The following is a 57671-nucleotide window of genomic DNA, read 5'->3' as shown; positions in this document are numbered from 1 at the left end:
GAGCGCAGCCTTGCGAGCCGGAGCCAGCAATGGGGCAAAAGGCGCATCGCCATCGACCAGGGCCAGCGCCTCCAGCACGGCGCGTGCGGGCCGGGTGATTTCGCGGCGGCTGATCAACGCTTCGTGCAACGGCACCACGGCTTCGCCCACGGCCACCGGGGTTTCCCCCGGCAGGCCCAGACAATCGAGAATCTGCGCCACCAGCGCCGGATCGTTGCGCCCCCACACGCCCAGCGCGTCGCCAGCCTTGTAGCGCAGGCCAGTCCCGGCCAGATCGAAGCCGAAACGGCGCACGTCCTTGGCGGCGCCAGGCCGGCTCAACCGCTGGTTGAGCACCAGCGGCGCGGCCACCGGGTTGCGGCGGTCGATGGCGGGTGGTGCCGCGACCCTGGCGGCCACGGCGAGGCGCTGGCCAGGCGGCAGGGCAGCGAGCACGCGCGCTTGCCACGGGGCGTGGTCGTCATCGGGCTCGCAATCGTGGCGCGCGGCCAGGGGCCTGGCGCCCAGCGCCGTCAATCGCGCTTCCAACGCGCGGCCGAACCCGCAAAAGGCGTCATAGCTGGCATCGCCCAGCGCCAGCACGGCAAAAGCCATGTGATCGAGCCGGGGCGCCGCCTCAACGGCCAAAGCGCGCCAGAACGCAGCGCCATTGTCGGGCGGATCACCATCGCCAAAAGTGCTGGCCACGAACAGCGCATGGCGCACCCCGGCAAGGTCCTGGGGCACAAGTTCGGCCAGGCAGGCCAGGCGCGCGGCGTGGCCCTGCGCGGCCAGGGCTTCGGCCAGGCCCAGCGCCAGTCCTTCGGCCCGCCCGGTCTGCGAGGCCCAGGCCACCAGCACGTCCGGGCCAGACGCCGCCTTATCGGCCGATGACGCGGTTGCCGCGGGCACGATCGGTGCGGGCGATGCGGCAGCCAGCGCGACAGCGGCAAACTTGAACGCCGGCTGCAACGAAATCGGGTCCACCGCATCGCTGGTGAGCGCATTGACCGCCAGATCGGGGCCGAACAGATCGGCCCAGTGGAATGGGGCAAAGCAAGTGCCGGGCAGCACGCGATCCGTTACCAACACGGGCAGCACCGCTTCCCCCCGCCGCGAGCGCAAGCGCGCGCGACCCTGGTGCGCCAAGCCCAGGGCGGCGGCATCGTCGGGATGGACTTCCACGAACGGGCCGGGGTTGAGCTTGTTGAGCGCGGGCACCGTGCCCGTCTTGGTCAGGGTGTGCCACTGGTGCTGCATCCGCCCGGTGTTGAGCACCAGCGGGAAATCGGCGTCGGGCAGATCGGCCGCCGGCAGATGCGGGCGCGGCCAGAACCGGGCGCGGCCATCGGGCGTGGGAAAGCGCACTTCCCCGCCATCGGCATAACGGATCGGATTGCGTGTCTCGCCCTCGGGCGCGCAGGGCCATTGCACCGGCCCTGCGCGCAGCCGCGCGTGGCTGGCGCCGCGCAAGTCATAGCCTGTCGCCGGATTGGCGAACTGGCGGATTTCCTCGAACACCTCGGCCGCGCTGGAATAGCTGAAGGCCTCGGCAAAACCCATCGCGCAGGCGACGCGGGCAATGATCTGCCAATCGGGCAGCGCCGCGCCCGGCGGCGGCACGGCACGCGGGGTAAGCGTCATGTTGCGTTCGGAATTGACCAGCACGCCATCGCCTTCGGCCCAGAGCGCGCCGGGCAGCACCACATCGGCATGGGCATTGGTTTCGGTGGCCAGGAACGCATCCTGCGTGATCACCAGTTCGGCCGCCTCCAGCCCCGCGATCACGCTTTTGCGATTGGCCACGCTCGCCACCGGATTGGTGCAGATGATCCAGCAGGCCTTGATTTGCCCTTGGGCCATGTCCTGGAACAAGGCGATGGTGCCCTGCCCGCTTTCGCCACGCAACGTGCCTGGCGCCAGGCCCCAGGCCTGCTCCACGAAGGCACGGTCAGCAGCGTTTTCGGCGCTGCGCTGGCCGGGCAGGCCCGCCCCCATATAGCCCATCTCGCGTCCGCCCATGGCGTTGGGCTGGCCGGTCAGCGAGAACGGCCCCGCCCCGGTTTTCAGGATCGCACCGGTGGCCAGGTGCAGGTTGCACAGCGCATTGGTGTTCCAGGTGCCGGCGGTGGACTGGTTGAGGCCCATGGTCCAGCAACTCATCCAGCGCGGATTTTCCGCGATCATCCGCGCGGCGCGGTGCAGGTCGGCTTGCGTGAGGCCGGTGATCGCGGCCACGCTGGCGGGATCGTAATCGGCCAGGAACTGCGGCATGGCTTCCCACCCGCTGGTGTGCGTGGCGATGAAATCGGCGTCCACCGCGCCTTGCGCCAAAAGGATGTGCAGCAGGCCGTTGAGCAGCGCCAGATCGGTGCCCGGCCGCACTTGCAGGAACAGGTCCGCCTTGTCGGCCGTGGCCGTGCGGCGCGGGTCGATCACGATCAGCTTGGCACCCGCCTTCACCCGGTCCATCATCCGCAGGAACAGGATCGGGTGGCAATCGGCCATGTTGGCGCCGGTCACCACGAACAGGTCCGCCGCGTCGAAATCGTCATACGAACCGGGCGGGCCGTCGGCACCGAGCGATAGCTTGTAGCCGCTGGCCGCGCTGGCCATGCACAGCCGCGAATTGCTTTCGATATGGCGCGTGCGGATAAAGCCCTTGGCCAGCTTGTTGGCCAGGTATTGCGCCTCGAGCGACATCTGGCCCGAGACATAGAGCACCACGGCATCGGGCCCATCGCGCGCGATGATGGTGTTGAGCCCGTCGGCCACGGCGGCAATCGCCGTGTCCAGGGGCACCGGCGCCAGTGCGCCATCCGCACCGCGCAGTTGCGCCTGCTCTGCCCGGCCCGGCGCAGTGAGCGGCACGTGGGCCGTCTGGCCCTTGGTGCACAGCCGCCCCCGGTTGGCCGGATGCGCCTTGTCCCCGCGCATCCGCACCACCGTGTTGGCGGCCACATCCATCACCACCCCGCAACCGACCCCGCAATAAGGGCAAGCGCTGCGCACCTGCACCACATCGGGGGCGGAAGCGGCCACCTGGCCCTGGGGATCGGCGGGAATGAACATGGCTACAAACGCTCCCGATCAGATCCGCACGCCGGCAATCGCCGCGCCCCAGGTGGTGCGCCAGCGCGTCTTGACCACGCTCAGCCCCGCCAGCGCGAGCACGGCCAGGGCAGCAAAGACCAGGAAGCCCGGCCCCATCGATCCGGTCCACTGCTTGGCCAGGCCGAGCGAGGACGCGAGGTAGAATCCGCCCACGCCGCCGCCAAAGCCGACAAGGCCGGTCATCACGCCGATCTCGTTGCGGAAGCGCTGCGGCACCAGTTGGAACACCGCGCCATTGCCCACGCCCAGCGTGGCCATCACGCAGAAGAACAGCGGGAACATCACGGCAAAGCTGGCCGGCGTCTGGCTGATCACCACCAAGAGCACGGCGGCAATGGCATAGACGCCGGTGAGCGTCTTGATCCCGCCCACCCGGTCGGCCAGCGCGCCACCGATCGGGCGCACCAGCGAGCCGGCAAACACGCAGGCCGCCGTGGCATAGCCGGCCATGATCGGGGTCATGCCCAGTTCCGTGGTGTACCACGTGGGCAGCGAGCCCGAGAGGCCGACGAATCCGCCGAAGGTGACGCCGTAGAACAGGATGAACCACCAGGCATCACCTTCGCGCAGCATGCGAAAATAGCCCGCGACATATTGGCCGAGCGGCTTGGGCGCAGGCTGGTTGGGGCTGTCCTTGGCCAGCGCGACAAAGGCAATCAGCACGACCACGGCCGGAATCGTGGCCAGCGCCAGCACGTTGGACCAGCCGAACAGCTTGGCCAGGACCGGCGCGAACAGCGCGGCCAAGACCGTGCCCGAATTGCCCATGCCGGCAATGCCCATGGCCTTGCCCTGGTGCGCGGGGGGATACCACCGCCCGGCGAGCGGCAGCGCGACCGAGAACGACGCGCCGGCAAAGCCCAGCACCACGCCCACCGCGATCAGCGCGTGGATGGAATCGACCCCCAGTTTCCACGCCGTCAGCAGCCCGCCGATGACGATCACCTGGCTGATAATCCCGGTGCGCTTTTGCCCGATGCGATCGGCCAGGAAGCCGTTGACCAGGCGCAGCACGGCGCCCGCCAGCGTGGGCACGGCCACGATAAAGCCCTTCTGCGCCGGGCTGAGCGCCATGACCTTGGCAAAGATCGGCGCCAGCGGGCCGAGCAGGTTCCAGATCATGAAGGCCACGTCGAAATAGAGAAAGGCCATGATCAACGTGGGCCTGTGGCCCGATTGCCAGAACGGTTTTTCAGTCATTGCGAAACGCTCCCCTCAAAGCACGAAATGGATGTTGACGGCGTGGATGGGTGCGGCCCCAATCGCGTGTGCACACACGTGAGGGGGGCTGCTGCCATGCACGAGGAAGGACGGCTGTGGGCGGCGGTGGGCATTGCCAGCGCCAGCGGACCGAGGCCGGAAAACCAGGATTTTGCCGCCGCCTGGCTGGGCAGCGAAAGCGAGCGGCGGCGCCATGGCCTGGCCGCCGCGCTCGCCGATGGGGTGAGCGGCGGCAAGGGCGGGCGCGTGGCGGCCGAACTCGCCGTGGCCAGCTTTTTCGATGGATTCTATGCGCAGCCGGCCACCATCGGCGTGGCCGTCGCGGCCGAGCGCGTGCTGCGCCCCTACAACCGCTGGCTGGCCGCGATGGGCCGGGGCGAGGCCATGGCCCATTGCGCCACCACGTTCACCGCGCTGGTGCTGCGCGGGCGGCGTGCCCATGTGCTGCACGTGGGCGACAGCCGCGCCTGGTTGCTGCGCGATGGGCGCCTGCAGCAATTGACCGTGGATCATTGCCACGCGCACCCGGACATGCGCCATGTGCTGCTGCGTGCACTCGGCCTGGAAGACACGCTGCGGCTGGATCATCAGCAAGTGGCGCTGGCCCCGCACGATCGCCTGGTGCTGACCAGCGATGGCGTGCACGGCGTGCTTTCGGCCCGGCGCATCGAACGCCTGCTCGCGGCGCGCCGTTCCGCCGAAGCCGACGCGCAAGGCCTGGTCGATGCCGCGCTGGCCGCCAGCGGGCGCGACAATGCCAGCGCCGTGGTGCTCGATGTGGTAAGCCTGCCCCTGCCCGGCCATGATGGCGTGGCGGGCGATTTGGCGCGCCTGCCGATCCTGCCCGCGCCGCAAGTGGGCGAAAGCGTGGATGGCTTTGCCCTGGAGACGCTGCTGTCCGAAGGGCGCCTGGCCCGCGTGTTCCGCGCCACCGATACCCTGGGCGGTGGGGCCGGCGTGGTGATCAAGTTCCCGCAGCAGGCGCTCTTGTCCGATGCCGCCGCGCGCGCCGCCTTTGCCCGCGAACTGGTGGTGGGCGCGCGGGTCAACAGCCCCTTCGTGGGCGGAGCGATTGCCGTCGATGAAAGCCGCCAGACCCGGCTTTACGGGGTGCAGCCGTTCTACCCCGGCATGACGCTGGAAGCGCGGCTGGCGCAGGGCGCGGTGCCCTTTGCCGAAGCGCTGGCGCTGGCCATCGGCATGGCGCGGGGCCTGGCCGCGCTGCACCGGCTGGGCATCGTGCACCGCGACGTGAAGCCCGAAAACGTGATCGTGGGCGAAGACGCCGCGCCCCGCCTGATCGACCTGGGCGTGGCACGCCTGCCGCAGGTGGAGGAAACCGGCGTCGACGAAATCCCCGGCACGCCCGGCTACCTGGCGCCCGAAATGTTCGCCGGAGAGGCCGGCAGCGCGGCCACCGACCAGTTCGCGCTGGGCGTGGTGCTGTGGCGCCTGTTTGCGCGGAGCTGGCCGCACGGCCAGACCGAGGCGTTCAGCCGCCCGCGCTTTCGCCAGCCCGATCCGCCCAGCCAGGGCAATACCGCCCTGCCCGGCTGGCTCGATGCCGTGCTGCTGCGCATGGTGGCGATCGACCCGGCCAGCCGCTTTCCCGACATGGTCGACGTGGTCCGCGCGCTGGAAGGGGGCGCCGCCGTGGCGCGCCGGCCCTTGCGCCCCTTGCCTTTGCTGCAACGCGATCCGCTGCTGTTCTGGAAAGGGCTTTGCGCGCTGCTGGCGGCGGCGCTGATCGTTGCGGTCTTGTGGCGGTAAGGGCGGAATGCGCACCATGGGCCTGCTCCGAAAACGGGGCGGCGCCATTGCCGTGCTGATGGGATGGGTGAAAAAAGCGGCCGATCACGCCCTTGTGATCGCGCTGTTGCTCATAACCTGACGCGTTTGCCGCAATGATGCAAGTGCGAAATCGCGCGGGCGCCGAACCGCGATTTTTGCATTGCATCCGTGCTGATCTGTGCCGACTCTCGCGTGCATGCGTCTGGCGATCGTCGATGAAAGCGCGGCCAGGGCCTCTGTCATCCATGAAGGATTGGCGGGGCTTGAGGACTGCGAGGTGTTCGTGATCACCCAGCGTCGCGCGTTGGTGGCACGCATCGCCGAGCTGGAGCCCGACATCGTGCTGATGGACCTGGGCAACCCCAGCCGCGACGTGCTGGAGGAATATTTCGCGGTCAGCCGCGTGCTCGACCGGCCGATTGCGATGTTCGTCGACGATTCGGACGAGGAATCGATTGGGGCGAGCATCGACGCCGGGGTTTCGGCCTATGTGGTCGATGGCTTTGCCCCGCACCGCATCCGCGCGATCCTCGATCTGGCGGTGCGGCGGTTCAACGCCTTTGCCCGGCTCCAGGCCGATCTGGCCGACGCGCGCGGCAAGCTGGCGGAGCGCGAGACGGTGGATGCGGCCAAGCGCATCCTGATGAAATCGCGCGGTCTTTCCGAACCCGATGCTTATGCCGCCTTGCGCAAGGCGGCGATGGACCAGGGGCGAAAGATTGCCGAAATCGCCCAGGCGGTGGTAACGGCCCATGGCCTGATGGGAGGCAGTTGATGGCCCACGAATTTGCAATCGGCTTCCTGCCGCTGGTCGATGCCGCGCTGCCGATTCTGGCGCACGAACATGGCTTTGCCGCGCAGGAAGGCCTGTCGTTGCGGCTGGTGCGCGATGTGAGTTGGGCCACGGTGCTCGACCGGCTGCTTTACGGCCACACCCATGCCGCGCATCTGGTGGCGCCGCTGGCCATTGCCACCACGCTGGGGCGCGGGCGGCCGGCGCAGCCGCTGGCCGTCCCCTTCGTGCTGGGGCTCAACGGCAACGCCATCACCATGCGCACGGACCTGGCCGCGCGAATCGCCCCGGCCCGCGCGCTAGCCGATCCCCGCGCTGCCGGTGCCGCGCTGAAAACCGTTGTGGCAGAGGAACTTGCCCAAGGCAGGCGGCTGCGCTTTGCCGTGGTGCACCGTCATTCCAGCCACAATTACATGCTACGCTATTGGCTGGCCGCCTGCGGCGTGGTGCCCGATCGCGACGTGGACATCACCGTCGTCCCCCCGCCGTTCAGCGCCGACGCGCTGGAAGCGGGCGAGGTGGACGGCATCTGCGTGGGCGAACCGTGGAACAGCGTGGCGGTGGAGCGCGGCGCGGGGCGAATCGTGCTGGCCACCGCGCAGATCTGGCGGCGCGGCGTGGAAAAGGTGCTGGCCATGCGCCAATCCACGCTGGAGGATCGCCGCCCCGAGACCGAGGCATTGATCCGCGCGCTGACCATGGCGGCGCGCCACTTTGCCGATCCCGCCATGGCCCGCGAAAACGCCGCGATCCTGGCGCGCCCCGCCTATCTCGACGGGCGGGCAGACCTGATCGAGCGCGCGATCACCGACCGGTTGCGCCTGTCGCAAGGCGCTGAGCCGGTGCATTTTCCCGATTTCATGTTCCAGTATCGCGAGGCGGCCAATTTCCCGTGGGTCAGCCAGGCGCAATGGCTCTACACCCAAATGGTGCGCTGGGAAGGCGGCGCCATCGACATGGACGATGCGCAACGCGCGGGCCGCGTATTCCGCCCTGATGTCTATCGCGCGGCGCTGCTCGGCACGGGCGAACCCCTGCCTGGCGCGAGTTCCAAAGTCGAAGGCAGCCTCGCGCGGCTGACCTCTGTCGGCGCGCAGCAGGGCGCCATGACCATGGCCGACAACCGCTTTTTCGACGGGCGCAGCTTCGACCCGCACGATATCGCGGGCTATGCGGCGAGTTTGGAATAGGCCGCTAAATCATAACACTACGTCACCCCGGACTTGATCCGGGGTTCGGCTTTTCTTGGCCATGTCGCAAGAAAAAGCTGGACCCCGGATCAAGTCCGGGGTGACGAGCGTAATGCGTGGGATTTGCTCGCACCTGCAAAATCCACTTGGCGAACAGCTGGCGACGGTATAGTATTCAACGATCAGCCCCAATCCGGCCGGCACCCAATGGCGGGTGCCCCTCGCGCCGGCCAAGGGTTCTTTCTTCCCATCGCGTGGCAACGAAGCCGCCCCGACCATCGCCTCCTGGCGTGCGTTGTGGCGGCCTTTTCGCGTTTGCTGCGTGGCATTGCAGGAGTTCGTGATCCATGGTTGCCACACCTCTCCAACGCCTCGTCGTGATCGGCAACGGCATGGCCGGGTGCCGCGCGGTGGAGGAAATCCTGGCGCGCGATCCGGCGGCCTACCAGATCACGATCTTCGGCGCCGAACCGCGGGTGAATTACAACCGCATCATGCTTTCGCCCGTGCTGGCCGGCGAAAAGACCTTTGAAGACATCGTGATCAACGATGCGGCCTGGTATGCCGACAACGGCATCACGCTGGTTGCGGGCGATCCGGTCGTGGCGATCGACCGCGCCGCGCGCACCGTTACCGCCGCGTCGGGACGGGTCGAACCCTATGACCGCCTGTTGCTCGCCACCGGTTCCGATCCGTTCATCATTCCCGTGCCCGGCGCAGACCTGCCCGGCGTGGTCACGTTCCGCGATCTGGACGACGTGGACAAGATGCTGCGCGCCGCCGATGCCGGTGGCCAGGCCGTGGTCATCGGCGGCGGGCTGCTCGGGCTGGAAGCTGCGCATGGCCTCTCCTTGCGCGGCATGGGCGTGACGGTCATCCACCTGATGCCCACGCTGATGGAGCGGCAGTTGGACGAAGCCGCCGGATACCTGCTCAAGACCGAACTGGAACGGCGCGGCCAGACGATCCTGACCGGGGCGGACACGGCCGAAATCCTTGAACGGAATGGGCGGGTGGCCGGTGTGCGGCTGAAAGACGGGCGCGAGATTTCGGCCGATCTGGTGGTCATGGCCGTGGGCATCCGCCCGGCGACCGCGCTCGCCAAGTCCGCCGGGCTAGCGGTGGAACGCGGCATCGTGGTGGACGATCACATGGTTACCAGCGACCCCGCAATCCTGGCGGTGGGCGAATGCGTGCAGCATCGCGGCGCCTGCTATGGCCTGGTCGCGCCGCTGTGGGAGATGTGCCGCGCGGCGGCCGACATGGCCGTGGGCCGCCCCGGCGCGGGGTTTGCCGGATCGGTCACGTCCACCAAGCTCAAGGTTTCGGGTATCGACCTGTTTTCCGCCGGCGATTTTTCCGGCGGCGCGGATTGCGAAGACATCGTGATGCGCGATGCCGCGCGCGGGCTCTACAAGCGCGTGGTGGTGCAGGCGGGCCGCGTGGTCGGCGCCGTGCTCTATGGCGATACCAGCGACGGCGCCTGGTATTTCGACCTGCTCAAGCGCGGGGCAGACATTGCCGACTTGCGTGACAAACTGATCTTCGGCCAGGCCCACGCCATGGGTGGTGGCGCGGCGGCCGATCCGCTCGCGGCCATGGCGGCCCTGCCCGACGATGCCGAGATCTGCGGCTGCAATGGCGTATCCAAGGGCACGGTGGTTGCCACCATCACGGGCGGCGCATGCAGCCTCGATGCGGTGCGTTCGCAGTGCAAGGCCTCGGCTTCGTGCGGGTCGTGCACCGGGCTGGTGGAGCAACTGCTCGCGCTGACGCTGGGCGACGAGGTCCAGGCTGGCCCCAAGACCATGTGCAAGTGCACCACGTTTACCCATGCCGATGTGCGCCGCCTGATCGTAGAGCGCGAATTCAAGCTGATCCCCGAGGTCATGCAGGAATTGAACTGGAGCACGCCCGATGGCTGCGCCTCGTGCCGTCCGGCGCTCAACTATTACCTGCTCTGCGCGCTGCCGGGCACCTATCAGGACGACCAGCAGAGCCGCTTCGTCAACGAGCGGCTCCATGCCAACATCCAGAAGGACGGCACCTATTCGGTGGTGCCGCGCATGTGGGGCGGGATGACCAATCCGGGCGAATTGCGCGCGATTGCCGATGCCACCGAAAAGTATGGCCGCATGGTCAAGGTGACCGGCGGGCAGCGGCTCGATATCTTTGGGGTGAAGAAGGAAGACCTGCCCAAGATCTGGGCAGACCTGAACGCCGCGGGGATGGTTTCGGGCCATGCCTATGGCAAGTCGTTGCGCACGGTAAAGACTTGCGTGGGGTCCGAATGGTGCCGCTTCGGCACTCAGGATTCCACCGGCCTTGGCATCAAGATCGAGCACATGACCTGGGGCAGCTGGATGCCGCACAAGTTCAAGATCGCGGTTAGCGGCTGCCCGCGCAATTGCGCCGAAGCGACGATCAAGGACTTCGGCGTGGTCTGCGTGGACTCGGGCTATGAACTCCATGTCGGCGGCAACGGCGGCATCCATGTGCGCGCCACCGATCTGCTGTGCAAAGTCACCACCGAAGCCGAGGCGATGCAGGTCTGCGCCGCCTTCATCCAGCTTTACCGCGAGGAAGCCTGGTATCTCGAACGCACCGCGCCATGGATCGAGCGCGTCGGCCTGGCGCATATCAAGGGCAGCCTGTTCGACGCGCCCGATGCGGTGGAGCGCCTGGCCGCGCGCTTTGCCTATTCGCAGAAATTCTCGCAGGACGATCCCTGGGCGCGCCGCGTGGGCGGCGAAGACGCCGAACTGCACCAGCACCTGGGCGAGTTCCGCCCCTTCCCCACCCCCGCACTTTTGGAGGCCGCAGAATGATCGGCGATTGGCTGGATATCGGACCGGTGGGCCAGATCAGCCCCGGCAACGCGCGCACCCTGCCGGTGCAGGGCGGCGAGGAAATCGCGATCTTCCACACGCTGGACAACCAGTTCTATGCCCTGGTCAACAAGTGCCCGCACAGGCACGGACCGCTCAGCCAGGGCATCGTCCACGGCGCGGTGGTCACCTGCCCGCTGCACAGCTGGAACATCAGCCTGAAAACCGGGCAGGCGCTGGGCGACGATCAGGGCTGCGTGCCGACGATCCCGGTGCGCGTCGATGCCGGGCGGCTCTATCTGCTGCGCTCCGCCGTGGTGGGCGCGCAGGCGCCGGCGCACGCGGCATGAGCGACGATTTCCCCGTCGGCACGGTGTGGCTCGTGGGCGCGGGTCCCGGCGATCCCGAACTGCTCACGCGCAAGGCCGCGCGGCTGATCGGACAGGCGAGCGTGGTGTTCCATGACGCGCTGGTGGGCGCTGGCGTGCTCGATCTTATCCACCCGGCCGCACGGGCGGTGCACGTGGGCAAGCGTTCGGGCCGCCATTCCAAGGACCAGGCCAGCATCGACCGGCTGATCGTGGAGGCGGCGCTGGCGGGCGAACGCGTGGTGCGCCTCAAAGGCGGCGATCCTGCGATCTTTGGCCGCGTGGCCGAGGAACTGGACGCCTGCCGCGCCGCCGGGATCGACGCGCGCATCTGCCCCGGCGTGACCGCCGCCAGCGCAGCGGCGGCCAGCCTTGGCGCCTCGCTCACACTGCGCGGGCTGGCGCGCAAGCTCACTTTCATCACCGCCCATGCCCGCGCGGGCGAAGCGCTCGACCTGGATTGGGCCGCATTGGCCGATCGCCAGGCAACCCTGGCAATCTACATGGGCAAGGCCGCCGCGCCCGAGGTGGCCGAGCAACTGATGGCGGCAGAACTACCCGGGGACACGCCGGTAGCCATGGTGGAAAACGCCAGCCTGCCGCACGAGCGCGTTTTGCGCACCCGGCTCGATCTGCTGGGCCTGGCCGCCTGCAGCGGCTTGGGCGATGGGCCGGCGCTGTTGCTGATCGGCCAGGCGATGGCGCGGGCCGAGATCCGCGTTGGCCAGGTGGAAAACCCGAATAGCAGCAGACAACAAAACGTTAAGTTGGCAAGCCGCATGATCGTGCCCGCGATAACTGGCCGGCCGAGACCCGATGAGCGATTTTCAGAGCATCATTCTTGAAATGATTGCGCGTGGCGCTCCGCTGTGCGCCACGATCGTTCGGTTGTGCGAGGAAGTGGAAAGCCAGGCACCCGGCGTGGTCTGTTCGGTGCTGACCGTCGACAGCGGCGGCCGGCTGCGGCCCCTGGCCGCGCCCAGCCTGCCCGCATCGTTGCGCGCCGCGATCGATGGCGTGGCGATCGGGCCCAACGTGGGCGCATGCGGCGCGGCCACCGCGCTGGGCGTGGAAGTGATGTCGACCGACATTGCCAACGATCCGGCTTGGGCCCAGTTTCGCGACCTGATGTTGCCGCTCGGCCTCAGGGCCTGCTGGTCGCGACCGATCTTTGCCGGGCAGGAACGACCGGTAGGCGCCTTTGCCTTTTACTACCGCGAAATGCGCGGCCCTTCGGCCTTGGAGCGCGACTTGGTAGACCGCTGCATCGCGCTGTGCGCCATTGCGCTGGATCGGCAGCGCCGGGTCGAAGAGCGCGATCGCCGGGCCAACACCGACGCCCTGACCGGGCTGGCCAATCGCGCGGCCTTCAACACCGCCCTAGCCGGGCTGGATTGCAGCCGGCCCGGCAACTGGGCGCTGTTCATGATCGATCTCGATGGGTTCAAGGCGATCAACGACACTTATGGCCACCAGGCCGGGGACGCGTTGCTGGTGGAAGTGGGGCAGCGCCTTGCCGGCGCGGCACTGCCCGATCCGGTCTATCGCATCGGTGGCGACGAATTTGCCGTGCTGGTCACCGCCGATCACCACCTGCAAGCCATCGAGACCCTGGCCGAACGCATCCTGGAAACCTTGCGCCCGCCGGTCAGGCTGTCCGGGCATTTCCTGCGACCGGGCGGCACCATGGGCATGGCCATCTTCTCGGCGGGCGACTGCACCCCCGAACGCGTGCAGCAGAACGCCGACTACGCGCTCTATCATGCCAAGGATATCGCGCGGGGTGGCTTCGTGCGGTATTGGCCGGGCATCGGCACGCGCATGACGCGGCGCATCACCGCAGTGCGCGAACTGGATGCCGCGCTGCGCGACGGGCGGCTGGAGGCGCACTACCAGCCAATCATCCACCTCGCCAGCGGCGAGGTCTGCGGCTTGGAAGCGCTGTGCCGCATTCGCATGGACCAGCGCATGGTCACGGCCGCCGAATTCCACGAAGCAACCAGCGACCCGCAGACAGCCTGCGCGCTGACCCTGGAAATGATCGACCAGGTGGCGCGCGATGCGCGATCCTGGCTAGACCGGGGCGTGCCGTTTTGCCGGGTGGGCATCAACGTGAGTTCGGCAGACCTGCACAGCGCGGGCTTTTTCAACGCGCTGGCCGGGGCATTCGAACGGCAGCGCGTGCCGCTGTCGATGGTCATCCTGGAAGTGACCGAGGCGGTCTATATCGATGACGACAACGGCGTGATCCGCCGTTCCGTGGCGGCCTTGCGCGCCAAGGGCCTCAAAGTGGCGCTTGACGATTTCGGCACGGGCTTTGCCTCGTTGACGCACCTGATGTCGATACCGGTGGATTTCATCAAGATCGACAAGTCGTTCGTCGACCGCATCGTTTCGGATCGGCCGAGCCAGATCATCGTCGAAGGGGTGATCGACATTGCCGTCAAACTGGGCATCCAGGTGGTGGCCGAAGGGATCGAGCATCAGGACCAGGCCGATACACTGGGCGCGATGGGCTGCCTGGCCGGCCAAGGCTATCTGTTTTCGCGCGCGGTGCCGGGCGAGGCGATTACCGGGTTGATCTGCCCCACCCGCAACCTGGGCGGGGCAGCCCAACGGGCTCAGAACGCGTAGTCGGCCTCCAGCCAGATCTTGCGCGTATCGCTGCCATAGCCGCGCGCGGTGTAATCGGCATATTTGGCCAGCAGCCCCACCTTGTGCCACTTGAACCCGGCACTGGCATCCCATTCGCGGCCCAGCGGCAGATCGCCGGCGTCGGAATGGAAATCGTGCCAGGTCACCGTCGCGTAGAGGCCGGGCATGGCCTGGACGGCAAAAGTCTTGGCAAGGCCCGCATAGGCATCGCGCAGGCCGGCGGCGGGCGTCGTCAGGAACAGGTCGGCCCAGCCGTTGAACTTGTGCAGCGTGGCCATCGGGGTTTGCAGGGCGATGCCGTTGTCGCTGCCCAGCTCTTCATAGCCGACGGTGGCAGTGAAACCATGCGCGGAAAGATCGGCCTGCCCTGCCAGGTAATCCGCATCGAACCGCCGGGGATTATCGGCCCACGGCTTTTGCCGGGCATAGCTGCCGGCCAGTGCCAGCTTCACCCCTTTGCCCAGCGGCAGCGCGGCCGTGGCGCGCAGCCCCCAGGTCTGCGTATCGGCGAGCGTCAGCGCCAGGGCGGGCACCTGCTCCGCCCGATCGTAATCGAGCAGATAGGCAAAGCCCTTCACGGCAAAGGGCCCGTGGTGCAACCCGGCCTGCAGGAACCAGAAGCGGCCGTCGTAGGCCGTGCGGCCCTGCGCGTCGGTGCCATAGAGCGTGCGCTGGCTCTTGGCATAAGACGCGTCGACCACGAGCGGACCCAGTGCCAGTTCGCCGCGCACCGCGTCGAACGTCTGCTCGTTCTGCCGCCAGGCCACCGCGCCGACCCAGCGCTGATCGTCCAGGTTGATCACCTGGCGCCCCACCGTCAGCCCCAGTGCCTTGGTGCGGTACTGGATCTGCAGGCGGTTCAATTCCACGTTGGCCGGATCGGCCACCACGGCATAGCCGGGTTTCGCGCGCGCCGGCACGAACGACAGGGCGTTGTAATTGCCCACGATCGGCAACGTGCCTTCCATTTCAGCCAGCACCGAAAGATGCGAGGGTGCGTGGCGCAATTCCACCCCGCTGCGCAGCCGCAGCGTCACCGCATCGGCGCCCTTGGCCGGCGTATCGACATTTTCCCAACGCAACCGCGCATCGAGGATCGGATCGATCGTCAGTGTGTCGGACACGGGCACCGGATCACCCGTCGCGGCGCGGACCGGCTGTGCCAGGGCAAGCGGCGCGGCCAACAGCGCGGTTGCCAAGAGGCGATATGTCATCGGCATTTTCCTTCCTGAACCTGTTGGAACCGATGGCTGCCGCCGCCCCCCGCGCGTCTGCGCAAAACAAAAAAGCCGCCACGAGATGATCCCTGGAGGATCACATCGGGCGGCACCATTGCCACGCATTGTTACGAAGGGCCAGCGGCCCGGAAAGAACGCCCGCCATTGGGCGCCGACCAGCCGGCTCGAGCACAAGGCTAAGCGATTCGGGTGCAGCGCAGCAAGGACTTTTTGCCGCTTAGGGCAGCGTCACCGTGGCCAGGCGATCTGCCTGGAACGAACCGAGCCACAACGTGTCGTCCACCTGCACCGCGGCGGACAGGCCGCTGAAGCCGGGCTGCGGATGCCCATAGGCCACCGTGGCGATGCGCCCGGCGGCCAGGTCAACGGCCCCCACCACCCAGCCACGGTGGCACAGCATCGGATCGGCCACACGCCCGGTCACGCGGCGCAATCCGCCGCAGGCCGGCTCGTCGAGCCGCATGCCGGCCGCCAGCAGGCGTCCCTCGCTCCAATGCACGTTATCGGGCATGAAATCGGGCGCAACGATGCGGCGCAGCGGGCGGCGGGTATTGGCGCGGTCGAACACGACGACCGCATGCCAGCCAAACGCGACGACATAGAAATGCCGCTGGTCGGGATCGACTTCCAGCCCGTTATTGCCCGGCAGCCGCGTGCCCGGCACTTCGCGAAAGGCTATGTCGCCCGGCCGCCATTGCCAGACGGCGCCGGTCGGTTTGCCGTTCATGAAATCGCCGATCGTGGTGCCCGGCGCGGTCAGCACCGTCGCCAGGACCGTGCCATCGGCAAAGCGCGCGACGGCGTTCGCCACCTGCCCCGGCGGCATGGGCAGGCACCCGCGCCACACCAGGCGTGGGCGCGGGGCCGCCAAGTCCACATCGAACACCTCGATCGACTCGCGCCCGCCGTGGTTCACCGCCAAGAGGCGCCATTTGCCGTCATCAAGGCGCGAAAGCGAAAGTCCGCGCGCGTTGAACAGCGCCGGATCGAGCGGGCCAGGGCATTGCGGCCAGGCTGCGGCATCGCGCACGACTTGTTCGGCTGCGCCGGTAAACCACAGCTCGGCCACGCGACGGCGGGTATCGACCAGCTTGAGCCCGGCACCCGGCGCAAACCCGCTGCTGACCAGAAACGGCGTATCGGCCAAGCGCAGCACATCCTCGGGCTTTTGCACGCCGCAGATATAGGCCAGTTCGCTATCGGCCGGGCAGGCCTGCGCGCGGGCCGGCAGCGGCGCCACAGCCAGCAGCACCATTGCCGCCAGGGCAGCCAGGATCGCGCGCATCAATCGCGCGGCCGGCCGCTGCGCCCCGGCTCCGCCGGTGCCGGCCCGAACAGCGCCATGTCGGCCCAATGCGGCCAGGCGATCACGCCAGGCTGCTCGCCCAGCAGGACCAAGCGCGGGCGCTTGGGATCGAGCGCCGGCCAGGGCCCGATCGGCGCGCTGGCGGGCACACCGGTGCGGGCAAAGGCCAGCAATGCGCCGGCCATGGTATGTTCCAGCGCCTGGTCCACCGGCTGCCAGTCGCGCGTGTGACGAAACAGGTTCAGCGCGTCGCGCGTGCGCAGCCAATAGGGCACGTCACCGGTGTGATAGGCGCCCACCGTGGCCGGATCGTGATCGGAAAAGACCACGCCCGGCGCATAGGGCTGGCGCCGCGCAAAGAGATAGGCATAGGCTGGCCGCGTGCCGAAACGGCGCTGCGCGGCGGCCCAATCCGCCATCTGCCGGCCGACCGTGGCATCGCGGGCAATGTCGGCTGCGGCCCGTGCGGGATCGGCACCGGCATAGGCGGCCAGGATCGCATCGGCGCGCGCGCCGAAGCGGTCTTTCACCGCCGCCGCCAGGGCATCTGTCGTGGCGATCGGCCCCAGCGGGCGAAAGCTTTCGTCGCGGGTATAGCCGATCAGCACGGGCACATCGCTTTGCGCATGGGCGGCAAAGACCTCTTCCGCGCTGCCCGTGATCACCTGCCCGTCGCGCACGATGGCGCTGCGCGGCGTGGTGGCGGCCATGATCCGGTCACCCGGCATGGTGCGCATTTCCGCGATGGAGGCGGCGCCGAGTTCCTTTTGCAGGGCCAGGCCCTGCGCTTCCCCTTGCGCCAGCGGCGCAGGGCCGAGCATGCCGCCAAACGGGCTGCCGCTCATCGCCACGGCGCGCGCGAACAGGCCCCTGGCCATCGGGCTGATCTGCAGGAGCGCCACCGACATCGCCCCGGCCGATTGGCCCACGATGGTCACATTGTCGGGATCGCCGCCAAAGCGGGCGATGTTGCGCTTCACCCATTGCAACGCGGCAATCTGGTCCATCAGGCCATAGTTGCCCGATCCATGCCCGCTTTGTGCCGACAGTTCGGGATGGGCGAGGAAACCCAGCGCCCCGACGCGATAGGCGATGTTGACCCGCACCACGCCTTCGCGGGCCATCGGCTCACCCGAATAGTTGGCCATCGAGGCAGAGCCGATGTTGAAACCGCCGCCATAGATCCACACCACGACCGGCGCCTTGCTGGTCTTGGGCGGCGCCCAGATATTGAGGTAGAGGCAGTCCTCGCTCGTCGCCTCGTTGCCGAAATAGTGGTTCTGCAGCGATCCGCGCAGCGGCTGGAGGCATTCGGGGGCGAAGCGATCGGCGTGCAGCGTGCCCGTCCAGGGCATGACCGGCTGCGGCGGCTGCCAGCGCAGTTCACGCAGAGGCGGCGCGGCAAAGGGCACGCCCAGCCAGGCCGCCACGCCCGAGGGCAACGTGGTCCCCTCGACCAGGCCGCCATCCACGGCAATCGGTTCGGCTTGCGCGGGAGCAGCCAGCCCCAGCGCAAGCGCGGCCAGAATCCGCCGGATCATTTGGCCTTGCCTGCCGGCGCCGGCACGTTGAGCACGCGGTGGAAGAAATCGAACGTGGCGTTGAGCGCCTGCATCGAGGCAGCATGGGTTTCGGCCGGGGTGCGGCCGATGAAGCTGTGGTCCACATGGGGAATGTAGATCGCCTGCACCGGCACCCCGGCGGCCTTGAGCGCGGCTTCGCCCAGGTGCGATTGCGCCACTGGCACGGTCTTGTCCTCGTCGCCATGGATCAGCAGGAACGGTGGGTCCTTGGCGTCGATATAGGCCACCGGGCTCACGCTACGGAGCTTGTCGGCGCTGCACGGCCCCTCGCAGCCGAGCAGCCGGGTGCCGGCCGAATTGCCATCGGGCGTGGCGTTCATCCCGGCAAAGTCATAGACACCGTACCATGTCACCGCGCCCTGCACGCAACGGTCGGCGCCGGCTGCAGGATCGAGCGTGGTGTTGCCGCAAGTCAGCGCGGTCAGCGCCGTCAGGTGCCCGCCGGCCGAACCACCCCACAACGCCACGCGCGCGGGATCGATCGCATAGTCGCCCGCATGCTCGCGCAGGAAGCGCAGCGCGGCATTGGCATCCTGAAGCTGCGCCGGAAACTTCGCCTCGCCCGACAGGCGATATTCCAGGCTGGCCACGGTAAAGCCTTCGGCCGCGAGCGCGGCCAGCACCTTGGGCCAATTGGCAAAGGCGCCCGAATGGCGGGTGTGCCCGGCCATCCAGCCGCCGCCGTGGATATAGACCACCAGCGGATGCGGCCCTTTGCCTGCCGGCACATAGATATCCAGCGCCTGCGGGCGATAGCCGGGCAACTGCTGATAGGTCACGTCGCGCCAGGCCTTGACCCCGCCGGGGAAGGCCACCGGTACTTGCGGGAAACGATCGGCCAGCACCGGCTTGGCCTCGGTGGGGAAATCGCGCGCGGGTGCTGCATGGGCGGGAACGGCGAGCAGGGCGCCAAGGCCCAGCGCTGCTGCGGAAAGGCGGGCAAACATCAGGTCTCTCTCCATGGTCTTGTTATGCTTTTTGGGGGGTGGCAGGGCCGCGCCGGCCCCGCCGATCAATCGGGAAAATCGGGTTTGTGGCGCGCCTGGGCGGCCAGGCGGATCGGCGCGTTGACCGCGCCGTAGCCGGCATAGCCGCGCCGCTCGACCACTTCGAAAAACACCCGCCGGGCAAAGGCGCGGCTGTAGAATTGGAGGTATTCGGCCTCGCCATCGCGGTCATAGAGGATGTCGCGCGTCGCCATGGCATCGATCAGGTCGGGCTCCAGTCCCCAGCGCGCTTCCAGATCGTCGAAATAGTTGCGCGGGATCGACAGGCACGGCAGCCCCTGGGCATGGGCCGCATCGGCAACGGCCATGATGTCGTCGGTGGCAAAGGCGATGTGCTGCACCCCCGCCCCGAAATAGTTCTGGATGAAGCGCGAAGTGAGCGATTGCGTGGCGAGCGAGCCGTTGAGCGTGAAACGCACCGAGCGATCGGCGTTTTCCACCGCCTGGCTCTGGATCAGGCCCATGGGATCGGCAATGTCGAGCTGCGGCGTCTTGGCCACGTCGAACAGCGCGACGTAGAACAGCAGCCAGCTGAGGAATTCCTCGTACTGCATGGTCTGCGCGACATGGTCGATCGCCAGGCGCGGGCCGGGCACCGGGTCTTCCAGGGGTGTGGGGAATTCGTGCGCCCACATCGCCGCGCGGGTGGCGGCGTCGACGAAGTAGATCAGGCTGCCCCCCACCCCGCGCACGCTGGGGATCGGCCATTCATCGGGCGCCAATGGCTGGTTGAAGCGGGGCACGCGCAGGAAATCGGCCCGCGCCAGCGCACCCGGCACATCGTCCACCGCCAGGCCCAGCGCGCAGACCGAAGCGCCGTGGACCACGTCGAAGCTGTGGGCCAGCCCTTCGGGCTCGCAATTGATCACGATGTTGACGGGGTCGTCCACCCCTTGCGTCCCCACCCCCTGCGTCCAGCGCGTCACGTCCTTGCTGCGATGGCGCGCGGTGGGGCGAAAGCCCAGCGGGCGCAGCATGGCGGCGAGGTTTTCCGCTTCTTCATGGCTGGCGGCAAATTCGATGAATTCCACCCCAGCGGTCTTCACCCGTGGCGGCAGCGCGGCAGCCGAAACCGAAGGCCGGGCAATCCCGCCCTCAAGCAGGCGCAGCGAACGATAGCCATCGAGCGCCACCCCACTGGCGGAACCCGCGCGGAAACGGTCGTTGAAGATTTCCAGGCTCCAATAGCCCTGGTAGCCGATCTTGCGGATCGCGCCGGCCCAATCGTCCAGCGGGAAATCGCCCTGCCCCGGCATGCAGCGGAAATGGCGGCTCCACCCCAGGTGGTCCATGTCGAGCATGGGAGCATCGGCCACTTGCACGATGAACAGCTTGTCGGCGCGGATGTCGCCGATGCTGGACGAGGGAATCTGCCGCGAGAGCGAGTGAAACGAATCGAGCACCAAGCCAAGCGCGGGATGATCGGCATCGCGCACGATGCCCCAGGCCTCGCGATGGTCGTGCACATGGCGGCCCCAGGCCAGCGCTTCATAGCCCAGGCGCAGGCCGCGCGCGGCGGCGCGCTCGGCCGCTTCGGTGAGATCGGCAATCGTGCGCTCGCGGTTGCCGTCCGACAGCGGCGAGCAGCTGGAGCAGACCAGCAGCAGGTCGGTGCCAAGCTCCTGCATCACGTCGAACTTGCGTTCCAGGCGGTCGAACGCGCGGGCGCGCTGCGGCTCGGGCAAGCCGTCAAGATCGCGAAACGGCTGGAACATCGTGCAGGCCAGACCCAGGTCGGCCATCATCGCGCCAATCTCGCGCGCGGAAAGATGCGTCGAGAGCAAGTCGTTCTCGAACACTTCCGCGCCGTCATAACCGGCAGCAGCGATCGCCTGGAGCTTTGCATCGAGCGTGCCGGAGATCGACACGGTGGCGATGGATGTCTTGAATGCGGGATTGGTCATTGGCCGCCTGCCGATTGTTGCCTTTGGTTTCCTGCCCCGGCCATGGGCCTATCACGCCCCGATGCTTGACAAAAGCAAAAATGTTAGGGACTAGTTCGTTACATAAATAGCAAATGCAGAGGCGATGCTGGCCAAAGGCCGGGCCTTGCAACGAGGGACAGGTGCGGCAAGGAAGGATCATCGGCGCAACGGAAGCAGTGCCCGCAGCGATGCGGGACCGCAAACCTGCGCGCCGTCCTGCCCAGGAGAGACCCTTGCCCAAAGCCAGTTCCGACGCGCCAGATCCAAAGGCCAAACAGCCGCGCCGGTCGCACGCGGAAGCACGCGAAGCCGCGATCGCGCAGATCGTGGACATCGCCACGCAGGAATTCGTGGAAAAGGGCCTGGCCGGCGCGCGGATCGACGAGATCGCCGGCAAGGCCACCAAGCGCAAGATCTACTACTATTTCGAAGGCAAGGAAGAACTCTACCGCGCCGTGCTGGAACGCGCCTATCGCCAGGTGCGCGAGAGCGAGGCGCAGGTGGACATCGCCAGCGGCACCGCCGTGGAGGCGTTGCGCCGGCTGATCGAGCATGACGTGCATTACCATGCCCGCCACCCCGAACTGGTGCGCCTGGTGATGAACGAGAATATCCACCGCGCGCAGCATCTCAAGCAGATCGCCGCGTTGCCCAGCCGCAACCACAGCGTGATCCAGATCCTGGCGCAATTGATCGCGCGTGGCGAAGCCGAGGGCAGCTTTCGCGCGGGTATCGATCCGGTCGAGTTGCATCTCAACATGACCGCGCTGGCATTCTACAACGTATCCAACCAGTTCACCTTTGCCCACAATTTCGGCGTGGACATGACCAGCGAAACAGCGCTGGCCCGCCGGGCAAGCCAGGTGGCAGACATCATCATCGCCTGGGTGACCCACAAGGATTGAGCGCGAACGGCGGCCGCAGCCCAGCGGCCCGCCGGCCAGCGCCTGTCCCATGGCACCCGGCGCATGCGGGAGAGAGACAGGCATGGCCACACCCATCAATGCAAGCGCCGGCAGCGGGCCGGCGCAATGGACCCGCACGGGCCTGGCCATCGTGGCCCTGTGCTTTGCCATCAACATGGCCGACGGCATCGACGTGACGATCCTGTCGTTCATCGCCCCCCGGCTCCAGGCCGACTGGGCGATCGGGGCCGATACCATGGGGCTGCTGTTCGGGGCGGGACTTGTCGGCATGGCGATCGGCGGCATGGGCATCGCCCCGCTGGCCGACCGGCTGGGGCGGCGGCGCATCATCCTGGCCGCGCTGGGGCTGATGTCGGCCGGCATGGTGGCGAGCGGCTTTGCCGGCTCGGTGCCGGTGCTCTATGCCCTGCGCGTGGTGGTGGGCATGGGCATCGGCACGGTGCTGGCCGCCATGGCCGCATTGGCCGCCGAGGCCGCCCCCGCCGCCCAGCGCAACCTGGCCGTGGGCATCGTCCAGGCAGGCTATCCGTTTGCCGCCGTATTCACCGCGCTCTTGACCGCGCACCTCCTGCCGATCTGGGGCTGGCATCGCCTGCTGCTGGCGGCCGGCGGCCTCACCGTGGTGCTGTTCCCCGCCGCCATGGCCATCCTGCCGCGTCAACACGAAGGCATGCCGGGCAGCGGCGCAGAGCCCGCCGGGCGCATCGGCGATCTGCTGTCCCCTGCGTTTCGCGCGCGCACGCTGGCGCTGTGGGCGGCGGTGTTCTGCGGCCTGATGGTGCTCTATTTCATCGTCAGCTGGATCACCAAGCTGTCGATCCAGGCGGGGCTTTCCGAAACCGACGGCATCTATGCCGGCGCGCTGTACAATTTCGGGGCCTTCGTGGGCACCGCCGGGATGAGCGTGCTGGCCGTGCGCGTACCGCTGGGGCGGCTCGTGCCGGCGATGCTGGTCGGCGCGGGCGTTGCCATGCTGGTGTTCGGTTCGGTGGCGATGCCAGTGGCCGCCACGCTGGCGCTCGCGTTTGCCATCGGCGTGCTGCTGCAGGGCGGATACAACGGCGTGTGGCCGCTGGCTGCCGGCGTCTATCCCGCGCGCATGCGTGCCACGGGCGTGGGCTGGGCGATCGGCCTGGGCCGTGCCGGCGCGGTGATCGGGCCGATGATGGGCGGCTGGCTGATGGCCGCCAAAGCCCCCCTTCCCGTGCTGTTTGCCGCCTATTGCGTGCCGTTGCTGGCCTGCGCCGCGGCCGCGTTTGCCGTCGACAGAATGTCTCGCGACGTTTCAGAATAATTTGACAGGAACTAGTTCGTAACATAAATGAGTCGTCGGAAGGCGAAACGGCAAACGTTCGCCAGGGAGGATGACCATGCGTTTGGAAGGCACCCGTCTTGTGCTGTCCGCGTCTGCGCTGAGCGTGGCCGTGGCCCTTGCAACCCCGGCTTTGGCGCAAACAGCGCCGCAGGCCGCCACCGCACCCGATGCACCACCGGCGGCCGCAGAAGCGGCGCAGCCTGACGTCAAGGAAATCGTGGTGACCGGCTCGCTGATCCAGCGGCCCAACAACACCGCGGTCAGCCCGATCGTGTCGGTCAGCACCGACGCGATCAAGGCCAGCGGCAACGTCAACCTGCAAGACGCGCTCAACCAGTTTCCCGGCTTCACCGCCTCCGGCAACTCGGGCACCGGCGGCCAGGGCACCGGCGGCCGCGCCTCGGTCAACCTGCATGGCCTGGGCCCCAACCGCAACCTGGTGCTGCTCGATGGCAAGCGTCTGCCCCTGTCCGACATTTCGGGCACGGTCGATACCAACATCATCCCCGAATCGATCATCGGCGGGGTTGACGTGATCACCGGTGGCGCATCGGCGGTCTATGGCTCGGACGCCATGTCCGGCGTGGTCAATTTCAAGACCTTGCGCAGCTTCAACGGCGTCAAGGCCGATGTCCAGAACACGCTGAGCGAAAAGGGCGACGCGTTCAAGTTTTCGGGCTCGATCGCGTTCGGCAGCAGCTTTGCCCAGGATCGCGGCCATGTCATCGCCGCGTTCAGCTACACCAAGCAGGACCCGATCAACGGCCGCGCGCGCAGCTTCTTTTCCGACAAGACGCCCTCGTCGTACATCGGCACCGGCACTTTCGTGCCCAACGCCACCAACGCGCCCAACGCCGCCGTCGTGCAGTCGATCTTCAACGGCTATGGCGTGACCAGCACGATCAACCCGTTGCTGAACCTGGGCTTCAACAACGACGGCTCGCTGTTCGTGCAGACCGGCGCCGTCAACTACAAGGGCCAGACCAACACCGGCGGCTATGCCATCGTCAATGGCAACGTGCGCATGCCGGTGGGCCAGCAGACCGATTTCATGAACGGGCTCAAGCGCAAGACCGCCTTCATCAAGGCGGACTATGACCTGACCCCCGACCTCACGCTTTATGGCCAGTTCCTGTTCGTGGACCTCAACGTCCACACCGCCAGCGGCGGCACGCTCACCCAGTTCGGCCAGCTCACCACCATTCCGGTGACCAACCCGTTCATCCCGCAGGACCTGCGCACGATCCTGGCCTCGCGCCCCAATCCCACTGCCAATTTCCTGTGGAACGGGCGCTATGTCGGCCTGCCGTACAAGAGCTGGGACGAAGACTATACCGTCCAGCAGTACATGGCCGGCCTGAAGGGCAATATCGCGCCGGGCTGGACGTTCGACATCTATGGGTCCTATGACCAGTCGGTGCACAACCAGACGATGCACAACGCCGTGGTCAAAAGCCGCGTGCAGACGCTGCTGAGCGCGGCCGATGGCGGCGCCTCGATCTGCCAGGGTGGGTTCAACCCGTTCGGCGATGCCAATGCCCGCTCGATTTCGGCCGCTTGCGCGGCCTATATCACCAAGGATGCGTTCAGCACCGAGCGCCTGGGCCAGACCCAGTTCCAGGGCCAGATCAACGGCAAGCTGTTCGACCTTGGCGCTGGCCCGGCGCAGATCGCCCTGGTCGCCGGCTATCGCAAGAACACCTACAGCTATCGCCCCGACAGCGATCTCCAGGCGCAGAACCTGGAAGCGATCACCGCCTCGCAACCCGCCTCGGGTCGTATCTCGGTCAAGGAACTGGCCGGGCAGATCGATATCCCGCTGGTGGCCGACAAGCCGTTCATGCGCGAACTGGGCATCGGCGCGGCGGCGCGCGTGTCCAACTATTCGACCACCGGCACGGTGACCAGCTATGAAGCCGATGCCCGCTGGCGGCCGACGGATTCGATCATGTTCCGTGGCAGCTATCAGCGCGCCGTGCGCGCGCCCAATATCGGCGAATTGTTCTCGCCGCAGCAGGGCACGCAATTGGTGATCGGCACACCGCCGGGCGCGCTGGGCGATCCATGCGATACCCGCTCCACCGCCCGCACCGGCGCCAATGGCGCGCAAGTGGCGGCGCTCTGCGTGGCGCAGGGCGTACCGCAGGCCGCGATCGGCAGCTATACCTTCCCGACCACGGCCACCGGCCAGCTGGTTTCGGGCAACCTGGCGCTGCGCCCCGAACATGCCGATACGTTCAACGCCGGCGTCGTGTTCAATGCGCCGCGCGGTAGTGGCTTGTTCGGCGATTTCTCGTTCTCGGTCGATTATTACAACATCTCGATCAAGAACGTGATTTCCACGGTGCCTGGCCTGACCGTGCTGTCCAAGTGCTACAACCTGGATGGCAGCAATCCGTCCTATGCCACCACCAACCCCTATTGCGCGCTGATCCAGCGTGACAGCAACGGCCAGCTGGTCAACGTCGTCACGCCTTATCTCAACCTCGGCTCGCTCAAGACCGACGGGGTTGAAGCGCAAGTGAACTGGGCCACGCCGGCGCCGTTCCTGGGCAACACCGGCAAGATCTACGCCAGCACCACGGTCGGCTGGCTCCATGCCTACAAGGTGCAACTGCTGCCCGGCGCGGCAGAGCTGGACTATACCAACATCAGCAACGGCGCCGCCGGCCCCAGCTCGGTTCCGCCGCGCGCCACGCCACGCTGGAAGGCGCTCACCACCCTGGGCTACCGCTCGGACAACATGGGGATCGGCGTGCGCTGGCGCTACCAGAGCGCGATGAACGATGCCACCTCGGTGCTGACGCCCAGTGCCGCCCAGGTGGGCGTGGCGGCCTACAACCTCTACGATGTCTTCGGCAACGTGAAGGTGGGCAAGATGTTCGAACTGCGCGGTGGCATCACCAACGTGCTCAATGCCAAGCTGCCCTACGTCGCCAGTTCGCAGAACGGCACCGACGTGGCGCTGTATGACCCGATCGGCCGCTCGTTCTATATCGGCGCGCGGGTCAGCTTCTGATCCACCCTGCCCCGGCGCTGCGCCTTCACAATCGCAGCGCCGGAGCCTTTTGATAAGACAAAGGTACTGATGATCCGCTCCGGGCTACTTGGTCGCGCCATCCTGGCATCCAGCTCACCGCGCCTGCATGAAGAGGAGGCGCAAGCACTGGGCCTGGAGCTGACGTACGAACTGTTCGATTTCACGCAGCGAGGCCTGGCTGACGAAGACCTGCCAACCCTGGTCGAAAGCCTCAAGGACCAGGGCTTCGCCGGCTTCAACGTGACTTATCCGTTCAAGCAGGCGATCATGGCGCTGATGGACGAACTCGCGCCCAGTGCCCTGGCCGCCGGCGCGGTCAACACGGTGGCCATCCGCGACGGGCGCCTGATCGGGCACAACACCGACATGCCCGGCTTTCGCGAAAGCCTGCTCGCCGGACTTCCCGGTGCGGCGCTGGGGCACGTGATCCAGTTGGGTGCGGGGGGCGCGGGATCGGCCGTTGCCAATGCGCTGCTCTCGCTTGGCGTGGCGCGGCTGGAACTGGTCGATCCCGATGCCCCGCGGGCTCAGGCCCTCGCCGCCGACCTTGCCCCGCGCTATCCCGCCGCGCAGATCGATGTGACAGCGCTGGCCGCGCTCGATACCACGCCGGCCGATGGCATCGTCAATGCAACGCCCATCGGCATGGCCAGCAAACCTGGCATGCCGATCCCGCCAGGCGCCGTGGCGGCGCATCACTGGCTGGCCGACATCATCTATTTCCCGCTGGAAACCGAGCTGCTTCGGGTCGCACGAAGCAAGGGTTGCCGCGCCATCAACGGCACCGGCATGGTGGTGGGCCAGGCCGCGCTGGCGTTCGAGATCATTACCGGCCACACGCCCGACGCCGCGCGCATGAAGCGCAGCCTCGGGTAGGGGAAGCCCGCCGTGCCTTTGCCCTAGGCGGCGTGGGTCGCCCGGGCGCGCGCCAGGGCTTCTGTCAGCCGCTCGGTGGCAAATGGCTTGCGCAGCAGGATCGCATCGGGCCCGGCCACCGCTTCGATCGCGGCCACGTCGGCAAAGCCGCTCATGAACACGATGGGCAAAGCCGGGTGCCGCCGCGCCAGATGGCGGGCCAGTTCGGCCCCCGTCATGCCGGGCATCGCGTAATCGACCAGCGCCACATCGGCCAGCCGCGTGCCAGCCGCCGCCGCTGCATCGAGCGCGGCCAGCGCAGCGCCGCCATCGGCCTTGGCATGAACCACGTGGCCTTCGCATTCCAGCGCGGCAGCCAGGGCGCGGCGCAGATCGCCATCATCGTCAACCAGCAGGACGCGCAGCGCCGCGCGGCCCGGCGCCGCAGTCGGCGGCGGCGCGGCCACGTCCTCGGGCACGCGGGCGGTGCGGGGCAGGAACAGGCGCACTGTGGTCCCCTCGCCAGGCGCGCTTTCGATCCGCACCCCGCCGCCGATCTGGCGCATGCTGCCATAGATCTGTGCCAGGCCCAGCCCGGTGCCCTTGCCCACGGGCTTGGTGGTGAAGAACGGCTCCATGGCGCGGCGCAGCGTTTCCTCGTCCATGCCGGCGCCGGTATCGCTGACTCGCACTTCGACATAGGTGCCCTCGGCCAGGTCCCCGTCGGCATCGGCCACGTGGGTGGCCAGGGCAATGGTCAGTTGCCCACCGGCGGGCATCGCGTCGCGCCCGTTCACCGCCAGGTTGAGCAGGGCCATTTCCAGTTGCGTGGGATCGGCCAGCGCGGCCCAGTCGTCGCCCTCTGGCGGGTCGAGCCGGCATTCGAGCGCGATCAGCGGCCCGAGCGTGCGCGCCAGCATCGGGCGCAGCCGCTCGATCACCTGTGCCGGATCAAGCGGGCCGGTCGACAGGCGCTGAGTGCGCGAAAAGGCCAGCAGTTGTGCGATCAGGTTGGCCGCGCGCTGGGCGGCCTGGCGCCCTTCGCCTGCCAGCCGCTCCACCCGCGCGGCATCGCCGCTGCGCCGCGTGATGAGGTCGAACGAGGCCAGGATCGCGCCAAGCACGTTGTTGAAATCGTGCGACAGGCCGGCGACAAGCTGGCCCATTGCTTCCATTTTCTGGCTCTGCACCAGGGCTTCCTGCGCAGCGCGCAACTCGCTGGTGCGTGCCTCCACCCGCGTTTCGAGCGTGGCGTTGAGTTCTTGCAGTTGCTGGGCAATGGCCGCCCGCTCGCTCACCAGGCGGGTGCGTTCGGCGATTTCCTCCATGAAGGCGATATCGTCGGGATGCCAATGACGCGGCGCCCGATCGTTGAGATAGACGATCGTGCGCAGCCGGCCCTCGCGCAGGAACGGCACGACCAGGATCGCGCGGGTATCAACCTGGCGTGCGGTGGCCACGCTGCGCGCATCAAGGCGCGGATCGGGCGCAAGCAGATCACCCGCCACCACGGTTTCGCCGCGATTGAGCGCCGCCACCACCGCCACGCCGAAATCGGCGGTTGGCAGGCGGCCGAGCAGGGCCGGCACGGTGCCGTCTGTCCAGCACACGTCGTAATCGAACATGTCCTCGTCGGCCAGCAACTGGCCAAATCCGGTGCGATTGACCGCGAAATGCGCGCTCATGAGCGCGGCAATCTCGTGCAGCGCGGCGGCGGTTTCGTAATCGCGCAGCACGTCGGCAATTTTCAGGCGTAGCGCGATGCGCGCCTCGCGCCGGGCGATGCCGTGAAACATCCGTTCCAGCCAGGCAGCGCCCAGCGCGATCGTGAGGATCAGCAGCGTGATCGTGCCGATCGAGACGGCCAGGAAAGTCTGGCCCACGCCGCTTTCCGCAGCGCCCGCCCCGTGGGGGCGATGCATGACGAACATCGCTGCGTGCATGCCGGCGTAGTGCATCCCGGCAATCGCCAGCCCCATCAGGCCAGCAGCGCCCAGCCGCATGCCCGGCGTCTGGTCGCGCGCGGCAAACCACAGGGCGGCCGTGGCTGCAACGATGGCGATTACCACCGACAAAGCCAGCCACAGCGGATCGTAATGCATGGTGCCATCCATGCGCATCGCCGCCATGCCCAGGTAATGCATGGCCACGACGCCCAGGCCCATCAGCAAGCCCGCCGCCGCGATCCGCTGCAAGGACTGGTTGCGCCGATCGAGCGCGGCAAAGCCGGCGCCGGTAAAGGCAATCGCGATCGCCAGCGATAGCAGCGTGATGCCCGGATCATAGCGCATCGCCATGCCCGGCAGGCGGAAGGCCAGCATGGCCACGAAATGCATCGCCCAGATGCCCCCGCCCAGCGCCACCGATGCCGCTGCCAGCCACACCCGCCGCGCCCAGCCCTGCCCGGCACGCACCCGCCCGGCCAGGCTCAACGCCGTGAACGATGCAAATACCGCGATCAGAATGGAAAGAATGACCAGATTGGCCTCGTGCGTTCCGGTCATTGTCATGCCCCCTGCTCCCATAGAACGCAGGCGCGGGCAATGGGCCACAACAGGCAAGCCGGTATGCGCCGCGCACGTCAGGCACAACGCATTGGCCCCGGCAATGGTGCCCGACCAGGGACTAAGCCGTTGGCACCGTTGCCTGGGCGCGTTGTTGCAGGCGCTGGTGAAGCGCGTTGGCCGCGCTCAGGTCTGCCGGCGGCACCGCCTGCTGGGCCAAGGCATGGGGCTTTGGCGGGCGCAGATCGGTGGCGGGCAGGCCGTTCGGCAAGGCCAGTTGCCGTGCCAGCGCAGCGCGAACCGCATCCTCGCCCCGCGCCAGGCGATCGTAATCGACGAAGCATTGCCGCGCCGCCACGCTGGCCGGCTGGTCCAGCAGGTGGCGGTACACCCCGCACCACGTGCGCAGCCAATAGACCAGACTGTCGGGATCGCCCTGCGGCGGCGCTTGGCCCGGCAGGAGGAACGGTTGCTGGTGCGCCCCGAATTCATGATGGCCCAACCAGCGCATGTAATGCCCGCGAAACGCATCGGCCTGCGCCAGCGCGCAGGCGCGGCGATGCTGCGCCAGCAGGCTGGCGGCCTGTTCGAGCGGCGCGCGGAACGGGTGGACCAGCACGGCGCCGGGAATGCCGGCAAGACTGGGCAAGCGCAGGACATTGGCGTTGTTCTTGGACAGATAGCGCCCGCCCTGCCCGTGGCGCGCGCGCGCCAGGCATACCAGCGCCATGAACTGGCCGAACGCTGCCATGGCCGGGGCATCGGGTTGGTGCGCGGCCAAGCCGTCGGCGGTGAGGTAGTCGGGTCCGCACTGCATGCGCCAGAACACTTCCTCGATCGCCTCGGCACTGTCGAGATCGTGCTCCAGTCCGTCGCCATGGCCGCGCAGGGTGCGGGCCACGCCCCGGCGCCGGCGCGCCACCAGCCCGGCCCAGGTGTTGGGCGCCAAGGGAAAGGGCATGTCGGCATAATGCAGGCTGGCAAAGCGATCGGCTGCTTCGAGCCGCTGCATCAGCACGGTGGTGCCGGCCCGCGCCAGCGCGGTGACGAACACCGGCGGGCGCAGCGCCGGCGCCCCGGCAGCGCGGCCGAACCGGGCGCGTTCCAGGTCGAAGCTCAATTCCAGCGCGGCGCGGCTGCCCAAGGCAATCCGGTGCAGCAGCCGATCAAGCGGGCGATAGGCGTCCGCGCCGGCTGCCGCCGTGGGCACGGCCGATGCGGCCAAGGACAAATCGGATGAGGGCAAGGCTGATTCCAAGGCAAAGAATGGCCGCGCGGGCCAGCGGGTCGAACAGGGCATTGAGGGTCGGCAGGCCGAGCCAGGGGCCCAGCGCCAGCGCCGCGGCCAGCGGTGCCGCCGCCAGCGCGAGCCCTGCGCCGGCCGCCAGCGAGCGCCCCATCAGCCGCATGGCCAGCAGGCGTGCGGCACGCTCCTTCGAACAGTCCGACGCCCCGCGCCGCGCCATGATCCGCACCGATCGACGCCCGATCGCCCCCAACGCGGCAAAACGCCCCAGCACCCCCCAGCGCCGGGCGAGCATGACCGTGGCCAGCAAGGCCAGGGCCAGCAACAGCGTGGCCGCCGCCATCATGGCTTGCGTCCCGCGCTGCTGCGTCCGGCCCGGCGCACCATGCGCAGCAGGCGCTTGACCGGATACCACACGAAAGCCATCAGCCCGAGGAGGATGGCCCCCACCACGCCCAGCGCAGTGGATGCCGCGCCCAGGCCCAGGCCGGGGCCGACGTAGGCCTGCGCCGGGACGGCCGTAGCTGCCAGCAACAGCGCGGCTGGGGCGGCCCCGGCCAAAAGGCACATCAAGGGTGCAAAGACGGTCATTCGCATCGGGCATTCTCCGCGGCTTGGATGCCGATCTTGTCGGCAAGGGGATCGATGTAACGGGTCCAGCGCAGCTCGAACCGGTTCCGGCCGGCGTCCGCGCTGATATAGCTCCAGCGCACGCTGCCATCGGGGGCGAGGCGCATGACGCGGCCCAGTTCGGTTTCCTCCACCATGGTATCGCCCCCCGGCAGCGGCGTGGCGCGGCCCTGGGCACGGGTGTGGATGTTCAGATCGCGGAACGCGGGAGCCAGCGGCGCGCTCACCGCGCCCGTGGCAAAGTCGTAGACCAGCATGCGGTTGGTGCCGTCGGGCTCGGCCTGCTCGGGCTGGTCCCAGGCAAAGCGCCAGTGGTTGTCGAACACCGAGATGCGGTGGTCATCGAGCACGCTGACATCGTGCTGGAACCGCCAGGGCAGGCCCCGGCCCCACACCACCTGCCCGGTCGACGGGCGATAGAGCAACAGCAGCGAGAGATTGCGCAGACTGACCAGCAGATCGCCGTTGCGCCAATAAGGGCCATCGCCGGGCACGGGCTGGATATCGTTGAGATGGATCGGATCGTCGGAATAGGGCCGCGCGCGCCACAAATATCCCAGGTTGTTGGCGTCGAGCAGGTCGATCACCGAGATGCGCGCCAGGACTTTACCCTGTGCCGTCAGGTGCATGAGGCCTTCGTCGGCAAACTGCGGGCCAAGGCCCGGGCGCGCGGTGCGTGGGAGGCGATAGGCAGCCCACAAGGTGCCATCGCTCGCCCGCTCCAGCGAATGATGGAAAATCCCGTCGATCATCCATTCCGGCCGCCCGCAGGCATCGATGCGCGTGAGTGGCGAGGTATCGTGCACGATCAGCCCGCCATCGGGCATCAGCAGCGGGTGCATCGGCATGAAACGGCGGTTGGTCTTGTCGCGCGCCAGGTCCACCAGGGCAGAGTGGAATGTCGATTGCGCATGGATCGCGGCGATGTCGGGCGCATAGCGGCGCACCACCTGCCCATCGCGCAGGCGCAGCAACTGCACCACCCAGCGCCCTTGCGCGGTGTCGAACACGGTGAGCAGGATATAGCCGGGATCGACGAATCCCGGCCGGCGCCACAGCCCACCGGGCAGCGGTTCATAAGGCTGGCCGATCGACGGACGATAGGGCAGCAGTTCGCCCACCGCCCGCCCCACGGTATCGGGAATGCTCGCCACCTGCACCGCCAGCGTGCCCAGGGCGCCATGCTTGCGCGGGGCCAGCAGGACGAAGCCGAAGCCGAGCAATGCCAGCGCGCCGAGCGCCACCACCAGTCCCAGCGCCCAGAGCGGCACCGGACGGTTCATCAGCCGTTCCCACCGCGAGGGACGCGCCGGCTCGGACAAAGGCAGGACGGAGTCTGGGGGCAACACCGGCGAGTTCATGGCCGGAGCGTCTAGCCCGCAGTTGTATCACCCCAATTTCGCCGCGATACGAACGCGAAACGTTTGCTGACGAACTGAAATGATCCACCTAAGCCGCGGTGGAACACGAACATTTTTTCTATATTGATCAGTATATTAATCAAGCCCGCCGGACGATCTGATGCGGCGGTGGCGGCGGCGGGCCATACAACTTGTTACAAATTCATGAGGCCTTGCCGCGCTGGGCAAGGGCGTCGCCGGCCTGGCCGCCAGCGCCGCCCCTGTCCGTGTTTCAAGCCGGCAAGCTGACGGCGTTGATGATGTGCGCCTGGGTATATTCCAGCAGGCCCGCCTCACCCAGTTCGCCGCCCAGGCCGGATTGCTTGACCCCGCGGAACGGTATCGTCGGGTCGATCGCCAGGTGCTGGTTGACCCACACCGTCCCGGTGTCGATCCGCCGCGCCACATCCATCGCGCGGGCCACGTCCTTGCCCCAGACCGTGCCGCCCAGCCCATAGTCGCTGTCGTTGGCGCGCGCGATCACGTCGTCCACGTCGGAAAACTTGAGCACGGGCAGCACCGGGCCGAACTGTTCCTCGCGCACCAGCGGCGCATCGTCGTCCAGGTCTGCCACGATGGTCGGCGCGATGAAGTAACCCGGCCGATCGAGCGGCGCGCCGCCGGCCAGCACCGTCCCGCGCTCCCGCGCGTCGGCCAGCAGGGCAGATACCTTTTCGAACTGCATCTTGTTCTGCACCGGGCCGATCGTCACACCCTGGCGGGTGCCTTCGTCCACCACGGCTTCCTTGGCCAGGCGGGCGATTTCTTCCACGAATTCGTCATAGACGGTTTCGTGGACATAGGCGCGCTTGATCGCCACGCAGACCTGGCCTGCGTTGACCATCGCGCCTTGATAGACCTTTTCGGCGGCCAGCTTGGCCGGCATGTCGTCCAGCACGATGGCCGCGTCGTTGCCACCCAGTTCCAGCGTCACGCGCTTCACGCTGCCCGAGGCCGAAGCCATGACTTTCTTGCCGGTGACGGTCGATCCGGTGAACGCCACCTTGGCCAAATCGGGGTGGGTGGAAAGCGCCGCGCCCAGATCGTTGACGTCGGCGATGATGTTGACGACCCCGGCCGGCAGGATCGACGCGATCACTTCGCCCAGCAGCAGGGTGGTGAGCGGCGTGGTCGGCGCGGGCTTGGCCACCATGGTGTTGCCCGCCAGAAGGCACGGGCCCAGCTTGTTGGCCAGCAGCACCACCGGGAAATTCCACGGCGTGATCGCCGCGCACACGCCCAGCGGGGTGCGATGCTCGATCACGGTATTGCCGCCCTCTTCGCGCAGGACCTTGTCGGTGATGCGCATGCCGGCAAAGGCCTTGAGCACGAAAACCGTGCCATAGATTTCGTTGCGCGCCTGGTCGAGCGGCTTGCCCTGCTCGGCGGTGAGCAACTGGGCAAACTCCTCGATCCGCGCCATCACCGCGTCGGCCAACTGGTCGATCAGGGCGGCGCGATCATCCTGGCTGCGCGCGGCCCAGGCGGGGAACGCCCGCTTGGCGGCGGCCACGGCCGCATCCAACTGGGCCTGGTCGGCGCGCGGGGCCTGGGTCAGCACGGCTTCGGTGGCGGGGTTGATCACGTCGAACGTGGCCGCGCCCGGCACCAATTGACCGTCGATCAACAGGCTGAATTGCTTGTCCATGTCAAAAATTCCTTTGCCTATGGGGCCATTGTGGGAAGGCGTCAGCCAATGCGCAAGATCGGCTTGACCACGTGGCCCGCCTCTCCCTGCGCAATGGCGTCGGCGATGTCTTCGAACGCGAAAAAGCGCACCAGGCGATCGAACGGAAAGCGCCCGGCGCGATAGTGGGCCAGCAGTTCGGGGATGAAGGCCTGCGGATCGGCGCCGCCTTCCACCACGCCGCGGATCACGCGGCCCCCGCTCATCAGGAACGTGGCATCGGCGGCAATGTCGCCGGGGCCATAGGCGCCCACCAGCGCCATCTGCCCGCGCGGGGCAAGCGCCGGCATGGCGGCGTTGACCACGTCGGGCCGGCCGGTCGTGTCGATCACGCAGTCGAAACCCTGGGCCAGGCCCGCGGCCCGGGCATGGTCGGCCAGGCTGCCGCTGCGCGCGTCAAAGCCATGCGTGGCGCCCAGTTCCTGCGCCAGGGCAATGCGCGCGGGATTGATGTCCACCGCCGCCACCACGCCGGCCCCGGCAATGCCGCAGGCCATGATGGCGGAAAGCCCCACCGCGCCGGTGCCGATCACCGCCACGCTGGCGCCCGGGCGCGGGCGCAGTTCGTTGAGCACGGCGCCCGCGCCGGTCTGGATGCCGCAACCCAAGGGCCCGAGCAGTTCGAGCGGCAGATCGGCATCCACTTTCACCGCATTGCGCGCATGGACCAGGGCATGGGTGGCGAACGAGGATTGGCCGAACACGTGGCTGTGGATCGCCGTGCCATCGGATGCAGACAACGCGGTGGTGCCATCGGTGCGGCTGCCGCCAAAGTTATAGGCGAACCAGTCGTGGCAATAGGCCGGGGCGTGATCGTCGCACGACGGGCAATGCCCGCAGGAATCGAAGCTGAGCACGACATGGTCGCCCGGTGCCAGCGTCGTAACGCCAGCGCCCACGCGCTCCACCACGCCCGCGCCTTCATGGCCCAGCACCACGGGAAAGGGCGTGGGCAGGTGCCCGTCGCGCAGCACCATGTCAGTGTGGCACACGCCCACGCCAACCAGCCGCACCACCAGTTCGCCCTCGCGCGGATCGTCGAGCACGACCGGCTCGATCACCGGCGGCGCACCCGGCTGGCGGAACACGGCGGCTTGGGCGGGCGTGGGCATGGCAAGTATCCTTGACTGGAACGAACACAAAGGAAGCGCCGAGCCGGGGGATGGTGGAGGGTTCGGCCCGGCGCCAGTGGGTGGATGGGTGCTTGGGTGATCAGAACTTGAAGCCGGCGCGCAGATACCATTCGCGCGGGCGGTTATAGCTGCCAAAGATTGCCCCGGCCGAAAGATTGGGGCCGCCGGTCACCAGATAGCGCGTGTCGGTCAGGTTGGTGCCTCCCACCGTCAGCGACCAGCGATCGCCCGGCGTGTTGTAGGTAAGGCTGGCGTTGACCATGTCGTTGGTGGGGCGGCGCAGCAGGAGGGTACGCGCGATGTCGTTCCACACCGGGGTGGTGTGTGTCCAGTCTGCCAGGGCCACGACATTGCCGCCATTGGCCAGGTCGAGCTGGTAGCGCGGCGAAACGTTGATCTTCCAATTGGCCGTCTTGGGCAGCGGCGCGCCCAGGAAGATGCCGGCCTGGATGCCGGGGATCGGGCTGGCGTTGACGAGCGCGGCGGCATCGATCTGGGTATAATGGGCATCGATATAGCCGACCGAGCCATTGATGGTCAGGCCGGTGACCGGCGCCAGCACCATCTCGGCTTCCACGCCCTTGATCCGCGCGCGCCCGGCATTGGCGATCGTGGGCGAGGTGCCGATCTGGATGTTGAGCTGCACGCCTTGATAGTCGGTGGTGAAAGCCGCCAGGTTCAACTGCAGCTTGCGATCGAGCAGGGTGGATTTCACGCCCAGTTCCCACGTCGTGGCCTTTTCCGGGCCAAAGCCGGGGGCGACGTTGCCCTGCGGGTTGGTCAATCGCGTGGTCCAGCCGCCGGTCTTGTACCCCTTGGACCACGAACCATAGACCATGATCCGGTTGGCCGGATAGAGCTGCACCCCCACCTTGGGCGAGAAGTTGTCAAACGTCTTGCGGTTCACCCCCGGCGTATAGACCTGCACCGGATTGGCGGGGTTGGGATAGGAAATGCCGGTCTGGCAGCTGACCGGGCCAAGCGGGAACGGCGCGCCCGGCGTGACATTGCCATTGGCATCGCTGCACCCGAACAGCTTGTAGTTGAAGCCGTTCAATTCCTGCTGCCCGCCTTCGAACTGCTTGGTTTCATGGGTATAGCGCCCACCCACGGTAATCCCCAGGATCTCGATCGGGCGATAGTCCACCTGGCCGAAGAAGGCATAGTTTTCGGTCTTGAAGCGGTTGGGCCCATCCACCTGCACCAGGCCTTCGTCAAACGTGACGTAATCGTGCAGCGTGCCCTGTTCCTTGAAATAGTACCCGCCCAAAACGTAGTTCAGCTTCTTGTCCAGTGCCTTGCCCAGGATCTGCACTTCCTGGCTGAACTGCCACTGGTTCTGCTGGAACGACAGCTCCAGGAACGACAGCGGCGAACCGTCCGCGTCCACGCCGGCGCGCCAGCGCGTATCGCGATAGGCGGTGATGGACTTGATCGTGAGGTCGTCGTTCACTTGCGCCTGCACCGTGGCGCCCAGGCCCCAGGTGGTCAGCTTGTTGAAGCTGGGCCCGGTGGCATAGCTGGTATCGGGATCGGACAAGACAAAGCGGGAATCCCAAGGCAGGCGATCGTTGGTGGGATCGCTATCGACGTTCACGCCTGCCAATGGCGACAGCCGGCGGCCATATTGCGTGCCCCGCGCCCCGCACAGCGCCTGGGCATTGCGCGCAGCGATCTGCTGCGCATTGGCGCCGATGCAGAAGTTGTAGAGGCCCGAGAACAGGAAGCCCGTGGTGCCCGAGGCCGACAGCGCGGTGCCAGGCAGATTGTCCGTCCCGGCAAAGGGGCCAGGCAGGTTCACCGTGCCCAGCAGCTTGGTCGCCTGCGAGGACGTGTCCTGGCGAGTCCAGTCGCCGGTCAGCGTGGCGGTGATCGCGCCGCCGTTGTCCCACTTCAGCTTGCCGCGCAGCGAGGCGGTGTTGTCGCCCCCTTCACGGCTGGAGCTGGCATAGTCGGCCTGGTTGAAATTATAGAAAGTGTCGGAATTGCTGGCGCGCTGGTCGGGATAGGGAATGCGCTTGAGGAACCCTTCCCGGTTGGTGACTGCGAACGTGACCGAAGAAAACAGCGACTGGGCGAGCGGCACGTCGATCGTGCCCCGCACCTTGACCAGGTTGTAGCTGCCGGTGGTGGCGTCGATCGAGCCCTTGAATTCCTTGCCCGGCTCGTGCGTGACGATCGAAATCGCCCCGCCGATGGTGTTGCGGCCAAACAGCGTGCCCTGCGGGCCCTTGAGCACTTCGACGCGCTCCACGTCGGGCAGGTCCTGGTTCGCCCCCACCGTGCGCGCCAGATAGACGCCGTCCAGGTATATCCCCACGCCGGGATCGATGTTGAAGGCAAAGTCATCCGATCCGATGCCGCGGATCGTGGCCGAAAGCACGGCCGAAGAGCCGGAAAACGGCGTCCCGCCATCCAGGTTGACGTTGGGCGCCAGCGCCGAAAGCGACGAAACGCTGGTCACCGCCCGTTCCTTGAGCGACGCAGCGGTGAATGCGGAAATGGCGATCGGCACGTTCTGCACGTTTTGCGCGCGCTTTTGCGCCGTAACGACGATTTCCTGGATGCCGCCCTGCTGCGGTGGCGGCGCGCCATCGGCCGGCGGCGCGGCGTCCTGAGCCTGGGCCAGGCCCGGCGCGGCCGCGCCCAGGGCCGCGGCCATGGCAAACAGGCTGGAACGGGTGGAACATTTCAGCATCCTGCACTCCCTTGCGATTTGTTATCGCTGTGGGAGCTACTCGCCTGCCTGCGCGCCTTCTTGCACGATCGCGCGAAAAGCACGGACAAACGCGATGGGCATGGCGCGATCCGCGCCTAGCTGTGGTCCGCCCGCTGCACATAGGCGTTGAGCCTGGCCAGCATGGCCTGCTTTTCGGCCTCGGGCAGCCATGCCGCCCTAAACCCATTGCGCGCCAGGGTGACGATCTCGGTTCGCGTCAGGGCGCTGCGATCGGCAGCACGGATCAACACGTCGTCGAGATATTCGCTGCCCATATAGGCCGGATCATCCGATGAAATCGTCACGTTCAACCCGGCGTCGAGCATTGCGCGCACCACATCCACCGGTGTCGCCAGGCCTTTGCGCAAGGTTCCCGAAAAAGTGGGGCACACCGTGAAGAACATGCCCCGCTGCCGTGCCAAGGCAACCAGTTCGGGCGATTCCACAATGTTGCCGCCATGGTCGATGCGATCAACCTTGAGATCGAGCAGCGCAGTGCGGATATGGCCCAGCGTGTCGTCCTGATCGACATCGCAATGTGCCGTCACCCGCAGGCCATGGGCCCGCGCCTTGGCGAAATGGGCGCGGAACTTTTCCGGCGGGTTGCCTGCTTCATCGGAATCGAGGCCGACACCGACCAGATCCTTGCGGAAGGCCAAGCCGGTATCGAGCGCATCCATCGCGCTCTGCGCCGAAAGATCGCGCACAAAGCACAGGATCAATTGCGAACGGATGCCAAGCCGGGTCCGCGCGTCGCGCCGCGCCCGGCTGATCCCGCCAATCACCGCGGCCATCGGCACGCCGCGCTTGAGATGCTCCTGCGGATCGAAGAACATCTCGGTATAGATCACGTTCTGCGCGGCCGCCTTGGCGAGATAGGCATAAGTCAGGTCATAGAAGTCCTGCTCCCTGAGCAGCACTTTCATGCCGTCATAATAGATCGCCAGAAAGCTCGGCAGGTCGTGATAGCGGTAGCTGGCCTTCATCGCGGCGACATCGGCAAAGGGCAGTTGCAGCCCGTTGCGCCGCGCCAGGGCGAATTTCATCTCGGCTTCCAGCGTGCCTTCAAGATGGACGTGATATTCCGCCTTGGGCATGCCCGCGATGAACCTGGCCAGGGCGGCATCCTTGACCGGCGCCACTGCCCTTGCCCGCCCGATGGTAGCCATCGCGCACACCATACCTGCTGCAAATCCGCGCCGATCCATTGCCACCCCCTTGCTGTCTCACTGCCCATGTCACGACGCGCGTTTGTCGGGTGGCACGCGCCTTGTGGTCAAACATGGAATGCGCAATGGCGCGTGGCAAAAAACAGAGCGGGGCCAGGCACGACCCGGCTATCAATGCATCGCGCGATACTGGCGTGGGGTCTGGCCAAAGCGTTCCTGGAAGCGGCGGCTGAAATAGGAACTGTCGGAAAATCCGCAGTCGAACGCGATCTGGGTAATGCTGCTCTGCGGCTCCAACGTCAGTTTCTGCGCGGCAAGCGCCAGGCGGCGCTCGTTGATATAGCCGCCCAGCGTCACCCCCTGGCCGGCCGCCGCTGCCTGCAGCCGGCGCAGCGAAACGCCCATGTCGGCCGCGATCGTGGCAGGCGAAAGCGTGTGATCGGCAAGGCGTGCCGCCACGATGGCGCGGGCGCGCTCGAGCAGGCCATGGCGGCTGGGCCGGGCCACCTGGTCGGTCGGGCGCAGGCTGGCCAGCAGCAGCGAACAGAACACAGCGTCATAGCCTTCATCGGGCAGCCCATCGGGGCTAGCCTCGCTCTCGCGCCACAGCGACAGCATGAAATCGTGCAGCAGGCGGGTGGACGGCGCCTCGCGCGGGATGCAGGTGGCCACCGCATCGTCCAGCCAATGCGGCGCCTCGCCCAGCACGGCGCGATCGAATTCGGCCACGACCAGTTCATGCTCGCTGCGCAAGTCGAACCGATAGACCTCTTCACTGGCACAGAGCACCATGTCGCCGGCGCGCACGTCCAGCTCGCGCCGGCGGTGGACCGCACGCCCCTGGCCCGAGCGCACGACATGCAGCTTGAGCCGCGGCCCGCCGCCATGCCCGGCTTCGAGCAGGCGGCGCTCTACCGAAACCGGGGTGGCGCGGGGCCGGGTCATGGCGATGCCACCCATTTGCCAGCGCGAGACGGTGGCTTCGAAGTGCGGGGTCAGCGGATTGGTGGAAAGGCCCGAATACGTGCTCGACATCAAGCTGCGCCAGTACGGCAGCTTGTCGGCTCCAGGCACGTTGCGCGTCGAAAAATGCTCGATCATCAGCCTTGATCCACCCTCAGCCTATCAGCGGACTCGGTCTTGGCGCCGTGCCTCCCGTTCTGAATTAGTCAGCAATACATACAAATGCAATCAGGCACCCCATCGGGCAGGGCCACCGGGGCGGCGGGTCAATGCCCGCCGCTGGTGTCGATCGGTCCCTTGGGCCGGGGCGCCAGCCAGATCAGCGCCGCTGCCACGCCAAAGCATAGCGCCACGGCGGCAAAGACATCGAGCGTGGCCAGCATCACGCTTTGTCCTTCCACGATGCTGGTCAATGTGCTGGTGGCGCCATCGTGGGAAAGCCCGCCGGACACGAAATTGTCGATCGCCTGCTGCCCGTTGGCCATGGCGCCGGCCAGTTCGCTCTGGTTGAACCGGGCCGAGTCTGCCCAGCTGGTCTGGACCAGCGACGTGCCGATCGCCCCGCCCATCGTGCGCATGAAGTTCGACAGACCCGCCGCGCTGGCTTGCTCGTGCGGCTCCACGCTGGCCATGGCGATGCCGGTCACCGGGATGAATAGCATGACCATGAACGGCCCGGTGAGCAGCGTGGGCCAGGCCATCTGCCAGAACGTGATGTCCTGGTTGAAGCCCATGCGCCACACGCTGATCGCGCCCAGCCCGACCAGACCGATCGAAACGATCAGGCGCGGATCAAAGCGGTTGACCGCCGTGCCGACGATCGGAGAGCTGACGATCGCCAGCACGCCCATCAGGCCCGTCGCCATGCCGGCCCAGGTGGCGGTATAGCCCATGTTCTGCTGCAGCCACAGCGGGATGATCACGATGCCCGCGAAGAATGCGCCGAACCCCACCGCGAACGTGACCGCCGCCGCCGCAAAGCCGCGATGGCGAAAGACCTTGAGATCGACCACCGGATTCTCTTCGGTCGATTCCCAGATCAGGAACGCGGCAAAGCCGATCGCGGCAATCACCGCCAGCCAGCGGATTTCCGCAGCGGCAAACCAATCGTGGTTGCGTCCTTCGTCCAGCATGATCTGGAACGCGGCCACCCAGACTACCAGCAAGGCAAAGCCCACCTTGTCGATCGAGGCCGGCTCGCGCGGGTCGGGCTGGCCCTTGAGCAGCCACAACGCCAGCATGCCCCCGCCCAGCGCAACCACCGCGGGCAGGATGAAGATATCGTTCCACGTCATGCTGTCGCAGATCACGCCGCCCAGGATCGGCCCGGCGATGGGGCCGACCAGCGAAGTCATGGCCCACAACACGGTGCCTTGCGTGGCCTTTTCGGGCGGGAAAACGCGCAGCAGCAGGAGCTGCGAAAGCGGCATGATCGGCCCGCCCACCATACCCAGCAGCACGCGGCCCAGCACCAGCATGCCCAGCGAGTTGGCCAGGCCGCAGAACACCGACAGCGCGGCAAAGGCGAGGTAGCAGGTAATGAACACGCGCTGCGCGCCAAAGCGCTTGGCCAGCCATCCCGTCAGCGGCACGGTGATCGCCTCGGCCACGGCATAGGACGTGATCACCCAGGTGCCTTGCGTGGAGGAAACGCCCAGCGCGCCGGAAATGGTCGAGACCGAAACGTTGGCGATGCTGGTATCGAGCACCACCAGGAAATTGCCGAGGCCGATGGCCAGCGCTGCCAGCAGCAGCTTGCCCCCGGTGAGCGGCCCGTCCGGCTCGCGCGCCGTCAGCGCGCGGCCCGCCATTGCAACGGATGTGGACATGGCAGATGCCTTTCCGAAAGGAAGCCGCGCTCAGTTCTTCACGGCGATATCGGCCGTCATCGACAGGCCCACCTGCAAGGGATGGCGCGCCAGCTGCGCGGGATCGAGCGCGATGCGCACCGGCAGGCGCTGCACCACCTTGATCCAGTTGCCCGTGGCATTCTGCGCCGGCACCACGGCAAAGGCCGAACCGGTGCCCCCGGCAAAGCCCACGACGCGGCCTGTGAACGTCACATCGTCGCCATAAAGATCAGACGTGAGCGTCACCGGCTGGCCAGGGCGCACATGGGCCAGCTGCACTTCCTTGAAATTGGCATCGACATAGGCCGCCTGGAGCGGCGCGATCGACATCAGCGTCTGCCCGGCCTGGACGCGCTGCCCCACCTGCACCTGCCGCTTGGACACCACGCCATCGACAGGTGCGCGGATCACGGTGCGTGCCAGGTTGACGCGGGCCTGCTCCAGGCTGGCCCGCGCGGCGAGCACTTCGGGATTGGTGTCGACCGTGGCATTGGCGGTAAGCGCCTGGTTCGCGTCGCGATCGCCGGTCGCGCTCATGCGGTTGGCGGCGGCCTGGGTGCGCGCCGCCTGGGCGGCTTTCACATTGGCCAGCGCGCTGGCAAAGGCGCTGCGCGCGCTGGTCAGTTCCTCGCCCGAAACAGAGCCGGAGGCAACCAGCGCCTGGCGACGATCGAGGTCGATCCGCGCCTTTTCCAGATCGGCCTGGGCCGAAGCCAGCTGGGCATCGGCGCGCGCCTGGTCTGCCGCGCGGCTGGCGATCAGCGCAGTCAGCCCGCTGCCCGTGGCCATCAGCCCGCGGACCTTGCGTTCGGTTTGCGCCAGTTGCGCCTCGGCCTGGGCCACCGCGATCCGCGCATCGGTATCGTCAAGCCGCACCAGCACGTCGCCGCGCTTGACCGCCTGGGTATCGTCGACCAGCACTTGCGCCACCGGGCCGCTCACTTGCGGGGTCACTTGCGCCAGATTGGCGCCGACATAGGCATTGTCGGTCACCACATGGCGGCCGGCGACGAAATGGTCATAGCCCCAGGCGCCAACGGCGGCCACGGCCACGGCGCCGGCCAGCCCCGCGAACAGCTTGCTGCGGCGCGCCTTGGGCGACGCGCTGGCGGCGCCGTCAAAACCGGTTTCCACGTCGGCGATCTTGGTCATCACGGTCATCGGAGGGGATCCTTTCACGAACGAAAGCCGCCGCCGAGCGCGCGCACCATGGCGACGTCGAGGGCAAAGGCACGGGTTTGCAGGGAAGCGACGGTCTTGCGCGCCGCGATCAGGGAATCTTCGGCGTTGAGCACGTCGAGATAAGTGGCCAGGCCCCCGCGATAGCGGTTGTTGGCCACGGTCCAGGCGGCCTGAGCCGAAGCCTGCGCGGCTTGGGCGCGGCCCAGGCGTTGGCCCAGTGCCTGCTGGCTGGTGGCGGCATCGGCTACATCGTGCAACGCCTGGACAAGCGCCGCATCATATTGCGCCACGGCCACTTCGTGATCGGCCTCGGTCCCGCGATACTGGGCACGCAACCGCCCGCCATCGAGGATCGGCAGGCTGAGCGCCGGGCCGACCGAGCCATAGTCGGATCCGGACTGGAACACCTTGCCGATATCGAGCGCCTGCATGCCGATCAGCGCGGACAAGTTGACGCTGGGATAGAAAGCCGCGCGCGCCTGGCGGATGCGGCTGTCGCTCGATTGCACGCGCAGCTTGGCGGCGATGACATCGGGACGGCGGCCGATGAGTTCGGCCGGCAGATTGGCGGGCAGCCCAGCCGTGGCCTTGCCCAGGTCGATCTGCGGGCGGGCAATCGCCAACCCGCGATCGGGACCGGCCCCCATCAGCGCGGCGATGCGGTTGCGCGCCAGGCCGATGCTTTCGTCCAGGCTGGCCAGATCGCCCTGCGCGGTTTCCAGCGAAGACACCGCGCGCTCCACCGCGCCCATGTTTTCCAGGCCCTGCCGCTGGCGGTCGGCCATCAGGTCACGCGTCTTCTGGCGCACCTCCACGGCATCGACCGCGGCATCGCGCTGGGCAAAAAGGCTGGCCAGGTCGGCATAGGCACTGGCGATGCCGGCCGAAACGGTCAGCCGCGTCGCGGCCGCTTCGGCGCCCGCTGCTGCCGCGTCAGACTTGGCAGCGGACAGTGCGGCGCGGTTCTTGCCCCAGAAATCCAGATCCCACGACAAGCTGAGCGAGGCCTGGCCATAATCGGGCCAACCGCGCGGGCTCATGCCCTGGGGAAACAGATAGTTGTTGCTTTGCTGTGTCAGGCCGCCCTGCGCCCCGGCAGTCAGACTGGGCAGCAACGCGCTGCGGCTTTCGCCAGCCACCGCCTGCGCCTTGGCAAAACGCGCCTGGGCCACGCGCAAGTCGGTCGCGCCTGCCAGCCCTTCGGCAATCAGGCTGTCGAGCTGGCTATCGCCATAGGCCTGCCACCAGCCATCCGACGGCCAGTTGGCCGCGCTCGCACCCGAAGCTGGCGCCAGGCTCTGGCTTGCGCCGAGCTTTTCCGGCGTGGCCACCGTGGCCAGTTGCGCGCGCGGTGGCGGCACGGCGCATCCGCCGGTCAGCAAGGCCAGCCCGGCAACGGCCAGAGCGAGCGTGGGCCGCAACGACATGCGCGGGGAGGCATCGGACGACGCATGGGCCAGCGGCATGACGGACGCGGCCGGGCGGCGGAATTCCGGCGGTTTGGGCAAGACTTGCATGGGCGACTCCGGGCTGGATAACCGTACTGAACGGTTCAGTATTGCCGGACTGTTGCGTCGTCAATGAAAAAGTGTACAGTCGGGTTCAGATAAGGAGAAAATGCATGCGGGTGAAATCCGATGCCCGGCGAGAGGCCATCTTGGACATTGCCAAGGACCTGTTCCGCGAGGTGGGGTACGAACGTGCCTCGATGGCGATGATCTCGGCCCGGGTCGGCGGCTCGAAAGCCACGCTCTACAGCTACTTCAAATCGAAAGAGGCGCTGTTTGCCGCGGCCATGATCGCGGCGATGGAAGAACAGGCGCAAGGCCTGCTCGATCTGCTCAATCCGGCCGAGCCCGACCTGCGCACCGTGCTCGTGCGCTTTGGCCATGCCTATCTCGCGCTGGTGACATCGGCCGATGCCCTGGCGATCACGCGCACCGCGATTGCCGAAGGGACCAACAGCGGGCTGGGCGCCGAACTCTATGAACTGGGCCCGCGCCGGGGCATGCTGGCGGTGGAAGACTATATGCGCGGGCTGGTCGAACGCGGCACGCTGCGCCCGTGCGATCCGCGTGTCGCCTCGGCCCATCTCAAAGGGCTGCTCGAAGCCGGGATGGTGGAACCGCTGCTGTTCGGCGCCCCGATCGAATTTGCGATCGATGCCGCTATCGAAGAAGCGATCGACGCATTCCTGCGGGCTTATCTGGCCGCCGCCGATGCCAGCTAAGTCACCAGCACCAGGCGGATATCGTTGACATTGGTATGCGTGGGGCCGGTGATCAGCAGATCGCCGAGCGCGGCGAAGAAGCTGTAGCTGTCATGCCCCGCCAATGCCTCCCCCGCGCCAAGGCCGGCGGCGCGAGCGCGGGCCAAGGTATCGGGCGCGACGAACGCGCCGGCGGCATCCTCGCTGCCGTCGATCCCGTCGCTGTCGGCGGCCAGCGCCCAGACACCCGGAAGGCCATCGAGCGCGAGCGCCAGGGCCAGCGCGAATTCGCAATTGCGCCCACCCCGGCCGATCGGGCCGCCCACCAGCGTTACCGTGGTTTCCCCGCCCGACAGGATCACCGCAGGCGCGCGCACCGGATCGCCCCAGGCCTGCGCCGATCGGGCAATGCCGGCCATGGCCCGGCCCAGTTCGCGCGCTTCGCCTTCCAGCGTGTCGCCCAGCACAAGGGGATTGAGCCCGAGCGCGCGGGCTTGCGCCACGGCGGCTTCCAGCGCCCGGCGGGGTGAAGCGATCACGCGCGTTTCACCCGCTCCCGCCACCACCGGTCCGGCCTGGCGCAACGCGGCCAGCACGGGTGCGGGCACGGGCAGGCGATAGCGGGCGATGATCGCCAGCGCATCGGCTGGGGTGGTACCATCGGCCAGCGTCGGGCCGGATGCGACCGCCGCCGGATCATCGCCCGGCACATCGCTGATCACCAGCGTCAGCACGCGCGCCGGCGTGGCCAGCGCGGCCAGCCGCCCGCCTTTCACGCGCGACAGGTGCCGGCGCACGGTGTTGATTTCGGCAATGCCGGCACCCGATTCCAGCATGGCGCGGGTCAGCGCCTGCAACCCGGCCAGGTCCAGCCCATCCACCGGCCATTCCATGCAGGCCGATCCCCCGCCCGAAATCAACGCGATCACCAGGTCGTCCGCGGTCAGGCCGTGCAGCGCCGCCACGATGGCCTGGGCGGCAGCAAGGCTGTGCTGGTCGGGCACGGGATGGCCCGCTTCCACCACGGCGATGCGGCCGGATGGCAGGCCCGCACCGTGCCCGTGGCGGGTGGCCACCACGCCGGACACAGGCACGCCCGGCCCCCAGCGTTCCAGCAGCGCCGCATCAAGCGCGCTGGCCATGGCCGCGCTGGCCTTGCCCGCACCGATCACCACGCAGCGCCCGGCCGGCGCAGGCGGCACATGCCCGCGCATCAACCGCGCCGGCTGGCTGGCGGCAATCGCCGCATCATGGATCGCCCGCAGCAGGAAACGGGCGCGGGCATCGTCGATCGGAGGGGAAACGGTCATGCCCTGGGGATGGCAGTGCTTGTCGGCCCAGGCAATCCGGGCCATGGTCCAAAAGGATCGGATCGCCGCCAGGCGCACCGGAAATTGGGAGAGAAGCCAAGTGAAGAACACGCTGCGCCGGCAATTGGCGGCTGCTGCCCTGCTGTTGGCCGCGGCGGCCGGCGCTGCCGGGTCCGGTGCCGCCATGGCTGCACCCGCCGCACCCGCGCCCACGCTGGAATATGCCTTCACGGCAACGGTAACGCTGGCCCCGCCGGTGGAACAAGGCGAAGTCGCCAGCGGGCGCAAGCGGTTCATCGCGATCACCGGCGGCACGGTGGATGGCCCTTTGTTCAAGGGGCGCGTCCTGGCCGGCGGTGGTGACTGGCAAACCATCCTTCCTGGCGGCTTGACCCAGGTGGAAGCACGCTACTTCCTTCAAGCCGCCGATGGCACGGTGGTGGACGTGGCCAATCCGGGCGTGCGCGTGGCCAGCCCCGACGTGACCGAGCGCATCGCGCAAGGGCAGGATGTGCCACCCGATGCCTATTACTTTCGCACCACGCCGCGCCTGGCCGCGCGGGCCGGCCCGCTGGACTGGATGAACCGCGCGGTCTTCGTGGCGCGCGGCATTCGCCGGCCCGACCATGTGCAGATCGATTTCTACGTGGTGCGTTAACGCCCGCCGCGCGGCAGCGACAGGAAATCGCGCGGCGACAGGGCTTCATCGGTGAACCGCGCCATGGCGATGGCGCCATGGAAATGGTTCACCCCGTTGCGCCGCATTGCCACGCTGGTGCTGCCCGGTTGTTGCGGCGCAAAGGCCACGCGGGCCTCTCCCTCCTGCACGCCGTTGACATAGCTGCGATAGGTGGTTCCGTCGAACGTCTGCGCCACGTGATACCAGCGACCGATCGGGTGCAGCCGCGCGGGATCGGCCAAGACCTGGCTGTAACCGGCGCCCTTCACGAAAGTGTCGAGATACCACGATTGGCCGACCACGCGGATTTCGAACAGCATGCGGGTTTCGCCCGTCGGGCGGCCGGGCGTGTCGTTGCTGGCCAGGTGCAGCCAACGCTGCTCGAACGCGCCGCCATCGGGCCGAAACACCGCCTCGGCGGTGAACCGCGCGGCGCCGGCCAGCGGGTGGCGCGGCAGGATCAGGGCATCGACCTGCCCGTCAAACACCATGGCCTTGCCTTCGACCCTGGGATGGCCCTGCACTTGCGGCGCCATGTGGCCGATGCGGGCGAGACTGTCGAACCGCCATACTTCCTGCCGCGCGCTGGCGCAGCCGGGCAACAGCAAAGCCAGCGCCAGCACCGCGCGCGCGATCATGGCAGCACCACCACGTTGTTGCGCTGGGTCACTTCGGCCACGCCGCTCGAAACCCGCACGTGCAGGCCCTGCGGCGCGCCAGCCGGAATCGCCAGCGTGACCGTGGCGGTGCGCGGAGTCAGGTCGGTGGGCGCCGGCAGCGGCGGCACTGCCGCGCGGGCCAGCACGTGTCCGTCTGCGGTTTCCAGCGTCAGCGTACCCGCCGGCGCCGCCACGCTGCCCAGGCTGTGCACCCGCACGGTGAGCCAGCTTCCCTTGCGCGTCACGTCGTCGGCGCCAATGCCCAGGTCCGGCCGATGCTCGGGCTGCACCGTCGCGCGCTGCGTCAGGCGGAAGGTCATCACCGTGGTCTGCCCCGGTGCGAAGGCAACAGGAATGGAACCGCCACGTTCCATTTCCACGCTGCGCTTTTCCAATGGCTCGCGCGCCGCGTCGCCGTCATCCGGCGCGAGGCCCTGCATCATCGTCCAGGTGCCGGCCACCACGTTCCAGGTGCCCATCTCGACGCGCTGTTCCTGACGGCTCGTGTTGTGGGCGATGACGGTAAAGCCCTCGGGTGTCGCATCGCGCACCAGGATCGCCACCTTGAGCGCGGCTTCCGGGTCGGCAAAGCGCCAGCTCACGGCATTGCCCGGCCAGGTCTGGTTGCGTTTCAAGGCAATGCCGCCCAGCCGTTCGCGCTGGAGCAGGTCGTTGGACGCTTCCACCCGGTCGGTCCACCAGTGGCCCTGCGTGATCATATACATGTGCTGCGTCTTGTCGGCGATGCCGGCGGCATTCAGCGCTTCCAGCCAGGCGCGGTTGCCGGTGCTGTTCCACGCTTCGAACCGGGCCACGTCGTTCCCGTTTTCCGCCCCCTTGCGCAGCACATCGGCCCAGTCGCCGCGCTTGCCCAGCACGGTCAGCGCATTTTCGTTAAGCTCGCCCAGCGCGGCAAAATTGCCAGTTCCCAGCCGGCCCAGCACGGGGCGCAGGTACTTGTCATCGCCGGTAAAGCGCCAGGCAGCCCAGGCCGATTGCATCGGCAGGCTGGCCCCGCCGCCGTCCCCGGCCCGCTCGGCATCGCTGTTCCAGCTGATGTCGTTGGGAAAGCGCCACAGCCCATCGGCGCCCTGCTTGCCATGGGCCAGCAGCCCGTCGACCAGCCCCGTTACCAGGCCCCGCGCGGTGGGATCGGCATTGTACAGCCCCAGCAGGACCGGCGTATGCATGATCACGAAGCCATAGGGCTTCTGCCAGGCCCACGGCTCGTCGCGATAGATTTTCCGCCCGCCATACCAGCTTGAGGAAATGTGCATATGCCCGGCCGGATTGGTGCGGATCACACTGCCCAGCGCCTTGACCGTGGCCATCATCCGCTCCACCGCCTTGGGCTCGCCCCAATTGAGGTAGAGCCGCTCGGCGTCGGAATTGATGCCTTCTTCGTAAACGTGCAGTTCGTCGCTGGTGATGTAGCTCAAGCCATCGACGATCATGCCGTTCTTGTAGACCGCATCGGACAATGCGCGCAGCGAGGCGTTGATCTTGTCCGGGTCCACGCCCATCAGCGCCATACCCGGCCATTGCTGCGTCAGGTCGGTATCGTCGGAAATGCCGCCGCCGAAATCGCCATAAGGCACCTGGCGGTTGTCGATCCACCAGTTGACGAACTGGCGCGCCAGCTTGAGATCTTCCAACTGGCGAAAGGCCCAGAGCGGCATGCCCTGCGGCGCTTGCGGCTGCACGAAGGGCGGCAACTGGTCCTGCGAATAGCCGATATCGGCCCAATAGCGCCGCGCCTCAAGATTGTCCGGGTCCACGCGCAACAGGTCGGTAATGTCGCCATAAAGCCGGCGATAGAGCCCCGCGCGTTTCGAGGCGGTGTGTTCCTCCACCAGGAAGGCCCAGTTGTCTTTCACCTGGTTGAAGCGGTCGGCCACATGCTCCTTGAGCGCGGCCGCGCGGTCCTTGAACACCAGCCGCACGCCCATGCCATCGAGCGATGCCGGCCCGAAATCGGGCGCGGCGGACGCCACCGTCAGGTAGAGGCTGTCGCCCGTCAGGATGCGGTCGCGCAGATCGAGCCACAGCGTGCGCGCCTCGCCCGGCCGCACCGAGACTTGCACGTCGATCATATCACGCCCCGGCCAGATCGGGTCTTTCACGCGGATGTTCAGCGCAATTAGCCCCTTGGCATCAGGCGTGGCATGGAGAGCGGGCAGATCGAGCGCCACGCCATCCAGCCCGTCGTGGCTGTTTTCCCAGCCATAGTTCCACGCCCGCGCCAGTGGCCGGCCCGCCGGGGCATCGCCAAAGTTCGACGGGATCAGCACATGCACCAGCGGCAGCCGCGCCGCGCCCTCGTCGCGCGCTGCCGTGTCGCTGCCCGCCGCGCTTCCCGCGCCTACCGCCGCGCGCACCCCGTCGGTGGGCAGCGCCACCACCGTGGCGCGCTCCGCCGCCGGGTAGCGACCGGCGATGAAAGCATTGAGGCCCGCCAGCGCGCCCAGATCGGTGGGCGCAGCACTGCGCACGGTATAGCGCAACTGGAACGTGCCGGCCGGCACGGGGCCAGCATGCATGTCGTAGGCCCAGATTTCCTGGATCGGCTGTTCCTGGATCACATTGGTGAAGCGCAGCACGCCACCGGTACGCGGCGCGGCCTGGGTGACCGAGCGCACCACCCCTTGTGGGCGCGTGGCGAGCTTTTGCCAGCCGCCCTGCCCATCGGCCGACCATTCCAGCGCGCCATAGGCGGCGCCGCGGATCTCCACGCGGTTGAACCGCTCGGCCACCGGCACGGTCAGGCTATAGGCCTTGCCCCCTTCGACATAGACGTTCCAATCGGGCAGTTCGAAATAGTCGTCGCGACCCGGCAGGCGAGAGCGATTGTAGACGCCGGGCCAGGTGGTTTCGGCGATGCCGTCCACCCCTTTCCACATCCATTCCTTGAGGTCCTTGGCGTCGGCAAATTCCACCTTGCGCACCGTGGTGACCGGATCGGTGAGCAGCGGCGGGGCCATGCTGTCCCAGCCGAAGCGGTGCAGCCAGGCGGCACGATCGGGCGCCACGGGCTGCGGTGCCGGGTCCTGGTGCGCGGCAAGTGCCGCTACGCCAGCGCCGTCCAGCATGTGGCCATAGACGCGAATGTCATCCAGGTCTGACCCGCGCATGAAGTTGTAGCGGCTCTGCACCTGGTGCGGCGCCATGACCCGGCCAGCCAGGCCGAACTGGTCGAGCCCCATGTCGAGATTGGCAGCCTGCGCCTTGCGCGCCACTTCGCGCCCGTCCCAGAACAGCGTGACGCCGCGCGTCTCGTCCCAGGCGAAAGCCAGGTGGTGCCAGGCATCGGGCGCGGGCGGCGTCGGGATCGTCCAGCTGACCCGCACGCGCGAGAGGTTGGCGTCGGTGACGAAAGCGTCAAAGCCGTGGCCGTTCCAGTCGATGCGCAGGAACGCCATGTCCCAGCTGGAATGATCGGCCGCCCCGGCGCGAAAGATCACGAACGGCGCCTCGCCCACCGGGGTGTGGCTGCGCCAGAAGAACGACAGCGTGCCCCGCTGCGCCAGCATGTTGCCCGGCGCATTCCACGCGACATAGCCGCCATCGCCCCAGCGCCCGGCCCCACCGGCGGCCCCATCGGGCACGATGGCCACGTCGCTCTGGAAATTGGGCACGGCATCGCCGCCGGCTTGCGTCGCCGTGAAGCCCGTATCCAGCGGGGCGTGGAACAGCAGGCCATCGGCCGGCGTGGCGCGCGCGGCCGTGGCGGCGCAGATCAGAGCCAGCAGCGAGGCGCCACGCAAAAGCGGATGGGGCACGGCATTTCTCCCAGGCAAATCTCTGTTCATTTTTTCACCGTCACCCGGGGTGACGAAGATGGCGAGCTAACCCAGCGCGCGAAAGCGGAAATCGCGGAACCGCGCTTCCCCCTTGCCCGCCGCATAAAGGCCGGGACGCAACATCAGGAAGCCGCCGCGCACGTTGTGGTGATAACCCGACACTTCCATCCCACGGTCAAAGCGGCGCCAGGTCTGCCCGCCATCGCCGCTGGTGTGGAAAGACACGATGTGCCGATCGTTGCGCACGCGCAAGCGCATCGCCGGCCCGTATGGATTGGCCGGGCGGCCGCGCTCCATCCCATATTGGTGCGTCACGAAACGCCTGGTATCGAACCCCAGCCCGCAATAGAGCGCCTGGTCATAGAACAGCACCAGGCCGGCGGTGGTTTCGGGATCGATCTCGATCGCGCACTCGAACTCATAGGCCCGGTCCCCGGCGATGAGCAGCAGCGGGGCGGAATCGGCAGGCGCGGTGCCACGTGCCGCCAGGTGCAGGCAATGGTTGGAGACGCGCGCACGGCTGGCTTCGTCCCGCGCGGGCTTGAAGAAATTCCAGCGGCGGCCCAGTTCGAGCGTGGCGAAATCGTCGGACAAGGGCAGGCCATGTGGCCCGGCCTTGCGCCCGCCACGCGGCGCTGGCAGCGGCGCGGCTAGATCGCCGCCTTTCATGCGGAACCAGCCATCGGCGGTCCATTCCACTGGATCGAGCAGCGTCTGGCGCCCCAGCGTCCAATAGTCGCGCTCGAACCCGTGATAGACCGACCACCAATCCCCGCCCGGCCCTTCGAACACGGTGGCATGCCCGCGCGACCACCAGGCCTCGTCCCGGCTTTGCGTGCGCACGATCGGGTTGTGCGGGCAGTTTTCCCACGGCCCGTGGATGGAGCGCGATCGCGCCGCGATGACCATGTGCCCGGTGGGCGGGCCGGCGGTGCCGCCCACGGCGGTGATCAAATAGAACCAACCGCCGTGCGCCACGATCTTGGGGCCTTCGGGCGAAAACCCTTCCACATCCCAATCCTCGGGGTAGTGCCAGGGATCATAGACGTGCTCTACCTTGCCCATCGTGGACAGGCCATCGGCGGCAAGCGCCACGCGATCTCCGCCCGACAGGAACAGGTAGCGCGAGCCATCCTCGCCCACGGCATGGCCGGGATCGATATGATCGGGCAGGCCCAGGTCAATCGGCGCGCTCCACGGCCCCTCGATCCGGTCTGCCCAGATCACATAGTTGGCGTTGGGGCTGGCCTTGGCGGGAAAATAGATGAAGTAGCGCCCGTTGTGGCGGCACAGGTCCGGCGCCCAGACCGCGCCGACATTCTGGGTGAGCGCGGCGGTGATCGGCTGCCAGTTGAGCAGGTCCTGCGAATGCCAGATAACCAGCCCCGGATAGGAATCGAACGTGGAGAAGGTCATGTAATAGTCGGCGCCGTCCTTCAGGATCGACGGATCGGGATGATCGCCGGCCATGACAGGATTGCGATAGGTGCCGTTGCCCAGATCGGCCAGGCGCTGGCCATCGAACCCGCGCGGGGCGTGGGGCACTGGCGCCAAGGGCACTGGTGGCGCGGCACGGGCCGGCAGGCTGGAAAGCCCCGCCAGACCCACCGCGCCGGCCAGCGCGCCGCGCCGGTCGACGGTGCCGCTCATGCCGCGATCCGCACCGGTGCCAGGCGCGGGCTGAGCAGGTGGACCACCGCAAGCGCCACCAGATAGGCGCTGGCGCAGATGGCAAAGAGCACTTCGTAACTGTGCGTGGCATCGAGGATATAGCCGGCAAACAGCGCCATGCCCATGCCGCCAAAGGCCCCCACCGTGCCGCCGATGCCCACCACCGAACCCACCGCGCCGCGCGGAAACATGTCGGAAGGCAGCGTGTAGAGATTGGCGGAAAAGGCCTGGTGCGCAGCCGTGGCGAGGCCGATGATCAAGACGGCCCACCACATGCTGTCCACCCCCTGCACGAACCAGATCGGCAGGACGCAGACCGCGCAGATCAGCATGGTCACCTTGCGCGCGACATTGGGCGAGCGCCCGGCCTTGATCAGGCGCGACGACAGCCAGCCGCCGGCAATGCTGCCCAAGTCCGAAATCAGGTAGATCGCTGCCAGCGGCAGGCCGAAACTCTTGAGATCGAGGTTGTAGCGCGTGAACAGATAGCCCGGCAGCCAGAACAGGAAGAACCACCAGATCGGGTCGATGAGGAACTTGCCCAGGGCATAGGCCCAGGTTTCGCGCACGGTGAGCAGCCGTGCCCAGCCGATCGGGGTAACCGGGTCGGCCGGATCCTGGCGAATCCAGGCCAGTTCGGCGGCGCTGACGCGGCCATGCTGCGTGGGATGGCGATAGAGCAGCCACCACGCCACGACCCAGGCAATGCCGAACAGGCCGGTGACGAAGAACGCCATGCGCCAATCGAACCACAGCACCAGCAACGGCACGAGCAAGGGCGTGATGATCGCGCCGACATTGGCCCCGGCGTTGAACACCCCGATGGCAAAGGCGCGTTCACGCTGGGGGAACCAGTCGGTCACCGCGCGGATGCCGGCGGGGAAATTGCCGGATTCGCCCAGCCCCAGGCCAAAGCGGGCCAGGGCGAAGGAGACCAAGCCGGTGGCAAAGCCATGGGCGATATGGCTCACCGTCCAGATGACGATGGCAATGGTATAGCCCAGCCGTGCGCCCAGCGCATCGACCACTTTGCCGAACGAGAGATAGCCGATGGCATAGGCCACCTGGAACCAGAACACGATCGCCGCGAAATCGGATTCCGACCAATGGAAATCGGCCGCCAGCGTGGGCTTGAGCACGCCGATCATCTGCCGGTCGATATAGTTGATCGCCGTGGCGGCAAACAGCAGGGCCACCACCACCCAGCGCGTGCGACCCACATTTGCCGTGGCCGGGATGCCTTCCCCGATCTGCGCTTTCATTGCTTCAACTCCCGAAAGCGGCGGGCTTGTTACCCTGCCGGTCATGCTTGCCTAGCGGCCTTAGGCGGCCACGATCGTGCAGGCGACGCTGCCGTACCCGGCAAAGGCCGCGCGGACCTGTTGCCCCGGCTCTACCGAATGCACCCCGGTGACCGCGCCGGTGGATACCCAAAGGCCGCGCGTCGCATCGATGCCGCGCGCCGCCAGGTTGCCCAGCAGAAAGCGCACCGCGCCCAACGGGCCATCGAGCATCGTGGCCGTCGTGGCCGTGCCGACAGGGGCACCGTCGATCGACAGCGTTACCGAGATAGACGCAAAATCAATCTCTTGCCATCCGGAAAGGGCTGCCCCCACGACCAAGCCATAGTTGTTGCCATAGTCCGAGACGGTGACCGGCGGACCATCGTCGTTGATCCCCGGGTAAGGCGAACTGGCGACCTCTATACCGATATGCACAGCATCGAGCAGCGCACGCGTGGCGCCATCATCGCCCGGCACCGTCCCGTCCCAGCCCGGCGCCACATGCAGCAGGAATTCTGCCTCTGCCGCAGCAAAGCCTTGCGCAAACACCGGCATGCCGGGCACCTGGCCAAAGCCCGGGATCACCACGCTATCGGCAAAGATCGGCCCGGCCAGGCGGTTGCTGGCCAGACGGGCATCGTCGGGCGGGTTGATCCGCCCCACTTTCCATCCCGCAACCGCGCGGCCGTCGATCGCCAGCGCGGCATCCTGGATGGCATAGGCACCGACCAGATCGGCCGGCGCCTGCCCCGGATAGGATGATAACGCGCGTTTCTCGCGCCGCGCCGCCACGAATGCTTCGGCCACGGCGCGCGCCTCAGACTTTGCCTGTTCCGTCAAACCCATCCCAGCTTACCTCAAGCGGATCGGACAAGGCACTGGCCTGGAAACCGGTGTCAAAACCCGATACAACGCCGTTGAACATGATTTGCCGCGCCCCGCGGTGAACGGGGCAGCATGCGCCTTGCGGCATGGTAACCGGTGTCATATTGCCTTTTACCGCTGACGAAGGCAAGTCTGAAAATCGGGGCCAGAAATCTGGACGCGACGAGAGGCAAGAAGGACACCGCATGGCCAAAGCGCCAAAACCCACGATCAACGATGTGGCGCGCCTTTCCGGGGTGTCGAAAAAGACCGTCAGCCGGGTGATCAACAAGTCACCCCTGCTCAACCAGGCCACCCGCGAAAAGGTGGAAGCGGTGATCGCCCAGCTGGATTACGTGCCCAACCCCCAGGCGCGCGCGCTGGCCTTGCGGCGCAATTTCCTGATCGGGCTGATCCACGACAACCCCAACGCCCAGATGGTGCTCAATGTGCAGGAGGGCATTCTCGACACGATCCGCGCCACCGAATTTGCGCTGGTGGTGCGGCCGGTCGATCGCCACTCGCCCACCCTGCTCGATGATATCCACCGCTTCATCGAACAGCAGCGGCTTTACGGCGTGATGCTGCTCCCTCCGCTTTCCGAAAACGACGAACTGGCCCGGCTGTGCCGCGATCTGGGCTGCACCGTGGTCCGCATGGGATCGGCCCGGCTGGACGACGAAGCCCATCTGGTGGCGTCGAACGACCAGCAGGCAGTGAGCGAGGCGGTGGCCTGGCTGGCCGAACTGGGCCATAGCCGGATCGGCTTTGTCGCCGGGCCAGACGGCTTCCGCTCTGCCCGCGAGCGCGAGCTGGGCTTCATCGCCGGCATGGGCCGCGCCGGGCTGACGATCGACCCAGCCCTGCTGACGCGTGGGGATTATCGCTTCGAATCGGGCCAGGCCGCCGGCGACGCGCTGCTCGACGGCAAGACGCCGCCCACCGCGATCTTCGCCAGCAACGACGAGATGGCGGCCGGCGTCCTGCACGCCGCCTGCGCGCGCGGCCTGACCGTGCCGCAGGACCTGTCGATCATCGGCTTTGACGATACCGCCATTGCCGCGCACATCTGGCCCCCGCTCACCACCGTGCGCTGGCCGATCCGCGCCATGGCCCGCACCGCCGCGCTCAAGCTGACCCGCCCCGAAACCGCCGCGCGCGAGCCGTCGTTCTTCCCGTCAGACCTGGTGCGGCGAGCATCGGCCGTGGCGCGGGTGCCGGATCAAACCGCTTCGTCAGACCATCCGCCGCTGAAATCCTGACCGGTATAGAAAACGCGGGGAATCACCATCTCGGCGTCAGACACAGCGTGGAGGATGGTAGCGATTCGCCGCCGCCCAATCCGCGCGCGCGATGGACCGGCGCGGTCCCGATCAAAAACCGGGGTGGCCAAAACGTCATTGACACCGGTTACCCAAACTCGATACCAAGCCCTCAAGAGCGACGAGGGAGAGTGCGCCATGTTTGCCAAGACCTATCACGCCACGCATCCGGACATGATGGAGGGGGTATCGAACGAAGCGCTGCGCGATCGCTACCTGGTATCGGGCATGTTCGTGGCGGGCGAAGTGAACCTCAA

Annotated in this window: 40 protein-coding genes and 1 pseudogene (1 of these 41 running past the window's edge); 15 read left to right on the top strand and 26 right to left on the bottom strand. The window is 67.4% G+C overall.

Translation table 11 applies throughout. From position 1 onward, the window contains the following. Positions 1–3051: the 5' portion of a bifunctional nitrate reductase/sulfite reductase flavoprotein subunit alpha gene (locus FHW94_RS17195; protein WP_168557060.1), read on the bottom strand. It extends 744 nt beyond the left edge of the window; 3051 of the gene's 3795 nt are visible here — the first part of the coding sequence; the start codon lies at positions 3049–3051; its stop codon lies off the left edge, out of view. Positions 3052–3069: 18 nt separating this feature from the next. Then, a complete protein-coding gene (locus FHW94_RS17190; protein WP_168557059.1) occupies positions 3070–4293 on the bottom strand; it encodes an MFS transporter in 1224 nt (407 codons plus the stop codon). A 96-nt stretch (positions 4294–4389) separates the two neighbouring features. On the opposite strand from FHW94_RS17190, the gene FHW94_RS17185 reads away from it, so the two are divergent. The 7 genes from FHW94_RS17185 to FHW94_RS17155 all read left to right on the top strand — a co-directional run bounded on the left by FHW94_RS17185 (position 4390) and on the right by FHW94_RS17155 (position 13918). Continuing rightward, positions 4390–6084: a bifunctional protein-serine/threonine kinase/phosphatase gene (locus FHW94_RS17185; protein WP_168557058.1), complete on the top strand. Its 1695-nt coding sequence runs from the start codon at positions 4390–4392 to the stop codon at positions 6082–6084. Between the two features lie 217 nt (positions 6085–6301). After that, the gene (locus FHW94_RS17180) at positions 6302–6880 is read left to right on the top strand and encodes an ANTAR domain-containing protein (protein ID WP_168557057.1); all 579 of its coding nucleotides are present in this window, start codon (positions 6302–6304) and stop codon (positions 6878–6880) included. Beyond that, positions 6880–8088, top strand: a complete 1209-nt coding sequence (locus FHW94_RS17175) for an ABC transporter substrate-binding protein (RefSeq protein ID WP_168557056.1) — start codon at positions 6880–6882, stop codon at positions 8086–8088. Before FHW94_RS17180 ends, FHW94_RS17175 begins: the two co-directional genes overlap by 1 nt. A 347-nt stretch (positions 8089–8435) precedes the next feature. Further along, entirely contained in the window at positions 8436–10916 is a 2481-nt protein-coding gene (gene nirB / locus FHW94_RS17170; RefSeq protein WP_168557055.1) for a nitrite reductase large subunit NirB, read from the top strand. Further along, positions 10913–11266 (top strand): nitrite reductase small subunit NirD, encoded by a 354-nt coding sequence (nirD, locus tag FHW94_RS17165; RefSeq protein WP_168557054.1) that lies wholly within the window; start codon positions 10913–10915, stop codon positions 11264–11266. The genes nirB and nirD overlap by 4 nt, the downstream gene beginning before the upstream one ends. After that, a complete protein-coding gene (cobA, locus tag FHW94_RS17160; protein ID WP_168557053.1) occupies positions 11263–12129 on the top strand; it encodes a uroporphyrinogen-III C-methyltransferase in 867 nt (288 codons plus the stop codon). The genes nirD and cobA overlap by 4 nt, the downstream gene beginning before the upstream one ends. Continuing rightward, positions 12101–13918: an EAL domain-containing protein gene (locus FHW94_RS17155; RefSeq protein ID WP_168557052.1), complete on the top strand. Its 1818-nt coding sequence runs from the start codon at positions 12101–12103 to the stop codon at positions 13916–13918. The genes cobA and FHW94_RS17155 overlap by 29 nt, the downstream gene beginning before the upstream one ends. Here the strand turns inward: FHW94_RS17155 and FHW94_RS17150 are convergent. The 5 genes from FHW94_RS17150 to FHW94_RS17130 all read right to left on the bottom strand — a co-directional run bounded on the left by FHW94_RS17150 (position 13906) and on the right by FHW94_RS17130 (position 20977). Then, on the bottom strand, positions 13906–15153 hold the full coding sequence (locus FHW94_RS17150) for an alginate export family protein (protein WP_168557051.1): 1248 nt from the start codon (positions 15151–15153) through the stop codon (positions 13906–13908). The genes FHW94_RS17155 and FHW94_RS17150 overlap by 13 nt on opposite strands. Before the next feature lie 241 nt (positions 15154–15394). Beyond that, a complete protein-coding gene (locus FHW94_RS17145) occupies positions 15395–16462 on the bottom strand; it encodes a hypothetical protein (RefSeq protein ID WP_168557050.1) in 1068 nt (355 codons plus the stop codon). Continuing rightward, positions 16462–18024 (bottom strand): carboxylesterase family protein, encoded by a 1563-nt coding sequence (locus FHW94_RS17140; RefSeq protein ID WP_168557049.1) that lies wholly within the window; start codon positions 18022–18024, stop codon positions 16462–16464. The genes FHW94_RS17145 and FHW94_RS17140 overlap by 1 nt, the downstream gene beginning before the upstream one ends. Beyond that, the gene (locus tag FHW94_RS17135; protein WP_168557048.1) at positions 18021–19013 is read right to left on the bottom strand and encodes an alpha/beta hydrolase; all 993 of its coding nucleotides are present in this window, start codon (positions 19011–19013) and stop codon (positions 18021–18023) included. The genes FHW94_RS17140 and FHW94_RS17135 overlap by 4 nt, the downstream gene beginning before the upstream one ends. A 65-nt stretch (positions 19014–19078) precedes the next feature. Next, on the bottom strand, positions 19079–20977 hold the full coding sequence (locus FHW94_RS17130; protein ID WP_168557047.1) for a sugar phosphate isomerase/epimerase and 4-hydroxyphenylpyruvate domain-containing protein: 1899 nt from the start codon (positions 20975–20977) through the stop codon (positions 19079–19081). Positions 20978–21231: 254 nt separating this feature from the next. Here FHW94_RS17130 and FHW94_RS17125 point away from each other — a divergent pair, with 254 nt between their 5' ends. From FHW94_RS17125 to FHW94_RS17110, 4 genes are all read left to right on the top strand, one after another. Further along, the gene (locus FHW94_RS17125) at positions 21232–21903 is read left to right on the top strand and encodes a TetR/AcrR family transcriptional regulator (RefSeq protein ID WP_246866224.1); all 672 of its coding nucleotides are present in this window, start codon (positions 21232–21234) and stop codon (positions 21901–21903) included. A gap of 82 nt (positions 21904–21985) precedes the next feature. Further along, positions 21986–23218: an MFS transporter gene (locus tag FHW94_RS17120; RefSeq protein ID WP_168557045.1), complete on the top strand. Its 1233-nt coding sequence runs from the start codon at positions 21986–21988 to the stop codon at positions 23216–23218. Between the two features lie 76 nt (positions 23219–23294). Then, positions 23295–26258 carry a TonB-dependent receptor gene (locus FHW94_RS17115; RefSeq protein ID WP_246866223.1) on the top strand — a complete coding sequence of 988 codons (2964 nt, stop codon included), beginning with the start codon at positions 23295–23297 and terminating at the stop codon, positions 26256–26258. A gap of 69 nt (positions 26259–26327) precedes the next feature. After that, entirely contained in the window at positions 26328–27155 is an 828-nt protein-coding gene (locus tag FHW94_RS17110; RefSeq protein ID WP_168557043.1) for a shikimate dehydrogenase, read from the top strand. Between the two features lie 23 nt (positions 27156–27178). Here the strand turns inward: FHW94_RS17110 and FHW94_RS17105 are convergent, their stop codons facing one another. The 13 genes from FHW94_RS17105 to FHW94_RS17045 all read right to left on the bottom strand — a co-directional run bounded on the left by FHW94_RS17105 (position 27179) and on the right by FHW94_RS17045 (position 45134). Further along, positions 27179–29644, bottom strand: coding sequence for an MHYT domain-containing protein (locus tag FHW94_RS17105; protein ID WP_168557042.1), 2466 nt, complete (start codon positions 29642–29644; stop codon positions 27179–27181). 115 nt (positions 29645–29759) lie between these two features. After that, positions 29760–30848: a sulfotransferase gene (locus FHW94_RS17100; RefSeq protein ID WP_210425732.1), complete on the bottom strand. Its 1089-nt coding sequence runs from the start codon at positions 30846–30848 to the stop codon at positions 29760–29762. Further along, the gene (locus FHW94_RS17095) at positions 30805–31230 is read right to left on the bottom strand and encodes a hypothetical protein (protein ID WP_168557040.1); all 426 of its coding nucleotides are present in this window, start codon (positions 31228–31230) and stop codon (positions 30805–30807) included. The genes FHW94_RS17100 and FHW94_RS17095 overlap by 44 nt, the downstream gene beginning before the upstream one ends. Continuing rightward, positions 31227–31475: a hypothetical protein gene (locus FHW94_RS17090; RefSeq protein ID WP_210425731.1), complete on the bottom strand. Its 249-nt coding sequence runs from the start codon at positions 31473–31475 to the stop codon at positions 31227–31229. Before FHW94_RS17090 ends, FHW94_RS17095 begins: the two co-directional genes overlap by 4 nt. Next, on the bottom strand, positions 31472–32797 hold the full coding sequence (locus tag FHW94_RS17085; protein ID WP_168557039.1) for an arylsulfotransferase family protein: 1326 nt from the start codon (positions 32795–32797) through the stop codon (positions 31472–31474). Before FHW94_RS17085 ends, FHW94_RS17090 begins: the two co-directional genes overlap by 4 nt. A gap of 349 nt (positions 32798–33146) precedes the next feature. Then, entirely contained in the window at positions 33147–34562 is a 1416-nt protein-coding gene (locus FHW94_RS17080; protein ID WP_168557038.1) for an aldehyde dehydrogenase family protein, read from the bottom strand. A 41-nt stretch (positions 34563–34603) separates the two neighbouring features. Beyond that, the gene (locus FHW94_RS17075; protein WP_168557037.1) at positions 34604–35713 is read right to left on the bottom strand and encodes an NAD(P)-dependent alcohol dehydrogenase; all 1110 of its coding nucleotides are present in this window, start codon (positions 35711–35713) and stop codon (positions 34604–34606) included. Positions 35714–35813: 100 nt separating this feature from the next. Beyond that, entirely contained in the window at positions 35814–38432 is a 2619-nt protein-coding gene (locus FHW94_RS17070; protein WP_246866222.1) for a TonB-dependent receptor, read from the bottom strand. A 116-nt stretch (positions 38433–38548) separates the two neighbouring features. Beyond that, positions 38549–39622, bottom strand: a complete 1074-nt coding sequence (add, locus tag FHW94_RS17065; RefSeq protein ID WP_168557036.1) for an adenosine deaminase — start codon at positions 39620–39622, stop codon at positions 38549–38551. A 171-nt stretch (positions 39623–39793) separates the two neighbouring features. Next, positions 39794–40723, bottom strand: a complete 930-nt coding sequence (locus FHW94_RS17060) for a helix-turn-helix domain-containing protein (protein WP_168557035.1) — start codon at positions 40721–40723, stop codon at positions 39794–39796. Between the two features lie 128 nt (positions 40724–40851). Next, positions 40852–42414 (bottom strand): DHA2 family efflux MFS transporter permease subunit, encoded by a 1563-nt coding sequence (locus FHW94_RS17055; RefSeq protein WP_168557034.1) that lies wholly within the window; start codon positions 42412–42414, stop codon positions 40852–40854. A gap of 30 nt (positions 42415–42444) precedes the next feature. After that, a complete protein-coding gene (locus tag FHW94_RS17050; protein WP_168557284.1) occupies positions 42445–43587 on the bottom strand; it encodes an efflux RND transporter periplasmic adaptor subunit in 1143 nt (380 codons plus the stop codon). A gap of 23 nt (positions 43588–43610) precedes the next feature. Beyond that, complete coding sequence (locus FHW94_RS17045) at positions 43611–45134, bottom strand: efflux transporter outer membrane subunit (protein WP_246866221.1); 1524 nt, start codon at positions 45132–45134, stop codon at positions 43611–43613. 104 nt (positions 45135–45238) lie between these two features. Here FHW94_RS17045 and FHW94_RS17040 point away from each other — a divergent pair, with 104 nt between their 5' ends. Next, the gene (locus FHW94_RS17040; RefSeq protein ID WP_168557033.1) at positions 45239–45847 is read left to right on the top strand and encodes a TetR/AcrR family transcriptional regulator; all 609 of its coding nucleotides are present in this window, start codon (positions 45239–45241) and stop codon (positions 45845–45847) included. Here FHW94_RS17040 and FHW94_RS17035 read toward each other — a convergent pair. Next, a complete protein-coding gene (locus FHW94_RS17035; RefSeq protein WP_246866220.1) occupies positions 45844–47181 on the bottom strand; it encodes a glycerate kinase in 1338 nt (445 codons plus the stop codon). The two genes, FHW94_RS17040 and FHW94_RS17035, sit on opposite strands and share 4 nt — an antisense overlap. Positions 47182–47236: 55 nt before the next feature. Between FHW94_RS17035 and FHW94_RS17030 the strand changes: the two genes are divergently transcribed. After that, on the top strand, positions 47237–47794 hold the full coding sequence (locus FHW94_RS17030; protein ID WP_349237542.1) for a DUF3237 domain-containing protein: 558 nt from the start codon (positions 47237–47239) through the stop codon (positions 47792–47794). On the opposite strand, the gene FHW94_RS17025 is transcribed toward FHW94_RS17030, so the two are convergent. The 5 genes from FHW94_RS17025 to FHW94_RS17005 form a co-directional block, all read right to left on the bottom strand. Next, positions 47791–48453, bottom strand: a complete 663-nt coding sequence (locus FHW94_RS17025; RefSeq protein WP_168557031.1) for a LamG domain-containing protein — start codon at positions 48451–48453, stop codon at positions 47791–47793. The genes FHW94_RS17030 and FHW94_RS17025 overlap by 4 nt on opposite strands. Continuing rightward, on the bottom strand, positions 48450–52238 hold the full coding sequence (locus tag FHW94_RS17020; RefSeq protein WP_246866246.1) for a LamG-like jellyroll fold domain-containing protein: 3789 nt from the start codon (positions 52236–52238) through the stop codon (positions 48450–48452). Before FHW94_RS17020 ends, FHW94_RS17025 begins: the two co-directional genes overlap by 4 nt. Before the next feature lie 81 nt (positions 52239–52319). After that, complete coding sequence (locus FHW94_RS17015; RefSeq protein ID WP_168557029.1) at positions 52320–53924, bottom strand: family 43 glycosylhydrolase; 1605 nt, start codon at positions 53922–53924, stop codon at positions 52320–52322. Beyond that, positions 53921–55207, bottom strand: coding sequence for an MFS transporter (locus FHW94_RS17010; protein ID WP_168557028.1), 1287 nt, complete (start codon positions 55205–55207; stop codon positions 53921–53923). The genes FHW94_RS17015 and FHW94_RS17010 overlap by 4 nt, the downstream gene beginning before the upstream one ends. Positions 55208–55267: 60 nt before the next feature. Beyond that, positions 55268–56074, bottom strand: coding sequence for a 2-keto-4-pentenoate hydratase (locus FHW94_RS17005; RefSeq protein ID WP_168557027.1), 807 nt, complete (start codon positions 56072–56074; stop codon positions 55268–55270). A gap of 224 nt (positions 56075–56298) precedes the next feature. Here FHW94_RS17005 and FHW94_RS17000 point away from each other — a divergent pair, with 224 nt between their 5' ends. Further along, positions 56299–57354 (top strand): LacI family DNA-binding transcriptional regulator, encoded by a 1056-nt coding sequence (locus FHW94_RS17000; RefSeq protein WP_168557026.1) that lies wholly within the window; start codon positions 56299–56301, stop codon positions 57352–57354. Positions 57355–57552: 198 nt separating this feature from the next. Continuing rightward, positions 57553–57671, top strand: a pseudogene (locus FHW94_RS23375) (5-dehydro-4-deoxy-D-glucuronate isomerase); the annotation flags it as partial.

The organism is Novosphingobium sp. SG720, from assembly GCF_012275365.1.
In the GTDB taxonomy this organism is placed as follows: domain Bacteria; phylum Pseudomonadota; class Alphaproteobacteria; order Sphingomonadales; family Sphingomonadaceae; genus Novosphingobium; species Novosphingobium rhizosphaerae.
This window is presented reverse-complemented; position numbering and strand designations above follow the sequence as displayed.

Bases quoted from the DNA above. Each gene is read 5' to 3' on its own strand.
- FHW94_RS17190 (WP_168557059.1), bottom strand. From the start codon at position 4,293: ATGACTGAAAAACCGTTCTGGCAATCGGGCCACAGGCCCACGTTGATC.
- FHW94_RS17185 (WP_168557058.1), top strand. From the start codon at position 4,390: ATGCACGAGGAAGGACGGCTGTGGGCGGCGGTGGGCATTGCCAGCGCC.
- FHW94_RS17180 (WP_168557057.1), top strand. From the start codon at position 6,302: ATGCGTCTGGCGATCGTCGATGAAAGCGCGGCCAGGGCCTCTGTCATC.
- FHW94_RS17175 (WP_168557056.1), top strand. From the start codon at position 6,880: ATGGCCCACGAATTTGCAATCGGCTTCCTGCCGCTGGTCGATGCCGCG.
- nirB (WP_168557055.1), top strand. From the start codon at position 8,436: ATGGTTGCCACACCTCTCCAACGCCTCGTCGTGATCGGCAACGGCATG.
- nirD (WP_168557054.1), top strand. From the start codon at position 10,913: ATGATCGGCGATTGGCTGGATATCGGACCGGTGGGCCAGATCAGCCCC.
- cobA (WP_168557053.1), top strand. From the start codon at position 11,263: ATGAGCGACGATTTCCCCGTCGGCACGGTGTGGCTCGTGGGCGCGGGT.
- FHW94_RS17155 (WP_168557052.1), top strand. From the start codon at position 12,101: ATGAGCGATTTTCAGAGCATCATTCTTGAAATGATTGCGCGTGGCGCT.
- FHW94_RS17150 (WP_168557051.1), bottom strand. From the start codon at position 15,153: ATGACATATCGCCTCTTGGCAACCGCGCTGTTGGCCGCGCCGCTTGCC.
- FHW94_RS17145 (WP_168557050.1), bottom strand. From the start codon at position 16,462: ATGCGCGCGATCCTGGCTGCCCTGGCGGCAATGGTGCTGCTGGCTGTG.
- FHW94_RS17140 (WP_168557049.1), bottom strand. From the start codon at position 18,024: ATGATCCGGCGGATTCTGGCCGCGCTTGCGCTGGGGCTGGCTGCTCCC.
- FHW94_RS17135 (WP_168557048.1), bottom strand. From the start codon at position 19,013: ATGTTTGCCCGCCTTTCCGCAGCAGCGCTGGGCCTTGGCGCCCTGCTC.
- FHW94_RS17130 (WP_168557047.1), bottom strand. From the start codon at position 20,977: ATGACCAATCCCGCATTCAAGACATCCATCGCCACCGTGTCGATCTCC.
- FHW94_RS17120 (WP_168557045.1), top strand. From the start codon at position 21,986: ATGGCCACACCCATCAATGCAAGCGCCGGCAGCGGGCCGGCGCAATGG.
- FHW94_RS17115 (WP_246866223.1), top strand. From the start codon at position 23,295: ATGCGTTTGGAAGGCACCCGTCTTGTGCTGTCCGCGTCTGCGCTGAGC.
- FHW94_RS17110 (WP_168557043.1), top strand. From the start codon at position 26,328: ATGATCCGCTCCGGGCTACTTGGTCGCGCCATCCTGGCATCCAGCTCA.
- FHW94_RS17105 (WP_168557042.1), bottom strand. From the start codon at position 29,644: ATGACAATGACCGGAACGCACGAGGCCAATCTGGTCATTCTTTCCATT.
- FHW94_RS17095 (WP_168557040.1), bottom strand. From the start codon at position 31,230: ATGATGGCGGCGGCCACGCTGTTGCTGGCCCTGGCCTTGCTGGCCACG.
- FHW94_RS17090 (WP_210425731.1), bottom strand. From the start codon at position 31,475: ATGACCGTCTTTGCACCCTTGATGTGCCTTTTGGCCGGGGCCGCCCCA.
- FHW94_RS17085 (WP_168557039.1), bottom strand. From the start codon at position 32,797: ATGAACCGTCCGGTGCCGCTCTGGGCGCTGGGACTGGTGGTGGCGCTC.
- FHW94_RS17080 (WP_168557038.1), bottom strand. From the start codon at position 34,562: ATGGACAAGCAATTCAGCCTGTTGATCGACGGTCAATTGGTGCCGGGC.
- FHW94_RS17075 (WP_168557037.1), bottom strand. From the start codon at position 35,713: ATGCCCACGCCCGCCCAAGCCGCCGTGTTCCGCCAGCCGGGTGCGCCG.
- FHW94_RS17070 (WP_246866222.1), bottom strand. From the start codon at position 38,432: ATGCTGAAATGTTCCACCCGTTCCAGCCTGTTTGCCATGGCCGCGGCC.
- add (WP_168557036.1), bottom strand. From the start codon at position 39,622: ATGGCTACCATCGGGCGGGCAAGGGCAGTGGCGCCGGTCAAGGATGCC.
- FHW94_RS17060 (WP_168557035.1), bottom strand. From the start codon at position 40,723: ATGATCGAGCATTTTTCGACGCGCAACGTGCCTGGAGCCGACAAGCTG.
- FHW94_RS17055 (WP_168557034.1), bottom strand. From the start codon at position 42,414: ATGTCCACATCCGTTGCAATGGCGGGCCGCGCGCTGACGGCGCGCGAG.
- FHW94_RS17050 (WP_168557284.1), bottom strand. From the start codon at position 43,587: ATGACCAAGATCGCCGACGTGGAAACCGGTTTTGACGGCGCCGCCAGC.
- FHW94_RS17045 (WP_246866221.1), bottom strand. From the start codon at position 45,134: ATGCAAGTCTTGCCCAAACCGCCGGAATTCCGCCGCCCGGCCGCGTCC.
- FHW94_RS17040 (WP_168557033.1), top strand. From the start codon at position 45,239: ATGCGGGTGAAATCCGATGCCCGGCGAGAGGCCATCTTGGACATTGCC.
- FHW94_RS17035 (WP_246866220.1), bottom strand. From the start codon at position 47,181: ATGGCCCGGATTGCCTGGGCCGACAAGCACTGCCATCCCCAGGGCATG.
- FHW94_RS17025 (WP_168557031.1), bottom strand. From the start codon at position 48,453: ATGATCGCGCGCGCGGTGCTGGCGCTGGCTTTGCTGTTGCCCGGCTGC.
- FHW94_RS17015 (WP_168557029.1), bottom strand. From the start codon at position 53,924: ATGAGCGGCACCGTCGACCGGCGCGGCGCGCTGGCCGGCGCGGTGGGT.
- FHW94_RS17010 (WP_168557028.1), bottom strand. From the start codon at position 55,207: ATGAAAGCGCAGATCGGGGAAGGCATCCCGGCCACGGCAAATGTGGGT.
- FHW94_RS17005 (WP_168557027.1), bottom strand. From the start codon at position 56,074: ATGGGTTTGACGGAACAGGCAAAGTCTGAGGCGCGCGCCGTGGCCGAA.
- FHW94_RS17000 (WP_168557026.1), top strand. From the start codon at position 56,299: ATGGCCAAAGCGCCAAAACCCACGATCAACGATGTGGCGCGCCTTTCC.